The following is a 40,601-nucleotide window of genomic DNA, read 5'->3' as shown; positions in this document are numbered from 1 at the left end:
GGGCGGCCGCAACGACCAGCATCAGGGATTTGATGCCAATGCGCATGGATTACTGCGCGGTGTAGACGATTTCGACGCGACGGTTCTGCGACCAGCAACCTTCGTTCGACTCGGTGCAGACCGGACGCTCTTCACCGTAGGACACGACGGTCAGCTGCGAAGCCGAGCCACCGTTGGCCTGCAGAGCCGAGGACACGCCATTGCCACGACGCTCGCCCAGGGCCTGGTTGTAAGCGCGCGAACCGCGCTCATCGGCGTGGCCCTGCAGGGTGATGCGGGCCGACGGGCGGTCACGCAGGTACTTGGCGTGGCAAGCCATCACTTCCTGGAATTCCGGACGCAGGGTGTCCTGGTCCAGGTCGAACAGAACCACGCGCTGACGCAGGCAGGCGTTGGTGTCCAGGTCGCCCGGGCCGAACAGGCCGGAGGTCGACGGGCCGGTCGGCTGGGTGGTGCCGGTGCCGGAATCAACCGGAGCAGCCGGAACTTCCTTCACCTTCTTGGAGCAACCGGCCAGGACGGCCACGGACAACAGGGAGACAAGCAAAACGCGGGAGGTCTTGTTCATGGGGTACCTTGAGGCTCCTAAAGCCGGATGTGGGATGAATACGGCGGAAATCTTAACACTCTGTTAGCGCTTTGTACGGTATGGCGACCAAGAAGGTTCGCGAACATCACCGTCGGCCAGCACCAGCCGCTGGCGCACGCGCCCATCAGCCGATACGGCATACAGCACGCCACGCCCACCCTCGCGGGCGGCGTACAACAACATGCCGGCGTTGGGTGCAAAACTGGGCGACTCATCCAGCGAACCCGGCGACAGCGTGCTCCAGCGCGGAGAACCCAGGCTGCTGTCCATCAACGCGATCTTGTAGGTGTTGCCGCTGCCCTGGGCGACGGCCAGCTTCTTGCCGTCGTAGGACAGGCTCGGCGTGGCGTTGTAGTTGCCCTGGAAGGTCACGCGCGAGGCGCTGCCGCCGCTGGCCGGGACCTGGTAGATCTGCGGGCGGCCGCCACGGTCGGAGGTGAAGTAGACGCTGGAACCGTCTGCGCTCCAGGTCGGCTCGGTGTCGATGGCGAAGTGGTTGGTCAGCTGGGTCAACTGCTTGCTGCCCAGGTCCATCACGTAGATTTCCGGGTTGCCGCTGCGCGACAGCGACAGGGCCAGGCGGCGGCCGTCCGGGGAGAACGACGGGGCGCTGTTGATGCCGCGGAAGCTGGTCACCAGCTCACGGGCGCCGGTGGAGATGTTCTGGATGTAGATCGCCGAATTGCCACGCTCGAAGCTGACATAGGCCAGGCGGGTGCCATCCGGGCTCCACGACGGCGACAGCAGCGGCTCGGCCGAACGCACGATGACCTGCGGGTTGAAGCCATCCGAGTCGGCCACCATCAGCGCATAGCGCATGGCGTCGCCCTTGCCGCTGGCGGTCACGTAGGCGATGCGGGTCCAGAAGGCGCCGCGGACACCGGTGATCTTCTCGTAGATGGCGTCGGCCATCTGGTGGGCCACGTCGCGCATGGCGGTGCCACGGGCGGTCATGGCCAGGCCGAGCAGACGCTCGCCCTTGGGCACGTCGTACAGCTCGTACTCGACGCGGTAGGCGCCGGCACCGGCGTCCATGACCCGGCCCACCACGATGTAGTTCTGCTTCAGCGCACGCCAGGTGGGGAACTGGATCTCGCTGCCACGGGTGGGCTTTTCGATGATCTGCGCTTCGGGGAGCGTGCTGAACTGGCCGGAACGGTCCAGATCAGCCCGGATCACCGCGGCGACATCGGTCGTCGGGGCGGCGGCCGAGCCCTGGTAGGGCATGGGCACCACAACGACCGGCGTTGCGGACACGCGGCCGCCAACGATGTCGATTTCGAGGCCCTTCTGCTGCGACATGGCAACAAACGGGAGCAACAGGGCCGCGCACGCGACCAGTAAACGAGACATCATCTTCATGGAGTGCTCAGTCGGGAACCACAACGAGGGATAACAGAACGGAGTTGAACCGTTTCGCAATCATGAACCAAGCGCACGTGAAATCCGAGTGTCGAACCGGGACACTCTCACGCCGCGTTAACCCTGTGACCGCCCCTTGCCGACTATTCCGGGCGGAAATTGAGGGTCAGTTCACGCGCAAATACGCTTTCAAACCCGCGGTACGGCAGCGGCTGGGCGTTCAGCACCGCGGCCTCCAACGAGCGCTTGGCGGCATCGTCGTAAGGGCACGAGGCGGAGACGCTGGCAGACAGTACCCGCCCACCCGGCAGCTGCACGATGGCGATGCGGCAGTTCTGACCAGACGGAACGTTCGGCGGGCGGATCCAGGTATCGGTCACCTTGGCCTGGATGGCCGCAGCGTACTTGGCGCGCAGGTCATCGCTGGTACCGCCGCCACCGGCAGCCGGCTGCGCCGCCCCGGCAGAGCCAGCGGTGGACTGGCCTGCGGCCGCCCGCGCGGCGGTCACCTCGCGGAGCTTCGCCTCGGCGCGCTTGATTTCACTTTCCTGCTGGGCCCGCTTGGCGCGGATCTCGGCCAGCTTTTTCGCGGTCTCCGCCGCCTTGGCGTCGTTGGCCTTCTGTTCCTGCTCGGCCAGCTTCTTCTGGTCGGCCTCTTCCTGCTGTTTGGCCAGGCGCAGCTTCTGCTCGGCCTCTTCCACGCGCTTGCGCTCGGTCAGGTCGATCTGCTCCTGGCGGCGCTTGGCTTCCTGTTCCTGCTTGGCCTTCTCGGCCGAGATCGACATCGCGTTGACCGCGGCCTGGTCGACCGTGTCGGGCTGGGCGATGCGTTCCTGGGCGTTCTGCTGCTGCGGGGTCGGCGCATCCTGCGGGCGCGGCTCGGGCAGCGGCTGCGGCGGGGGCACGGTGTCTTCTTCGACCGGGGTCGGCTCGGCCACCGGCTCGGGCAGGTCGGGCAGTTTTTCCGAGGCGCGCAGGGCCTGACGTGCGGCGGCGGCCTCGGAGGCCGACAGCTGCAGGCTGGCTTCAATGGCCGGATCGCCGGCGGCGGCCTCGGTGCTGCGCTGCGGGGACCACAGCCAGGCGGCGATGAACACCAGCGCGAGCAGGATGTGGACCAGGATCGCCAGGGCGACCGGCAGTCCCCACCCGCCTTCCGGCTGGCGCTGCGGTGGCAGGGCTTCAGCGTGCATCGGTCGCCAGACCCACCTTTTCAACGTTGGCGCGCTTGATCACATCCATGGCGGCGACCACTTTTTCGTAGGCCACGGCCTTGTCGGCGGCCACGATCACGCGCAGGTTCTTGTCCTGCGCGGCGAGCGCGCCGAGCTGCGCCTGCAGCTGGGCGGCGTCCATGGGCGCCGGCTCCTTGGCTTCGGGCAGCTTCAGGCTGAGCTGGCCGTCCAGGCGCACCGAGACGATCACCGGGTCCTGCTTGCTCTCCAGGGCCTTGGCCTGCGAACTGGGCAGGTCCACCTCGAAGCTCAGCGTCAGCAGCGGCGCGGTGACCATGAAGATGATCAGCAACACCAGCATGACGTCGATGTACGGCACGACGTTGATTTCAGATTTGAGCTTGCGGCGCTTGCGGCGGCCGATGGCAGCGGTCATGGCAGGATCCTTGTGCTCGGCGCTTATTCGTCGCCTGCGGACTGGCGCTGCAGGATCGAGCTGAACTCTTCGGCGAAGGTCTCGAAGCGGACCGACAGGCGCTCGACGCGGGTGGTGAAGCGGTTGTAGGCCCACACCGCCGGGATGGCCACGAACAGGCCGATGGCGGTGGCGAACAGCGCTTCGGAGATGCCCGGCGCAACCGAGGCGATACCGGCCTGCTCACCGCTGTTGATCATGTCGTGCATGGTCACCATGATGCCGAACACGGTGCCGACCAGGCCCACGTAGGGTGCGGTCGAGCCGATGTTGGCCAGCAGCTCCAGGCTGCGCTCCATCTGGTCCACTTCACGGGTGTAGGTCGTGCGCATGGCGCGCTGGGCGCCTTCGAGCTGCGCACGACTGTCCAGGCGGCGCTTGTCGCGCAGGCGGGTGAACTCGCGGAAGCCGGCCTCGAAGATCGCCTCCAGCCCGCCCACCTTGCGGTTGCGGTCGGTGGCGGCGCTGTACAGCTTGCCCAGGTCCGCGCCGGACCAGAAACGGCTTTCGAACTCGTCGGCCTCGCGGTTGGCCACGTTGAACACGCGCGCCTTGCGGAAGATGATCACCCAGCTGATGAACGAACCGGCCAGCAGCAGCAGCACGATGAGCTTCACCGGCAGGCTGGCCTTGATCATCAGGTCCAGGTAGTTGATGCCACCGCCATGCGCGGCTTGGGCGACCGTCTGCGCCGCGGCGCTGGTGACTTCCTGCGGCAGCGCCTCGGTCACCGTGGCCTGCAGGGCCAGGAGCATTGCGATCATCCGTTGTTCCTCAGTGTGCGGATACTAGAAATTCGTGGGTTTTCAACACGGCATGGAGATCATCGTCCATGCCGCGCGGTTTGAATGTGGAAGCGTCCAATGCCGCGATCTTCACCTGCGCGGTCAGCAGCGTTTCATCGCCGCGACACACCGCCTGTTCGAACACCATGCTGGCACGCTTGCACTGCACCAGCCGGGCGCTCACCTCCAGCGCATCGTCCAGCCGCGCCGGCTTGAGGAACTCCATGGTCATCGAGCGCACTGCAAACACCAGCCCATGCTCGATGCGCGTGCGTTCCTGGCCGAAGCCCAACGCCCGCATCCATTCGGTGCGCGCCCGTTCCATGAAGGCCACGTAGCGGGCGTGGTAGACCACCCCGCCAGCGTCGGTATCTTCCCAATATATGCGTGTCGGCCAACTGAACCGGGGATCAATCACCATTGATCGACTCCGCGAACAGGTCGGCCGGCGGGTTCTTCGGCTTCAGTCCCAGGTGGCGGTACGCCTTCTGCGTGGCCATGCGGCCGCGCGCGGTACGCACCAGGAAGCCCTGCTGGATCAGGTAGGGCTCGACCACGTCCTCGAGCGTGCCCCGCTCCTCGGACAGGGCCGCCGCCATCGATTCCACACCTACCGGGCCGCCGTCGAAGAAATCGATCAGGGTCCGGAGCATGCGCCGGTCGAGGTCGTCGAAGCCTTCCGGGTCGACCTTCAGCATCTGCATGGCGGCCTGCGCCACGTCCTGGTCGATATGGCCGGCGGCCTTGACCTGGGCGAAGTCGCGGACCCGGCGCAGCAGCCGGTTGGCGATACGCGGGGTGCCGCGCGAGCGCCGCGCGATTTCCGCCGCGCCTTCGGCGGTGCAGTCGATGCCGAGGATCGCCGCCGAGCGCCGGACGATCTTCGTCAGCTCCTCGGGGGTGTAGAACTCCAGCCGGTGCACGATGCCGAAGCGGTCGCGCAACGGCGCGGTCAGCAGGCCGGCCCGGGTGGTGGCGCCAATCAGGGTGAACGGCGGCAGGTCGATCTTGATCGAGCGGGCCGCAGGGCCCTCGCCGATCATGATGTCGATCTGGAAGTCTTCCATCGCCGGGTACAGCACTTCCTCGACCACGGGCGAGAGGCGGTGGATTTCGTCGATGAACAGCACATCATGCGGCTGCAGGTTGGTGAGCAGCGCGGCCAGGTCGCCGGCCTTCTCGATCACCGGCCCGGAGGTCACCCGCAGCGCCACGCCCAGCTCGTTGGCAATCACATGGCTCAGCGTGGTCTTGCCCAGGCCGGGCGGCCCGAAGATCAGCACATGGTCCAGCGCATCGCCACGGGCCTTGGCCGCTTCGATGTAGATCGACAGCTGCTCGCGCACCGGCGCCTGACCGAGGTAATCGGCCATGCGCTTGGGGCGGATGCTGGCGTCGGTGGTGTCATCCTCGCGGGTGGCACCAGCGCCGATGATGCGGTCGTCAGTCATCCCGCGATTATGCGGCAATCCGGGACGATTCGGGGCGTACGGAGGGCCGGCCAACGGCCGGCGCTACCGGATCGCATCAGATCTCTACCTGGGCACCGAGCTCAACGAGGCGATTGCCCGGAATCCGGAAGAACCCCGTCGCCGGCGCCGCGTTCCGATGCATCAGCGCGAACAGCTTGTCGCGCCAGATCGGCATGCCGCGGTTGGCGGTGGCCACGATGGTCTCGCGGCTGGCGAAGAACGTGGTGTCCATCGGGTCGAAGTAGATGCCGCCGTGGTCGCACGAGCGCATCAGCGCCAGCGGCACGTCCGGGGTCTCCATGAACCCGAAGCGGACGAACACGCGGTAGAACTCGTCGCCCACCGACTCGATCTTCAGGCGCTGGCCCTCCATCGCGTACGGAATGGGCAGCGTTTCCACGTGCAGGAACACGTTGCGCTCGTGCAGCACCTTGTTGTGCTTGAGGTTGTGCATCAGCGCATGCGGGGCCACCGATGGGTCGGCGGTGAGGAACACCGCGGTGCCCGGCACGCGCACCGGCGGCGCCAGCATCAGCCCGGGCAGGAAGGTATCCAGGCGGATGCCGTCCTTGCGGATCTCATCGCGCAGCAGCTCGCGGCCACGCCGCCAGGTGCGCATCATGGTGAACAGCACGATGCCCAGCACCACCGGGAACCACGCACCCTGCAGCAGCTTGGCGCCGTTGGCGATGACGAAGCCCAGGTCGATGACGAAGAACACCACGCACAGCGGAATGATCCAGTAGCGCGAGGTCGGCCACAGCGCGCGGGCCACCAGCGCCAGCAGCAGGGTGTCGATCAGCATGGTGGCCGACACCGAGATGCCGTACGCCACGGCCAGGTTGGAGGAACTGCGGAACGCCAGCACCAGCCCGATCACCATCACCGCGATGCCCCAGTTGATGCCGGGGATGTAGATCTGCCCGATGGTGTCGTGCGAGGTATGGGTGATGCGCATGCGCGGGATGTAGCCCAGCTGCATGGCCTGGCGCGAGACCGAGAACGCGCCGGTGATGACCGACTGCGAGGCGATCACCGCCGCCATGGTGGCCAGGATGATCATCGGGTACAGCGCCCACTCCGGCACGGCTTCGAAGAAGGGGTTCTTCACCGCCTCGGGGTTGTTGAGCACCAGCGCGCCCTGCCCCAGGTAGTTCAGCACCAGGCACGGCAGCACGAAGAAGTACCAGGCATGGCGGATCGGCTTGGCCCCGAAGTGGCCCATGTCGGCGTACAGCGCCTCGCCACCGGTCACCGCCAGCACCACCGCGCCGAGGATGAAGATGCCGTGCCAGCCGTGCTCCATGAAGAAGCGCAGCGCCCACATCGGGTTGAAGGCCTTGAGCACTTCAGGCGAATCGACGATGTTCCAGATGCCGATCGCGGCCAGCGAAATGAACCAGATCGAGGTGATCGGCCCGAACAGCTTGCCGATCTTCTCGGTGCCGAAGCGCTGCACCGCGAACACGGCCAGCAGCACCACCACGGTGATCGGCACGATGAAGGCATGCAGCCCGGGCGCGGCCACCTCGAGGCCTTCGACCGCGCCCAGCACGGAGATGGCCGGGGTGATGACGCCGTCGCCGAAGAACAGCGAGGCGCCGAAGATGCCGAGGATGCCCACCACGTAGGCCGAGCGTGAGCCGTGCCGCAGCGTGCGCTGGGTCAACGCCATCAGCGCCATGATGCCGCCCTCGCCGTCGTTGTCGGCGCGCATGATGATGGTGACGTACTTCAGCGTCACCACGATGTTCAGCGCCCAGAACGCCAGCGACAACACGCCCAGCACCGTGTCGTGGTCGCTGTTGAGGCCGTAATGCGGCGAAAATGCTTCCTTCAGCGTGTACAGCGGGCTGGTGCCGATGTCGCCGAACACCACGCCGATGGCGCCGACGATCAGCGCCAGGCCGCTGGCTGCCGGCGCATGGCCGTGCCCGTGGTGGCCGCTGTCGTGCTGGGTGGATGAGGTGGACATGGAACTCCGGAAAGGCGTCGGTCGGAAAGGGAAAGGGCCGGCGCGCGGGTCAGCGCAGCGCGGCCTGCAGGGCCTTGCGGATCACGGTGGCAACATCGTCGCCCTCGGCGTTGGCATCGCGCGCCATGCGCGCCGCCTCGACCGGCTTGTAACCCAGCTGCTGCAGGGCCACGGTCGCCTCGGAGACCGGGTCGGTGGCTGGTGCAGCGCCGGCGATAGGCGCGCCGCCGCCACCGAAGTTGGCCGCGCGGTCGCGCAGTTCCAGCACCATGCGCTCGGCGGTCTTCTTGCCGATGCCCGGGATGCGGGTCAACGCGGTGATGTCACCGGCCTGCAGCATCCGCGCGAACTCGTCCACGCTCACGCCCGACAGCACCGCCAGCGCGATCTTGGCGCCGATACCGCTCACCTTCTGCACGTCGCGGAACAGCCGGCGCTCGCCCTCGCGCAGGAAGCCGTACAGCGAAACGCTGTCTTCCTTCTGCGCGTAGTGGGTGAACAGGGTGACCTCGCGGCCCAGCTCGGGCAGGTCGTAGAAGGTGCTCATCGGCGCCTCCAGTTCGTAACCGACGCCATTGACGTCGATCAGCAGCCACGGCGGCGCCTTGTACGCCAGGATCCCGCGCAGACGACCAATCATGCAGATGTCCTCATTTCCGGCCCCACGCCTGGCGGGTGTTGACACCCAGGCGCTGCGCCGTCGCCCGTACATGGGCGTGGGTGATGGCCACGGCCAACGCATCGGCGGCGTCGGCCTGCAGCTTGGTTTTCAGGTTGAGCATAAGCCCGACCATGTGTTGGACCTGTTGCTTTTCCGCGCCGCCACGGCCGACCACGGCCAGCTTGATTTCACTGGCCGCGTACTCGTGCACCGGCAGGTCGCGCATGACCACCGCCGAGATGGCCGCGCCGCGCGCCTGGCCCAGCTTCAAGGCCGAATCGGGGTTGCGCGCCATGAACACCTTCTCGATGGCCACTTCATGCGGGCGGTATTCCTCCACTAGCGCGTTGAGGCCCAGCACCAGCACCTTCATGCGCTGCGGGAAGTCTTCGGCGCCCAGCAGCACCAGCGGCAGGTGGTGCACGTGCAGCACCTTGCCGGTGGGGTCGACGTCAATGATGCCCACCCCGGTGCGCTGGGAACCGGGGTCGATGCCGAGAATGCGGATCATGCGGCAGGCCGGCGGCGGAAACGATGGCAGGGAACGTCAGGAGTCATCATGGTCCGCATTGTCCGCCCCCGCGTCGCACTTGGCGAGACGGGGGCGAAACGGTCAGGCGTAGGCGTCCGCGCCGAGGTCGGCGTTGGAGAACACGTCCTGCACGTCGTCCAGGTCTTCCAGCATGTCCAGCAGCTTCTTGACCTGCAGGGCGGTGTCGCCCTCGACCTTGATGTCGTTGTCCGCGCGGAAGGTGAGCTCGGCGTGGTCGGGCTTCAGCCCGGCTGCTTCCAGCCCGTCCTTGACCGCGTGGTAGCTGTCGGCGGCGGTGAGCACGTCGATGGCGCCGTCTTCGGGATAGACCACGATATCGTCCGCGCCGGCCTCGATGGCAGCCTCGGTGATGGTCTCCTCATTGGCGCCGGCGCCGAAGTGCAGCACGCCCACGCGCTTGAACATGAAGGACACCGAGCCTTCGGTGCCCATGTTGCCGCCGCACTTGCTGAACGCATGGCGGACATCGGCCACGGTGCGCACGCGGTTGTCGGTCAGGCAGTCCACGATCACGGCCACGCCACCGGGGGCATAGCCCTCGTAGCGGATCTCTTCGTATTCAACGCCTTCCAGCTCGCCGGTGGCCTTCTTGATGGCGCGCTCGATCACGTCCTTGGACATGTTCGAGGCCAGGCCCTTGTCCATGGCAACCCGCAGGCGCGGGTTGTTGTTGGGGTCGCCTCCACCGCCGCGCGCGGCAACGCCGATCTCACGGATGATCTTGGTGAAAATCTTGCCGCGCTTCGCGTCAGACGCGTTTTTGCGGTTTTCGATGGAAGGGCCTCTACCCATGGGTGTTTCCGTGCTTGCGTCAGGAACAGGGCGCGGATTCTACCTGATCGGCCGGTGCGTACGTGTTAGATCCTGCCGCCGCAGGGTGTCGCACCCTCAGGCGGCGTGGGCGGCGCGGTCGTGGCGGAAGCAGCCATCGCGCAGGAAAGCGGCGGTCTGGCGCGCCGCATCCGGGGAAAACACCAGCCCGCTGTGGCTGGCCGGGACCACGCAATGGTCGGCCAGGCCCGGCAGGCGGGTCTCGTCCAGCCCCACAGTGCCGTCGGAAGACTCGCCCAAGGCGCCCAGCAGGCTGCCCAGCCCATGCGGCACCGAGCCGGCCACCAGGCCGACCCGCGCCCTGCCCTCCCAGGCCGGCAGGCCGTCCAGCAGCATGCCGCTGCTGCGGCCCAGGGCCAGCGCCCAGCCATGGTCGGCCAGCGAACGCGCGGTGCTGCTGCCGCGCAGCGGCGAGCCCAGGCAGACCACCCGCGAGACCGGCAGGTCCGGCTGGCGGCGCAGGGCCTCCAGCGCCACCAGCCCGCCCAGGCTGTGCCCGACCAGCGACACCGGGCCGCTGCCCTGCAGGCGCTCGAGCAGCTGCGGGACGGCGACATCGGGACCGCCGAAGACGCTGGAGTAGCCGAAGGTGTCCACGCTGAAGCCGCGCGCGCGCAGGCGCCAGGCCAACGGGCCGACCCAGGCGCGGGCATTCCAGATGCCGTGCAGCAGTAAAACGGGGGGATTCATGTGCGCAGCCTAACGGTTGTTTCAGGAGCCAACGGCTGCATTAGACAAATGGACGCGGGAACGACGGGTGAAGCCGCCCAACGCGTTCAGGCAGCGGTCGGCGGGCGACGCAGGATGAATTCGAAGTCGTTGATCTGGCCGACCGGGAACAGGTACTCGCCGGCCCGCTGGAAGCCATAGCGGGCATAGAAGCGCTGCGCGCCGAAGTTCTCCGACCACACGCCCAGCCACAGCGTGCGCGGGCCCTCGCGTTCCAGCCAGGTCAGGGCGGTTTCCAGCAGGCGACTGCCCCAGCCGCAGCTCTGCTGGTCCTTGATCAGGTACAGCCGCTTGAGCTCGCCGTCACCGGGCTGCACGTCCGGGTGCGGCAGGCCGCAGGGGCCGGCGGCGGCGTGGCCCACGGCCACCCCGTCCAGCTCCAGCAGCCACACCGCATAGTCCGGGTGGGACAGGATCACGCGCTGGCGTTCCACCGCATAGGACTCGTCGAGGAAGTCCTGCAGGTCCTGCGGCGGGTACAGATGGCCGAAGGTTTCCACGAAGGTACGGGCGGCCAGCACCGACAGGGTCGGTGCGTCCTCGGGGCCGGCGCGGCGGATGGTGTACATGGACGGGTCCGGAGCAGGCCTCAGGCCTGCGTCCCCTTGGCGGCGTCTTCCTCTTCGCCGTCCTCGTCTTCCTCGTCCTCGTACTCCTCCTCGTCTTCTTCCTCTTCCTCGCCCTCTTCGCCTTCTTCGTACTCTTCGTCTTCCTCGTCGCCTTCCTCTTCGTCGTCCTCGTAATCCTCGACGCCGAAGTCCTCACCGTCCCAGCGGCCCTCGCCATCGGCGACGAAGGTCAGTGCCATCGCGGCCGGGTTGGTACCCACGCGGACCAGCCAGCCACCGAACACGCGGGCGCGCTCGGTCACCAGGTTGGCATCGGCACCTACGTTGCCCAGCTTTTCCCATTCCACTGCGAATGCAAACTCGGTCACTGCTGGATCTCCTGGACGATGTGGGGGGTTAAAAGATTATTGTTTTTTCGGGCGGACCTGGATGTGCACTTCGGCCAGCTGCTCGTCCGGGATCGGCGACGGGGCGCCGGTCATCAGGCACTGCGCGCCGGTGGTCTTCGGGAACGGGATGACGTCGCGGATCGACTCGGTACCGGCCATCAGCGCGGCGATACGGTCGATGCCGAAGGCGATGCCACCGTGCGGCGGCGCGCCGAAGCGCAGCGCGTCGAGCAGGAAGCCGAACTTGGCTTCGGCCTCTTCGGCGCCGATACCGAGCAGTTCGAACACCGTGCTCTGCATGTCCGACCGGTGGATACGGATGGAGCCGCCGCCGATCTCGTTGCCGTTGAGCACCATGTCGTAGCCGCGCGACACGGCGGTCTTGGCATTGGCGCGCAGGTCGGCGATGTCATCCACCGCCGGTGCGGTGAAGGGGTGATGCAGGGCGACGTAGCGCTGCGCTTCGTCGTCGTACTCGAACATCGGGAAGTCGGTGACCCACAGCGGCGCCCAACCGGCGGCGACCAGGTTGAAGTCCTTGCCGGCCTTCAGGCGCAGGGCGCCCATGAAGTCGGAGACCTTGTTGTAAGCACCGGCGCCGAAGAACACGATGTCGCCGTTGCCGGCACCGACCTGCGCGACCAGCGCGGCGAACGCGTCTTCGCTGAAGAACTTGGCGATCGGCGAGCTGACCTCGCCGTTGTCGGCGATCTTGATGTAGGCCAGGCCCTTGGCGCCGTACTTGGCGGCATGCGCGGCGTATTCGTCGATCTGCTTGCGCGACAGGCTGGCACCGCCGGGAATGCGCAGTGCGGCCACGCGGCCGTCTGCATCGCTGGCGGCGGCGGTGAACACGGGGAACTCACTGGTCTTGACCAGCTCGGCCACGTCCACCAGCTCCAGCGCGATGCGCAGGTCCGGCTTGTCCGAGCCATAGCGACGCATCGCCTCGGCCCAGGTCATGCGCGGGAAGCTGGCGGCCAGTTCCACGTCGACCACTTCCTTGAAGATGGCGCGGATCATGCCTTCCACGTAGTCCTGCACGTCGCGCTCGCGCACGAAGGCGAACTCCATGTCCAGCTGGGTGAACTCCAGCTGGCGGTCGGCACGCAGGGCCTCGTCGCGGAAGCAGCGCGCGATCTGGTAGTAGCGGTCAAAGCCGGCCACCATCAGGATCTGCTTGAACAGCTGCGGCGACTGCGGCAGCGCGTAGAACTCACCCGGGTGCATGCGCGCCGGCACCAGGAAGTCGCGGGCGCCTTCCGGGGTGGCCTTGGTCAGGATCGGGGTTTCGATGTCCTGGAAGCCGTCGCCATCGAGGTGGCGGCGCAGCGCCTGCACCAGCTTGATGCGGGTGCGCTGCATGCGCTGCATTTCCGGGCGGCGCAGGTCCAGGTAGCGGTACTTGAGGCGGGTTTCCTCGCCCGGGTTCTCGTGGGCGTGGAACGGCAGGGGCTCGGCCTTGTTGAGGATGGTGATGCGGGTGGCCACGATCTCGACCTGGCCGGTACGGATCTTGTCGTTCACCGCATGACGCTTGCGCACCACGCCTTCGACCTGCAGCACGTCCTCGTAGCCCAGGCTGGCGGCGACCTTGAACACCTCGGCGTTCTCCGGCTCCACGGTCACCTGCACGATGCCTTCATGATCGCGCAGATCGATGAAGCACACGCCGCCCAGATTGCGGGCTACGTCGGTCCAGCCGGCGAGGGTGACAGTCTGGCCAATCAGGGTCTCGTCGACCAGGCCACAGAAGTGGGTACGCATGGGGGAAACGCTCCGCAGAAGATTGCCGGCGCCAGGCAGCACCGGTCAGCCCGTTATTCTGCGGCCGGCGACCCGTTCGGGCAAATCCGGATGGTCACACGGGCTTGATGCGGCCCGGACCTATAGTCCGCGCACCAACGTGCGCAAGGGGAAGTTGCCATGAACCGCCGCCTGACCATTGCCTGTCTCACCGCCGTACTGGCCTGTACCGCCCCGGCCCTGCATGCCCAGATGGGCACCCGCGCCTACGCCCCGGAGAACCTGTCGCAGCTGTCCGCCAACGACAGGGCCCGGGTGATTTCCGAGGAATACGCCGACCAGTCCAACGGGCGCCGCATCCCGGACGACCAGCTGCGCTTCTACCTGGCCCAGGTCAACTCCGGCTGGGGCTTCTCGCGCATCAAGCAGGACATTGCCACCTCCCTGGGGGGTTCCGGTGGGGGCTGGAACGGGGGTGGCGGCAATAATGGCACCGTGCGCTGCGAGAGCCAGGACAACCGCCAGCGGGTCTGCACCACCGGCTGGCGCAGCGCCCAGCTGTCCCGGCAGATCTCCGGCACCCGCTGCGTGGAGGGTAGCAACTGGGGCTCGCGCAATGGCCAGGTCTGGGTCAGTGGCGGCTGCCGGGCCGAATTCGTCGAAGGACGGGGCGGTGGCAGCGGCCCGGGCGGCAGCGGCAGAACGATCCGCTGCGAGAGCCAGGACAACCGCGAGCGCACCTGCTCCACCGGCTGGCGCAATGCGACCCTTGTCCGGCAGATCTCCGGCACCGCCTGCGTGGAGGGCCAGACCTGGGGCGTGCGCAATGGCGCGATCTGGGTCAACCGCGGCTGCCGCGGTGAATTCGCCGAGTCCCGGGGCAACTGGGGCGGCGGTCCTGGCGGCGGCAACAGCAATTACAGCGTGACCTGCAGCAGCAATGACAACCGCCAGCAGACCTGCGCCTGGGATTCACGCCAGGGCCGGCCGGTGCTGGTCCAGCAGCTGTCGGGCACCGCCTGCGTGGAAGGCCGCAGCTGGGGCTACCGCAACGGCACCCTGTGGGTCAGCGGCGGCTGCCGGGCACGATTCGGCGCGCGTTGAGGCGACAGCCACCCACGGGGTGGCTCTACGGCGCCGGCGGGGCCTCCGCGCCCCACGGCGCGGGCGGCAACGCCACCGGCTTGCTCAGGTCGAACACCACCTGGAACCTGCGGCCGTCCGGGCGGGTGAGTTCGTAGACGAAGCGCTCGTCGGGATCGACCTCCATCGCCCAGGTGTTGCGCACCGAGACATCCATTCCGGCTTTGCGGAACATCGCCACCGAGTCGGCATCGGCCGGGAACGACTGCCGCTGGGCGGTCCCCGGCGGCGTGCTGTCGCCGCCGTACATCGTCACCGCATCGGGGCTGCCATCTGCATGGCGGTGGTCGTGCTTCAGGCGCAGCCCGGTGTCGGTGCGGCTCAACACCCAGGTGCGCGAATGATCGTCGCCCACGTGGAACGGAATGCGCACCGTATGCGAAGCGTCATCGCATCCACGCACATGCATCACCAACCGCTTGCCATCGAACGGATCGGCCGCATCGGTGCGCGGCTCATTGACCGCGATGCGGCCCTCGAACGCCTTGCCGCAATGCGCGGCCACCGCCGCGAGGAATGCATCGGCCGGGGCCGTCGCGACATCATGCGCGACGGTGTCGCGCTGGCCGCTGCACGCAGCAAGGAATACAGCAGCCGTGAGCGGCAGGATCTTGAATACAGTCATGCGGCCACCCTAGCCCGCATGCACGTGCAGCGCAAATTCGCGTCTGCTGTGCGACGAAGCGTATGACGCAGACAGCCGGGCAAAGCCAAGCGTTACCACACGGGGTTTATTGCGACTGTGTTAGGGTCGTTGTCGTGACCGGTTCGCCTTCCCCACGAAGGTCGCACGCGTGTTGCGGCTGACCGCCCTGCTCACAGGCGTAGCGCTGCTGTTAACAGGCAGCGGGCTTCTGGGCACCCTGCTGGCGGTGAGCGGCGGTGAAGCCGGCTTTGGTGCCGGCACGTTGGGCCTGGTGATGTCCGGCTATTTTGCCGGGTTCTTCATGGGCACCTTCTTCGCTCCGTCGCTGATCGGCCGCATCGGGCATATCCGTGCGTTCGCCTTCTTTGCCGCCCTCGCCGCCATTGCGGTGCTGCTGCATCCGCTGTGGCTCAACGCCTGGCTGTGGGGGCTGCTGCGCATCGTCACCGGCATCGCGCTGGTCGGCCTGTACACGGTGATCGAAAGCTGGCTCAACGCCGAGCCGGATCCGCGTCAGCGCAGCCGCGCATTCTCGCTGTACATGGTGGTGAACCTGTCGGCGCTGGCACTGGGCCAGATCCTGCTGATGGTGAGCAATGCGCCGGCCATGTCGATGTTCATGCTCATCGCCATGCTGGTCTGCGCGGCGGTGCTGCCGATTACCGCCACCCGGCTGACGCCGCCGGAAGTGCCCTCGGTGCCGCGCCTGAAACTCGCGCGTCTGTATGCCATGGCGCCGGTGGCCACGGTTGCCGCTGGCCTGTCCGGGCTGGCGATGGGCGCGTTCTGGGGCCTGCTGCCGGTGTATGCCGGCGAAGTCGGGCTGAACGACGACGGCGTGGCCCGCTTCATGCTCACCGCCATTGCCGGCGGCGCGCTGCTGCAGTGGCCGCTGGGGCATATCAGCGATGGCCATGACCGCCGCATCGGGCTGGTGGCGCTGTGCCTGGCCGCTGCCGGCATCGCAGTGGTCGCCGCGTTGCCGATGATCCAGCTGCAGACCCACCTGCTGTTCGGGCTGTTCTTCTTCTACGGCGGCCTGGCTTTCGCGCTGTACCCGTTCGCGGTGGCGCACATGCTCGATTACCTGCCGCGCCAGGATCTGCTCTCCGGCTGCTCCAGCCTGCTGCTGGTGCATGGCGTGGGCGCGGCGATTGGCCCGGCGCTGGCCGGCGCGGCCATGCAGCAGTTCGGCCCGGCCGCCCTGCCCTTGTACTTCGCCGCCGTGCTGGGCGTGCTTGCGCTGTTCACCACCGCGCGCCTGCTCAGCTTCGCGCGCCTGCGCACGCACCCGGCGGTGTTCCGGCTGATGCTGCGCACGACGCCGGCGGCGCTGGAGTTGATGCCGGAAACCGATTCTGTCGCGCCACCCGACACCCCCCATCCCTCACCCAACGACTCCGATAAGGAAGTGCATTGACTGTTTCGACACCCACCACGCCCACCTCACCCCGCACGCCGGCGGCTCCCCCGGCCCAGCAACTGATTCTCGCCACCGACCTGGATGGCACCTTTCTCGCCGGCGACGCCGCCGCGCGCCACCGCCTGTACCGGCTGGTCGACCAGCACCCCGGTATCCGCCTGATCTTCATCACCGGCCGCGGCCTGGAAGCAGTGATGCCGCTGCTCTCCGATCCGGCCATTCCGCGCCCCGACTACGTGGTCTGCGACGTCGGCGCGACCGTGGTCGATGGGCACACCCTGCAGCCGCTGCAGCCCCTGCAATCGATGATCGACGCGCACTGGCCCGGCGAGCAGGTGGTCGCCGCCGCGATGCGGCCGTTCACCGCGCTGCAGCGCCAGGACGTGCCGCAGGAACGTCGCTGCTCGTATTTCTGCGACCCCGCCACGCTGGCGCCGCTGCGTTCGCAGATCCAGGCCGCCGCCCAAGCGCTGGGCTGCGACGTGCTGTACTCGGCCGACCGCTACCTGGACATCCTGCCCCCGGACACCGACAAGGGCCGCACGCTGGCCGCGCTCGCGCGCCTGCTGGACCTGCCGCGCGAGCGCATCCTGGTGGCGGGCGATACATTGAACGATCTGTCGATGTACACCGCCGGCTTCCGCGGCGTGTGCGTGGGCGATTCCGAGCCAGCACTCACCGCCGCGACCGCCGCGCTGGGGAACACCTTCCACGCGCAGGCGCCGGGCTGCGGCGGCATTCTCGAAGCGATCGAACACTTCGGCCTGCTGGCCGCCGATGACGCCTGGCTGCAGCCGCCGGCGCAGGCGCGCGCGGAAGGCGCCGACCTGGTGATGGTGTACCACCGGCTGCCGTTCGACGAGGTCATGGAAGATGGCGTGCTGGTGCAGCGCCCGCCGCGCTCCCCCAACGGCATCATTCCCTCGCTGCTGAGCTTCTTCGACGGCGGCCAGAAGGGTTCCTGGGTGGCCTGGGGCATCGACGATCCCAAGCGCGGGCCGTTCCAGACCCACCTGGCGGTGGACGCCGAGCGCTACCCCACCCTGACCGCCGCGCGCGTGCCGCTCACCCGGCAGGACGTGGACATCTTCTACAAGCGCTTCTCCAAGGAAGCCTTCTGGCCGATGCTGCATGCGTTCTGGGAACGCGCGCGCTTCCGCGAAGACGACTGGCAGGTGTTCCTCAAGGTCAACCGGCGTTTCGCCGAGGCCACCGCGGCGGAAGCCGCGCATGGGGCCACGGTATGGATCCACGACTACAACCTGTGGATGGTGCCGGGCACGCTGCGCGAGCTGCGCCCGGACCTGAAGATCGCCTTCTTCCACCACACCTACTTCCCCTCGGCTGACGTGTTCAATGTGGTGCCATGGCGCCGCGAGATCATCGGCAGCCTGCTCAGCTGCGACTACATCGGCTTCCACATCCCGCGCCAGGTGGAGAACTTTGTCGACGTGGTGCGCGGGGCGATGCCGGCCGAACGCCTGGCCTGGGAAAGCTGCGCACCGCGCTTCCTCACCTACGGGTGTGCGGTGGGCCTGGACACGATGACCACGCGGTTGCGCGTGGGCGATCGCGAAGTGGCGCTCGGCGCGCATCCGGTGGGCACCGACCTGCGCCGCATCCACGACGTGCTGGCCCGCCCGAGCGTGCGCAATGACATCTTCAAACTGCGCCGCGAGATCGGCGCGCGCAAGCTGGTGCTGTCGGTGGAGCGGCTGGACTACACCAAGGGCACGCTGGCCAAGCTGGAGGCCTTCGAGCGCCTGCTGGAGCAGCATCCTGACCGCCAGGGCAAGGTCACGCTGCTGATGGTGTGCGTGCCGGCCGCGCGCGAGATGACCGTGTACCGCACGCTGCAGAACCAGATCGAACAGGCGGTGGGCCGCATCAACGGGCGCTTCTCACGCCTGGATTGGACGCCGGTGCGCTTCTTCGCCCAGGCGCTGCCGTTCGAGGAGGTCGTGGCGCATTACGCGGCCGCGCAGGTGATGTGGATTACGCCCCTGCGCGATGGCCTGAACCTGGTGGCCAAGGAGTTTGTTGCTACCCACGGCATCGAGGGCAGCAGCGGCGTGCTGGTGCTGAGCGAATTCGCCGGCGCGGCCGCCGAGCTCAAGGGCGCGGTGTTGACCAATCCGCACGATCCCGCCGACCTCACCGCCGGCCTGCTGCAGGCGTTGTCGATGCCCGACGACGAAGCCAGCGGGCGCATGCGCCAGCTGTTCGGCACGGTCGAGTACCACGACGTCAACCGCTGGGGGCAGGAGTTCCTGGCCGCGGTCAAGGAAACCGGAAACCCGATGTAACGACACGCCGCGCGCAATTGCGCAGGGGCCGTAGAGCCACCCCATGGGTGGCTTCGCGGACCACAAGGTAGAGCCACGCCATGCGTGGCTTCGCGGTCCCCGACGAAGAGCAGCCACCCATGGGGTGGCTCTACGACCGACCGATTGGCCGGTCGCATCATCACCGATCAGCGCGCGTGCGCGCTGATCATCTTCTCCGCAATCACCGCCACCTGCCGCAGCACATCGTTTCGCCCGGCATCCTCCAGCGGCGCGCCCTGCAGGTAACTGGTCAGCACCCACGGCGTGCCGCCGGCCAAGGGCCACAGCACCGCGATGTCGTTGGTGGTGTCCTTGCCGTTGCTGCCGGTTTTGTCGCCCACCCGCCACGCCGCCGACAGCCCTGCGCGCAGGCGCTCGTCGCCGGTTTCGTTGTCGATCAGCCAGTCGGCCAACTGCAGCCGCGACGCCGGCGCCAGCACGTCGCCCAGCAGGAACCGCTGCAGGCTGGCCGCCATCGCGGCGGGGCTGGTGGTGTCGCGCGGGTCGCCCGGCGCGAACCGGTTCATCTCCGGCTCCAGACGGTCATTGCGGGTCACCGCATCGCCGCTCCGGCGCAGGAACGCGGTCACGCCCGCCGGCCCCCCGACCACCCCCAGCAGCAGGTTCGCAGCCGAATTGTCGCTGGTGACCAGCGTTGCCCGGCACAGGTCGCGCACCGTCATATCCCGGCCCACGTGGCGCCGGGTCACCGGCGCGTGCGACAGCATGTCCTCCTCGCTCACCGGCAGGCGCCGGTCCAGCGAGAGCGTGCCGCGGTCGGCCAGCTGCAACACCGTCGCCGACAGCGCCACCTTGAAGGTGCTGCACATGGGGAACAACTCGTCCTGCCGGTGGCCGACGCGCTGGCCGGTGGCGGTGTTGAGCAGGGTCACGCCGAGGCGACCGCCGCTGGCCTTTTCCAGCGCCGCGAAGTCGGCCGCCTGGGGCGTGGCGTCGGCCAAGGTGGTGGGCGGCGCCTTGGCCAGCACGGTGGCGGCCAGTGCGGAGGCGGCGGCGGCACCGGACCACTGCAGGAATTGACGGCGGGCAATCATGGGCAGTTCCTTGTTGGGCAGGGCTGAAGTATCGGCACGCCGCCGGCGCCGGCACCAGCGCGTATTTTCGGGGAGAGGCATGAGTAGTGCTCATGCCTGCTCCGGTAGCGCCGGACGTTGGCCGGCAAACACGCCCGCGTATACGCTGCAGTCTTGCTGCGCCGACCAACCCGGGTTGGCGTTAGGATTGCCATGGCCTGCCCACGGCTGGCGCCACCGGACCCATCAGGAATCCTCACCCCTCACCATGCTTCGCCCCCAACTCCCCCTCAACGCGCTGCGCGCATTCGAGGCCGCCGCCCGCCACCAGAACTTCACCCGCGCCGCGCTCGAGCTGTGCGTGAGCCAGGCCGCGCTGAGCCACCAGATCCGCGGCCTGGAGGAGCGGCTGGGGGCGGTGCTGTTCCACCGGCTGCCGCGCGGGGTCGCCCTCACCGACGAGGGTGCGCGGCTCTACCCGGTGCTCAACGAAGCCTTCGACCGCATCGCGGTGAGCCTGGACCGCTTCGTCGGCGGGCATTTCCGCGAGGTGCTCGGGGTGGGCGTGGTCGGCACGTTCGCCACCGGCTGGCTGCTGCCGCGCCTGGCCGACTTCAACGCGCGGCACCCGGATATCGAGCTGCGCCTGCAGACCCACAACAACCGCATCGACCTGGCCGGCGAAGGGCTGGACCTGGCCATCCGCTTCGGCGATGGCGACTGGCAGGGGCAGGTGAGCACGCCGGTGCTGGCCGCGCCGTTCGCGCCGGTGTGTGCGCCGGCCTTGGCGCGGTCGTTGCGGCAGCCGCGCGATCTGGCCAGCGTGGCGCTGCTGCGCTCCTACCGCAGCGATGAGTGGCCGCAGTGGCTGCAGGCCGCCGGCGTGGGCGAGCTGGAGGCGCGTGGGCCGGTATTCGATTCGTCGTTGACCCTGGCCAGTGCGGCGGCGGCGGGCGCCGGCGTGGCGTTGCTGCCGTTGAAGATGTTCGAGCAGGACCTGGCGCAGGGGCGATTGGTGCAGCCGTTTGCGCAGACGCTGGCGTTGGGCAGTTATTGGCTGACGCGGTTGCGGTCACGCGCCGAAAGCGATGCAGCGAAGCGCTTCCGCGAATGGCTGCAGCGGCAAGACGCGTAACGCGTCCGCGCCGGAACGGGTAGAGCCACCCCATGGGTGGCTTCGCGGTGCCGGAATCGAGAGCAGCCACCCATGGGGTGGCTCTACCTCGCATGGATTCCTGCATAGCCACCCATGGGGTGGCTCTACGTGCCGTGGCGTTACGCCATCAGCTCCATCCAGCTCGCTTCCGCCTTTTCCAGCAGCTGCGCGGTGGCTTCGCGGTCGCGCCCGAGCACCGCCATGCGGGTGGCGTCGGCGTAGTTGGCCGGATCGGCCAGCTGGCGATCCAGCTCGGCCAGCTGGCCTTCCAGCGTGTTGACCTTGGCCTCGGCGGCGGCCAGCTTGACCGGATTGACCGTCTTCTTTGGCGGCAGCGGCGGGGTCGGCGGCGCCGGCACCGGGGCGGCGGCCGCCATCTTCTGCTTGGTGCCCTGCGCGGCCGGGCGCGAACGCAGCCACGCCGCGTACTCGTCCAGGTCGCCGTCGAACGGCTCGACCACACCGTCGGCAACACGCCAGAAGGTGTCGCAGACCAGGCCGATCAAATGACGGTCATGCGAGACCATCACGATCGCCCCCTCGAACGTGGCCAGCGCTTCGGCCAGCGCTTCGCGCATTTCCAGGTCAAGGTGGTTGGTCGGTTCGTCGAGCAGCAGCACGTTCGGTTGCTGCCAGGCGATCATCGCCAGCGCCAGGCGCGCGCGCTCGCCGCCGGAGAAGCCATCCACCGGCTCGAACGCACGGTCGCCCGCGAAGTTCCACTTGCCGAGGAAATCGCGGAACGCCTGGTTGTTGCCATCCGGGGAAATGTCCCGGAAGTGATCCATCGGCGACTGCCCTTCGTGCAGGGACTCCACCGTGTGCTGGGCGAAGTAGCCGATGCGCAGGTCCGGGTGCGCCGAGCGCTCGCCGGCCACCGGGTCCAGCTCACCCACCAGCGTCCGCACCAGCGTCGTCTTACCCGCGCCGTTCGGACCGAGCAGGCCGATGCGCTGGCCGGCTTCCAGGCCGAAGCCCACGTTGTGCAGGATCACCGCGTCCGGGCTGTAGCCGGCCTCCACATCGTTGAGGCGGATCAGCGAGAACGGCAGCTTCGACGGCGGCGCGAACTCGATGCGGAACTCGCGCTCCGCACGCACCGCCTCGGTGCCGGTCAGCTTGGCCAGGCGCTTCATGCGGCTCTGCGCCTGGGTGGCCTTGCTGGCCAGCGCCTTGAACCGATCGATGAAGCTCTGCAGGTGGGCGCGCTCGGCCTGTTCCTTGTCGTGCGCGATCTGCTGCTGGCGCAGCTGCTCGGCGCGCTGGCGCTCGAAATCGGTGTAGCCGCCCGGGTACAGCTTGGCGCCGCCGCCATGCAGGTGCAGCGTGTGGGTGGCCACGTTGTCCAGGAACTCGCGGTCATGCGAGATCAGCAGCAGCGTGCCCGGGTACTTCAGCAGCCACTGTTCCAGCCAGAACACCGCGTCCAGGTCGAGATGGTTGGTCGGTTCGTCGAGCAGCAGCAGGTCGCTGGGCATCATCAGCGCGCGCGCCAGGTTCAGTCGCGCGCGCCAACCGCCGGAGAACGTCGCCACCGGCCGCGAATGGGTGTCGGACGGGAAGCCCAGGCCGTGCAGCAGCTTGCCCGCGCGGGACTCGGCATCGTATGCGCCGATCTCGGCCATTTTCTGGTGGGCGTTGGCCACCGCTTCCCAGTCTTCGCGCGCGGTCGCCTCGGCCTCCTCGCGCACCACGGCGGCCACTTCGGTGTCGCCTTCCAGCACGAACTGCAATGCCGGGTCCTGAAGCGCCGGAGTTTCCTGGGCCACGCTGGCGATGCGGATCTTGCCGGGCAGGTCGACATCGCCCTTGTCGGCTTCCAGCTCGCCCTGCACGGCCGCGAACAGGCTGGACTTGCCGGCCCCGTTGCGGCCGACCACGCCCACGCGGTAGCCCGCATGCAGGGTCAGGTCGACGTTGGACAACAGCAGCCGCTCGCCGCGGCGCAAGGCGAAGTTACGAAGGGAGATCATTGGGGGAGTCCATATAACGGAATGGAATGTGCTGGTAAGCACCTTTCCTGCGACGCAATTCTAGCGTTAACGAATACTTGACGCGCCCCGGGATGCGCGGCACGGCTCGTTCTCTCTCCCACGACCCCTGCCTGCGCCCTCCCCGGGACCCAACCGCCGGATCGGCCGGAATCTCGTAAATAGTTGCTTTTGCAACACTTTTTACCGGGACCGCCGATTTGACAACACGTAAAACTTCCGTTAATCCGTTCATTGCGCACCGCAACACCCGCCTTCGCAGACCCGCCTTACCGCAGTCGTGATGTCGCCTCGGTGCCACCTCGTCCCAACCGGAGCCGCATCCTGATGAACCGCAAGACCACTACGCTCGCCGCCGCCGTCGCCGTCGTCCTTGGGGCCACCGCGTTCGCGGCCGCAGCCCAGGACGCCCCGGCGCGGGCCACCGCCAGTACCCTGGACACCGTGATCGTCACCGGCACCCGCGTCGCCGACCGCACCGTGGCCGAGTCGCAGTCCCCGATCGACATCATCACCCCCGAGGCCCTGCAGTCCACCGGCACCACCGAGCTGGCCACCGCACTGTCGCGCGCCCTGCCCTCGCTGAACTTCCCGCGCCCGGCGCTGACCGACGGCACCAGCGGCATCCGCCCGGCCCAGCTGCGCGGCCTCTCCCCGGACCAGGTGCTGGTGCTGGTGAACGGCAAGCGCCGCCACACCTCGGCCCAGATCAACGTCAACGGCAGCATCGGCCGCGGCTCCTCGGCGGTGGACATCAATGCCATTCCGATCGCGTCCATCGAGCGGGTCGAAGTGCTGCGCGACGGCGCCTCGGCGCAGTACGGCTCGGACGCCATCGCCGGCGTGATCAACATCGTGCTCAAGGGCTCCTCGGCCGGCGGCAGCCTGGCGCTGGACGCTGGCCAGTACTCGGCCGGTGACGGCAACAAGTACCAGCTCTCCGGCGACACCGGCATCGGCTTCGCCGACGGCCGCGGCAGCGTGCATGTGGCCGGCCAGATCCTGCAGCAGGACGAAAGCAACCGCGCCGGCCCGTACCAGGGCACCACGCCGAACACCGGCAATTTCCCCAACGTGGGCCAGACCACCTTCGTGGTGGGTGACCCGCAGGTGGACGCCACCGCTGCCTCGGCCAACGCCAGCTTCCAGTTCAGCGACCACGTCTCGGCCTATGCCACCGCGCTGGCCAGCAACCGCGACATCACCTCGTTCGCGTTCTACCGTTCGCGCACCAACAGCGGCCAGGGTGCGCTGCTGGCCCAGACCTACCCCGACGGCTTCGTGCCGCAGATCAACCAGTACTCCAAGGACCGCTCGCTGGTGGCCGGGGTCAAGGGCGATACCGAAAGCGGCTGGACCTGGGACGTGAGCTACAACCACGGCTCCAACAAGATCGACTTCCACACCCGCAACAGCATCAACTATTCGCTGGGTGTGGACAGCCCGCGCTCGTTCTACGCCGGTGCGCTGGAATACACCCAGGACATCGGCAATGTGGACATCACCAAGCAGCTGGACTGGGGCCTGGCCTACCCGGTCACGCTGTCCTTCGGCGGTGAGTACCGCCGCGAGAAGTGGGAGCAGAGCGCAGGCGAACCGAATTCCTACTTCGGCAGCGGCTCGCAGGGCTTCGGCGGCTTCACCCCGCTCAACGCCGTCGACGCCGACCGCGACAACTACGCCGTCTATGCCGGTCTGGAAGCGGACCTGACCGACAAGTTCTCCGCCGGCGTCACCGGCCGCTACGAGGACTACTCGGACTTCGGCGACAAGTTCTCCGGCAAGCTGTCGGCGCGCTACGCGTTCACCGACAAGGTCGCCCTGCGTGCCACCGCCTCGTCCGGCTTCCGCGCGCCGTCGCTGGCCCAGCAGAGCTACCAGGCCGTCACCAGCACGATTGTGAATGGCGTGTTCGTCGAACGAGGCACCTTCCCCACCACCAGCGCCGCCGCGCAGGCACTGGGCGCCAGCCCGCTGAAGGCCGAGAGCTCCACCTCCTACAGCGTGGGCCTGGTGCTGCAGCCGATCGACCGCCTGTACCTGACCGTGGATGCGTACCAGATCGACATCGACGACCGCATCATCCTGTCCACCAACATCACCACCAACGCGGCAACCAACTCGCTGCTGTCCGGGCTGGGTCTGCCGGGGGTCACCGCGTTCTCGTACTTCACCAACGGCGTGGACACCCGCACCCGCGGCGTGGACGCGGTGTCCAGCTACACCATTCCCTTCAGCGCCAGCTCGCTGGAGCTGACGGCGGCCTACAGCTACAACGACACCGAAGTGAAGAAGTTCATCGCCTCGCCGGCGGTGTTCGGCTCGCTGGGCCTGACCCAGTCGCTGATCGGTCGCGATGAAGTGGGCCGCATCGAAGACAGCTACCCGCGCAACAAGACCATCCTCAGCGGCACCTGGCGCTCGGACCGCTGGGACCTGAGCCTGGCCGCCACCCGCTATGGCAGCTTCACGGTGCGCAATTCGGCCACCGCGCTGCGCGACCAGACCTACGACGCCTCGTGGGTGCTCGACGCCTCGGTGGCCTACAAGCCCAGCGAGAACTGGACCCTCACCCTGGGTGCGGACAACCTGCTGGACGAGTACCCGGACCGCACCGTGGACCTGCAGAACTCCACCTGGGGCATGCTGCCGTACAGCAACTACTCGCCATACGGCTTCAACGGCGCCTACGTCTATGGTCGCGTCACGTACAAGTGGTGATCTGCCGGGGCCGGCCGTTGGCCGGCCCCGGGTGAAACCTGCACGGCAGGCATGGCTGCCTGCCGTGTTTGCCCCAATCGCGTGCGTATCTCCGCCCAGTGTGCCGGAAGGCAACCCATTGGCTTTCGGCCCGTGCCATGATCGAGACATGAATCATGGAGCCGTCCAATGAAAATCTCCCACGGCGCGCGCCGACGATTGTTTTCAGCACTCGCGTGGGCAACGTTGGCAGCCGTCCCGCTTTCCGGATGTGCAGGAGATCACGTGAAGCCGAGCTATTCCAAGTCAAGCCTTGAACCCGTCATCGTCACCAGAGTGTCCGACACCACGCTTCAAGTGCAGTTTCATGAGCCGCTTGAGAGCATGTACTACGCCGCTGGGATCAGCTACGTCGTAGCGTCGGACGTCATGAGAATCGTCATCGACCGGTGCCCGATTACAGGCGAATGCACCACGATGCTGCGCCGTCAGGTTGTGCCTGGGCCGCCAAAACCTGCAGTGCAGGACATTCCCCTGCTGGCACCACGCGTTGTAATGGTGTTCGCCGACGGCGAAGAACAGATTTTCCCCTAAGGGTGCCCTATGACCGACAAGGTAGTCCTCGGCATCCACAGCCACGTAGATCCCCAAACGCAGGGCTCGTTCAATCAGTTCGTTGACGGCCATGCCTGGATTTCAGTCACCCGCAACGGCAACACCCAGTATTACGGCTTGTGGCCCGACGAGCATCCGCTGGTCGAAAACAACGGACCGGGAACCGACATCCGCGTAGGAATGGAAGCCGGATCAACAGCATCGGCCTCACGCTATTACGAACTGACTCCAGAACAGGTTCAGAAGCTCGACAAGGCGCTTGGCGAGAACGTTGAATGGGGCTACACCAATACGTGCGCATCCTGGTCGACGGCCACATTGACGAAGGTGACCGGGCAAAAACTGGATGCCGGCGAGTTGATGTTCACTGACACGCCCCGGGAGCTGATCGACGCGATCCGCAAAGCAGAACGCATTCAGCCGACAACGCCTTCACACCCCCAGCCGCCACCGGATCCGAAACAACAGGGGTCAAACGGGCAGTCGCTGAGCGATGCCTCGACGACGCTTCACCGGCAGGCCATTGAAGGCGTCACCCGGCTGGACGCCAGTCTCGGGCGCGAACCTGATGAATCGAGTCACCGCATGGCGGCCAGTCTGGCGCACCTGGCAAGGGATCAGGGAATGGAACGGATCGACCACGTCGTGTTGGGCACCCCCACGGGGCAGTCCGCGAACGCGCAGAACGTGTTCGTCGTCCAAGGGGCGCTGGACGATCCCGCGCACCGCCGGGCGCACATGGACGTCAGTGCTGCGTTGCGCCCATCGGTGGATGAATCGATCCAGAAGCTCCAGCAGGCCGACCAAAGGCTGGCAGCAGCGCCGGCCGTCGAACCCTCACAGGCGCTGGACGAGGTTCAGCACCGGAGGAACGTTTGATCCCCGCCCACTTCCGCCGGTAGACCCAAGGGCGCCCGACAACACTCGGTTTGCCGGAATGGGCCGCATCGGTGAAAATCGGGGCATCCCCCAATCTGCGAGCCCCGATGCACCATGACACCGACCTGATCAACATCGTTGCCGTTGGCCTGGGGCTCGCCTTCATCTTCGGCGCGCTGGCCAACAAGCTGCGTTTGTCTCCGCTGGTCGGTTACCTGGTTGCGGGCATCTGCGTAGGACCTTACACACCCGGCTTCGTCGCCGATGGCGCGCTGGCCAACCAGCTGGCCGAACTGGGCGTGATGCTGCTGATGTTCGGCGTGGGCCTGCACTTCTCGTTGAAAGACCTGATGGCGGTAAAGGCCATCGCCATCCCCGGTGCGGTCGGCCAGATCCTGGTCGCCACGCTGCTGGGCTGGGGCCTGGCCGCGCTGATGGGCTGGCCGGTGATCCATGGCGTGGTGTTCGGCTTCGCGCTCGCCACCGCCAGTACCGTGGTCCTGCTGCGTGCGATGGAAGAACGCCGCCTGCTCGATACCCAGCGCGGCAAGATCGCGGTCGGCTGGTTGATCGTCGAAGACCTGGCCTGCGTGCTGGCCCTGGTGATGATGCCGGTGCTGGCCGGCGTGTTCGGTCCGGACGCGGCCAATGAAACCCACACCCTCGGCAGCGTGCTGGCCAGCATCGGCTGGACGTTCGTGCAGCTGGGCCTGTTCGTGGCGGTGATGCTGGTGGTCGGGCGGCGGGTGATTCCGTGGATCCTGGAGCGCATTGCCGGCACCGGATCGCGCGAGCTGTTCACGCTGGCGGTGCTGGCCATCGCGCTGGGCGTGGCGTTCGGCTCGGCGATGCTGTTCGGCGTCTCGTTCGCGCTGGGCGCGTTCTTCGCCGGCATGCTGCTCAACGAATCCGAGCTCAGCCACAAGGCGGCCAGCGACTCGCTGCCACTGCGCGACGCGTTCGCGGTGTTGTTCTTCGTTTCCGTCGGCATGCTGTTCAACCCCACCATCCTGATCGAGCACCCGTGGCAGGTGCTGGCCACCGCCGCGATCATCATGTTCGGCAAATCCGCGGCGGCCTTCGTCATCGTGCGCGCGTTCGGCCACCCCAACGGCACCGCATTGACCATCTCGGCCAGCCTGGCGCAGATCGGCGAGTTCGCCTTCATCATTGCCGGCCTGGGCGTGTCGCTGAAGATCCTGCCGCCCACCGGGCAGGCGCTGGTGCTGGCCGGTGCGCTGATTTCGATCATGCTCAACCCGGTGGTGTTCGGCCTGCTCGACCGCTGGCTGCTCAAGCACCAGCAGACCACCCCGGCCGCCGTGGAGACCGAACTGCCGCCCGGGCCGTCGCTGGACCTGCATGACCACGCCATCGTGATCGGCTTCGGCCGGGTCGGCAGTGCGCTGGCGCAGGTGCTGCGCGACCGCGGCGTGCCGGTGCTGATCATCGATGACAACAAGGAACACGTGGCCGAGGCGCATGCTGCCGGCCTGCCCGGCATCCGTGGCAGCGCCGCCTCCGACCGCGTGCTGGCCGAGGCCCATCCCGAACGCGCCAAGATCGCGGTGCTGGCCATTCCGCAGCCGCTGGAGGCCGGCGAGACGCTGGCCAAGCTGCGCGCGATCAACCCCGGGTTGACCCTGCTGGCCCGCGCGCACAGCGATGCCGAAGTGAAGCACCTGCTGGCGCATGGCGCCGATGGCACGGTGATGGCCGAGCGCGAACTGGCGTACTCGCTGGCCGAGATGGTGATGGCCACCCCGCCGTACCGGACACTGGGCAAGCACACCATCCCGGTGGTGTGAACCGAAATTACAACGGCTCCTATGGGAGCCGTTGTCGTATCACGGCACCCTGCAGGTACCCCCCCTGCAGCGCGGTGCACGATGCCCATCGACAACATCAGCCATGCCCGCCGGGCGCAGGGTCGGTTCGCCAACCGCTTGAGCGCGCGCCTGCCGGCTGCCGCCGAAGCCCACCGGCCGCAGCTGCGTCCCCTGGCCCAGGCCATCCGCATCGGCAATGCCCACCCGCTCGTCTGCGCCGCCCTGCTGTTGTCCGTGGCCGGGCCCGGCCGCAGCCCGCTGCCCTTGCCTGGCCGTGCGCGGGCCGGCGAGCCGCCCGGCACTGCAGTAGCCCTGCTGCCCGGCGCACAAGCAACCCCGCCCCCCGCCACGGCGTATGCCGTCGATCCCGGCGGCGACATGTTCGAGCGCCTGATCCCGGTGCGGCCGTCCCTGCCCGACCACGCGGCTGGCATCGAACCGACCGCAGCCCGGCTGTCGTCTATCGGCAACGCGCTGCTCACCGCCTGCGTCGCTCGCCCGCGTCACTGCCCGCAGGCCATGCTGGCCAGCGCGATGGCGGCCACCGCGACCGTGGCCGGCGCAGCGGTAGACACGGCGGTCGAGCTGCTCCTTCGGCGTGACGGTGCCGCGCCGGCACCGGACCCCTCGATGTCAGACCGTGCCGACCGGATACTGCAGCAATTGCCGCCGCACGACCGGCACGCGATGCTGCAGGTCCTGCGCGAGTGCGGTGCCGGCCCCACCTGTACCGCACAGATCCGGGCACGACTGCTGTCGCTGCCACGTGCGGTGCAGGCCGCCATCGAACACGCGCTGGAGCATCCTGCCCCCTCCACCCTGCCGCCTGACGCTGCGGGCTGGCCGCCAACGGCGCAGGCGCTGATCCCGCCTGCACCACAGTCTTGGCTGGACGCGGCCATCAACCTGCTGGAAAGCGTCTACGACGCCCCAGAGGCCGCCTACCTGCTGGATCTGCAGGAAATTGCCGACGCCACCCAGAACGCTCAGGCCGATCAGCCGCGGGGCATCCGCGAGCTGCTCGCCAACCAGCGCCGCAGCGCCGCCATCGAGGCGCTGTTCAACGCCACCGGGCACCCGGTCGAGCGGCTGGATTTCAACATCACGGCACATGACCTGCGCGGCGTGCCGCGTACGGCCTGGGGACGCAACCTGCTGCTGAGCTTCGCCGGCCCCGGCGCGCCGGCGCATACCCTGATGGTGGTCGCACACGGCGACATGACCGGTACCGACACCCATTCCAGCGGGGCAGTGGACAACGGCACGGGGGTGGCCACGCTGCTGGCGCTGACACGCGAACTGCAGGACCTCGAACTGCCGCGAGGCACGCGGGTGCAGTTGCTGGTCACCGACCAGGGCGAGCGCGGCATGATGGGCGCCAAGGCGCACGTGCAGCGCTGCCTCGCCCGGCGCCAGTGTCCGGACGCGGTGCTCAACCTGGACATGCTCGGACGGGGTGACGGGCTGGCGATCAGCGGTTCCGACCAGCGCCATCTCTTCAGCATGGACACGCAGCGGACTGACCAACGCCAACCCGGCAGGGTCGAACCGCACGAAGCGCACCTCCGCCGGCTGCTCGAGCAGGCCGCCGCGGATCTGGGCGTACCGCAGCACCCACGCGGCGCCTGGACGCAGATCTCCGACCACCTGCCCTTCCAGCGCGAGGGCATCCCCGCCCTGGGCCTGACCCGGATGACCGCCTCCGAGCTGGCGGCCGAGACGGACCTGCAGGCCACCTATGCCGAACTGCTGCGCCGCCATGCGGCCGTGGATTGGGGCCGCATGGACGACTACCTCAACGGCCGCCTCACCCACACCGAGCATGCGGCGATGCGTGATCGTCTTGCCGAGCACGAGGCGATCAGCCGGCGCTATCGTCGCCTCGGCGACTCCACCTATCGCGCGTCGGTCCACAACGGGTTCGACCAGCTGGACCAGATCCAGACCCGCGCCGCGCTCGACACGCTCAACGTGGTGCGCCGCACCGTCCACGCCTGGCTGTACGACCCGGACCCGGCATTGCCGCGGTCATAGGGGCGCGGCGTGCACCGGCACGCAGATATCGGCGCGCAGGATGGCCTCGGGCACTTCTTCCGGATCGTCCAGGTAGTGGTAGTACAACGGCGCATCGCGCAGCCTGTAGCCACTTTCACCCAGCCACTGGCGCAGCAGCGCGTCGGTGGCGGCCTCCAGCCCCGCGAAACTGCCTACATGGCGCAGCACCGCATAGTCGCCGCCGCCGAGGCGCAGCGGGCGCAGTGGCGCCGGCACCGCGTCCAGCGCGCGGCCGAAGCCCATGCCGCAGTCGAACTCGCACGCGTCGGCGGCTACGTCGCGATGATCATTGAGCGCGATGCCGATCAGTGCCTGCAGCTGCTCGGCCATGCCCTCCGCAGCCGCCCATGCGTAGACCTCACCGAACGCCTGGTCGAGATCGTCGAAGGCGCCGCGGGTACGCAGCACCACCACGTCGAACGGTTCCAGCGCGGTCACCTTCACCTGCAGCGGCACGCGGTCATCACGGTCGTCCCCTGCGGGCAACGACAGCTGCTGCTGCCAGTGCATGCGCAGCGTCGCATCGTCACGCAGTTCGGTCGGCGTGGCCGCCATTGCCTGACGGCATGCCCGCGCCAGCGCCTGCGGGCTCTCGAAGCCCACCTCCAACGCAACCTCAGTGACCCGGCTATCCGCCTGCGCCAGCAGCTGCAGCGCGCGCAACAGACGCAGCCGTGCCACGGTCCGGCCCGGCGTTTCGCCTGTCAACGCACGGTACAGCCGGTGAAAGTGGAAGGGCGACTGGTGGGCAACCGCCGCCAGCGCATCCAGGTCGGGCAGCGGCGCGCCCGTGCGCAGGCAGTCCTGCAGGTGGGCGATCACACGGTCGATGCCGTGGCGTTGGCGTAGCTGGGCAATGCGGCTCATGGCGGGCTCCAGGTCGGGGTGGCGCTCAGCATGCTTCGGCGCCTGCCATGGCGCGTGGCCGATCTTGCGCAGTCCTGGTCCGAACATACAACCCCACCCCCGGCCGGCCCGCACCGGCCAGGGGTGGGCCCCACCTCTACGCGGTTGCCAACGCCTGCTGCAGGTCTGCCAGCAGGTCGTCGATGTGTTCGATGCCGATCGACAGGCGCACGGTGTCTTCGCTGACGCCGGCCTTCTCAAGCTCAGCCGGGTCCAGCTGGCGGTGCGTGGTCGACGCCGGATGCGTGGCCAGGGACTTGGCGTCGCCCAGGTTCACCAGCCGGGTAAACAGCTGCAGCGCATCCAGGAACCGCGCACCCGCCGCGCGCCCACCCGGCAGGCCGAAGGTCAGCACGCCGGAGCCATGCCCACGCAGGTACTTCTGCACCAGCGCGTACTCGGGATGATCAGGCAGCGCGGCGTAGTTCACCCAGTCCACCTTGGCGTGGTCGCGCAGGAACGTCGCCACGGCCAGCGCGTTCGCGTTGATGCGATCCATGCGCAGCGCGAGGGTCTCGATGCCCTGCAGGATCAGGAAGGCGTTGAACGGCGAGATCGCCGCGCCGGTGTTGCGCAGCGGCACCACCCGCGCGCGGCCGATGTAGGCCGCCGGCCCCAGCGCCTCGGTGTAGACCACGCCGTGGTAGCTCACGTCCGGCTCGTTCAGGCGGCGGAAGCGCTGCGCGTGCTCGGCCCACGGGAAGCGCCCCGAGTCGACGATCACCCCGCCCAGGCTGGTGCCGTGGCCGCCCAGGTACTTGGTCAGCGAGTGCACCACGATGTCCGCACCGAAGTCGAACGAGCGCTGCAGGTAGGGCGTGGCCACCGTGTTGTCCACGATCACCGGCACACCATGCGCGTGCGCGATCTTCGCCACCGCCTCGATGTCGGTGACATTGCCGCGCGGGTTGCCGATCGATTCGACGAACACCGCCTTGGTGCGCTCGTCGATCAACGCACCGAAGGCCTCGGGGTCGTTGTAGTCGGCAAAGCGGGTCTGGATGCCGAACTGCGGCAGCGTATGCGCGAACAGGTTGTAGGTGCCGCCGTACAGCGCGTTGGAAGAGACGATGTTGTCGCCGGCCTCGGCGATGGTCTGGATCGCGTAGGTGATCGCGGCCTGGCCCGACGCCAGCGCCAACGCGCCGATGCCGCCCTCGAGCGCGGCGATGCGCTGCTCCAGCACGTCGGTGGTGGGGTTCATGATGCGGGTGTAGATGTTGCCCGGCACCTTCAGGTCGAACAGGTCCGCGCCGTGCTGGGTGTCGTCGAAGGCGTAGGCCACGGTCTGGTAGATCGGCACCGCCACCGCGCGCGTGGTGGGGTCGGGCCGGTAGCCGCCATGCACGGCAATGGTTTCCGCGCGCCAGTGGGATGAGGGATCGCCGTGCTCTGACATCGTGCCTTCTCCGGTTGAACGCGGACGATACCCGACAAAAAACCCCCGCCGGAGCGGGGGTTGATGGTCATGCAGCATGGTCTGAGCACGAACGGTTATCAGCCGTTGCCGCGCCCGGGTCAGCCCTTGGCGAACAGCAGCCGGCCCTCGCCCGCGTCGACCCGGATCACATCGCCCGACACGAACTCGGCGGACAGTATCTTCTGCGCCAGCGGGTTCTCCAGCTGCGACTGGATGGCACGCTTGAGCGGGCGGGCGCCGTAGATCGGATCGAAGCCCACGTTGCCCAGCAGCTGGAACGCGGCGTCGCTGACCTCGATGCGCAGGCCACGCTCGGCCAGGCGCTTCTCCAGCCCCTGCATCTGGATGCGCGCGATCTGCTTGATCTGCGCCTTGTCCAGCGGATGGAACACCACGATGTCGTCCAGCCGGTTGATGAATTCCGGGCGGAAGTGCGCCTGCACCACGCCCATCACCGCGGCCTTCATCTGCGTGTAGGCCTCCGGGCTGTCGTCGCTGGACATGTCCTGGATCTGGTGCGAGCCCAGGTTGGACGTCATCACGATGACGGTGTTGCGGAAGTCCACCGTGCGGCCCTGGCCGTCGGTCAGGCGACCATCGTCGAGCACCTGCAGCAGGATGTTGAACACATCGGTATGCGCCTTCTCCACCTCGTCGAGCAGGATCAGCGAATACGGGCGCCGGCGCACGGCCTCGGTCAGGTAGCCGCCCTCTTCATAGCCGACATACCCCGGCGGTGCACCGATCAGCCGCGCCACGCTGTGCTTCTCCATGAACTCGCTCATGTCGATGCGGATCATCGCGTCGCTGCTGTCGAACAGGAATTCGGCCAGCGCCTTGCACAGCTCAGTCTTGCCCACGCCGGTCGGGCCCAGGAACAGGAACGAGCCGCTGGGGCGGTCGGGATCGGACAGCCCGGCGCGTGAACGGCGCACGGCATCGGAAACGACCTTGATCGCCTCTTCCTGGCCCACCACCCGGTGGTGCAGCTCGTCTTCCATGCGCAGCAGCTTGTCGCGCTCGCCTTCCAGCATGCGGTTGACCGGAATACCGGTCCAGCGCGACACCACCTCGGCGATCTCTTCGGCGGTGACCCGGTCCTGCACCAGCTTGAACTCGGTGTTTTCCGCTTCCTGCGCGGCGTGCAGCTGCTTTTCCAGCTGCGGCAGCTGCCCGTACTGCAGCTCGCTCATGCGGCCGAAGTCCTGGCGCCGCTGCGCCGCCTCCAGCTCGAGCTTGGCCTGTTCGATCTGCTCCTTGATCTTGGTCGTGCCCTGCAGCGCGGCCTTCTCCGACTTCCAGATTTCGTCCAGATCGGAGAACTCGCGCTCCAGCGTATCGATGTCCGCTTCCAGGTCGGCCAGGCGCTGGCGCGAGGCCTCGTCCTTCTCCTTTTTCAGCATCTCGCGCTGGATCTTGAGCTGGATCAGGCGACGCTCCAGGCGGTCCAGTTCCTCCGGCTTGGAATCGATCTCCATGCGGATGCGCGAGGCGGCCTCGTCCATCAGGTCGATGGCCTTGTCGGGAAGCTGGCGGTCGGCGATGTAGCGGTGCGACAGCGTGGCCGCGGCCACGATGGCCGGGTCGGTGATCTCCACGCCATGGTGCACCGCGTATTTTTCCTTCAGGCCGCGCAGGATCGCGATGGTGTCTTCCACGCTGGGCTCGCCGACGAACACCTTCTGGAAGCGGCGCTCCAGCGCGGCATCCTTCTCGATGTACTTGCGGTACTCGTCCAGCGTGGTCGCGCCCACGCAGTGCAGCTCGCCGCGCGCCAGCGCGGGCTTGAGCATGTTGCCGGCATCCATCGCGCCATCGGCCTTGCCCGCACCCACCATGGTGTGCAGTTCGTCGATGAACAGGATGATCTGCCCTTCGCTCTTGGACAGGTCGTTGAGCACGGCCTTGAGCCGCTCCTCGAATTCACCGCGGAACTTGGCGCCGGCGATCAACGCGCCCATGTCCAGCGACAGCACGCGCTTGCCGCGCAGGCCTTCGGGCACCTCGTCGTTGATGATGCGCTGGGCCAGGCCTTCCACGATCGCGGTCTTGCCCACGCCCGGCTCGCCGATCAGCACCGGGTTGTTCTTGGTACGGCGCTGCAGCACCTGGATGGTGCGGCGGATTTCCTCGTCGCGACCGATCACCGGGTCCAGCTTGCCGGTCTCGGCACGCGCGGTGAGGTCGATGGTGTATTTCTCCAGCGCCTGGCGCTGTTCTTCCGCATTTTCCGACTGCACGCTTTCCCCGCCGCGGATCTTTTCGATGGCCGCCGTGATGCGGGTCTTGTCGGCACCGGCGGCGCGCAGCGCCATGCCCAGCGTGCCGCCATCGTCGACCGCGGCCAGCACGAACCACTCGCTGGCGATGAAGGCATCGCCATGCTGCTGGGCCAGCTTGTCGGTGTTGTTGAGCAGGCGGTTGAGGTCATTGCCAATCGACAGATTGCCCTCCTGCCCGGATACCTTGGGCAGCGCTTCCATCGCCTCGTTGAGGCGCTCGCGCAGCACCGGCACGTTCACGCCGGCCTGGGCCAGCAGCGGCCGCGTGCTGCCGCCCTGCTGTTCCAGCAGCGCGGTGAAGACGTGCACCGGTTCGATGATGTTGTGGTCGCGACCCACGGCCAGCGACTGTGCGTCTGCCAGCGCCTGCTGGAAACGCGAGGTGAGCTTGTCCATTCGCATGGGAGATTCCTCATTGGGTTCATGGCCAGCGTGGCTGGCAGATGTACTTGATATGCGGTTGTCGCGCAGTGATTCAAGACAAACCGGGCTGGCAATACAGCCCCTGTACCGGCATACTTGCGAATACTTCTCATTTCCATTGATGGGTCGATGCACGCACATCGCGACACCGTGGACGCCCTGTACCGGGACCACCGGAGCTGGCTGCAGGGCTGGCTGGGCGGCCGCGTGGGCTGCCGCGAGACGGCCGCCGACCTGACCCAGGACACCTTCACGCGGCTGCTGCAGGGCCGCAAGCTGGATGCGTTGCGCGAACCGCGCGCGTTCCTCACCACCGTGGCGCGGGGGCTGGCGGCGAACTGGTTCCGCCGGCAATCGCTGGAGCGCGCCTATCTGGCGCAGCTGGCCAGCCTGCCCGAGGCCGTGGTGCCCTCCCTGGAAGACCAGGCACTGGTCTGCGAAACATTGCAGCAGATCGACGCAATGCTTGACGGGTTGCCCACTGCCGCGCGCCAGGTGTTCCTGCTGGCCCAGTTCGATGGGCTGCGCTACGAGGCCATCGCCGAACGCCTCGGGCTCTCGCTGAGCACCGTGAAGCGGCACATGAAGCGGGCGCTGGTCGGCTGCCTGGCCCATGCGGGCTGAGCCGGCGCCGATTCCGCGCGCCGTGTTGGCAGCGGCGGCAGACTGGCTGTTGCGCCTGGACGAGGCATCGGATGATCCCGCTGCGCAGCAGGCCTGCGCGCAGTGGTGCGCGCAGCACCCCGACCACGCGCGGGCCTGGCAGCGCGCGCAGCACCTGCAGGCGCTGCTGCAGCAGGTGCCGGCGCCGCTCGCACTGCCCGTGCTGGGGCGCGGGGCGGACCCGGCGCGGCGCGCGGCGCTCAAGCGCCTTGGACTGTGGCTGGCGGTGATGCCCGCCGGTTGGCTCGGCTGGCAGGTGCTGTCGCCGGCACCGACCGGCCCGATCGAACGCACTGCCGTGGGTGAACGCCGCCGCGCCGGGCTGCCCGATGGCAGCCAGCTGCTGCTCGATACCGATACCCGCGTGGTGGTGCGCTTCGATGACCAGCAGCGCGGGCTGTGGCTGGAGCGCGGCCGCATCCGGGTAGAGAGCGCGCCCGATCCGCAGTCGCCGGCGCGGCCCCTGCAGGTATTCACCCCACATGGGCGCATCCGCGCGCTCGGCACGCGCTTCGATGTGCGGCTCGATGCCGAGCTGACCCACGTCAGCCTGATCGAGGGGCGCCTGCAGATCTCACCCGACCGCGGTGACCCCTGGCTGCTGGAGGCAGGCTGGAAAGCCACGTTCGATACCGGTGGCGCGCAGCGCAGCGAACGGCTCGACGACACCCGCACCGCCTGGGCCACCGGCATGCTCGTCGCCGACGCCCTGCCGCTGGGTGAGCTGGTGGCCGAACTCGCGCGCTACCGGCGCGGGGCACTGCGCTGCGATCCACAGGTCGCCGCCCTGCCCGTCTCCGGCGCCTTCCCGCTGGACGACACCGCCCAGAGCCTGGCGATGCTCGAAGCCACCTACCCGGTCCGCGTGCAGCGTGCCGCCGGGGGGCTGTGGACGACCGTGGCGGCGCGGTGACACTTTTTTCGATCTCGCGGGGCAGACGAGGGAACCCTGCATTCCACATCGACCTGCCATGACCCGTTTGCCCCACCTGTTCACTGCCAGTGCGCTGTCGCTGGCCCTGCTTGCCACCCCCTTGTTCGCCCATGCCCAGGCCGCCGACGCGGTGGCGCCGGCCAGCGTGCCGCTTGGCCGTGCGCTGGCCAGCTTCGCCAGCCAACAAGGCGTGGCGCTGGCCTTCGACCCGGGCCTCACTGCCGGCCGCACCGCACCTGTGCTCGCACCGGACCAGCCCCTTGAAGCGGGCTTCGCGCAGTTGCTGGCCGGCACCGGCCTGCGTGTCACGCGCCGCGCCGATGGCAGCTACACGCTCGAACGCGCCGCGGCCGGCCGCATGCCGGCGCTGCGCGTGGGCGCCGACGCCGGCAGCACGTTCCTGCCCGCCCAGCTGCCGTTCGGCCAGGGCCAGCGCCTGGACCAGGAGGCACTGCAGGCCCAGGTGAAAGGCAACGGCGACATTGCCACCGCCCTGCGCGGCAACCCGGCCGTGCAGTTCAGCGACAGCGCGCGCAGCTCGCGCACCATGGGTGAGATCCGCCCGGCCGATTTCTCGATCAACGGCGCGCCGTTCTACCAGAACCTGTTCCTGCTCGATGGCGCCAGCATCAACAACGACATCGACCCCACCTACACCGCGCAGACCATTGCCAACGTCAACAGCGCCGTCGATGTACCCAGTGCCGCGCAGGGCATTGCGGTGGACGTGGACCTGCTGGAGTCGCTGACCGTGTACGACGCCAACGTGCCGGCGGCCTATGGCGGCTTCACCGGCGGCGTGATCGACGCGCAGAGCCGCAAGGCCGGCGACGCCCTGCATGGCAAGGTGTGGATGCGCATGGCGCGCTCGGCGTGGGACCAAGTCATCACCAACCCCACGCAGGCCGAGTCGTACGAGGAGTCCGCGACGTTCGCCTATCAACCCGCCTACGACAAGCTGCGCCTCGGCGCCCGGCTGGAAGGCCGCACCCGTGGCGGCATCGGCGTGATCGGGACGCTCAGCCACACCCGTTCGGACATTCCGCTGCGCGCCTATGCCAATGGCCAGTCCACCAGCGGCAACGACGTCAACCGCCGCACCCAGCTGCGCGAGAACACCGCCGCCACCGTCGCACTGGACTGGAGCAGCGGCGAAGGTCTCGACCTCACCGCCAGCCTGTCCTACGCACCCAACGATGACCGCTACTTCATCATGAACACCAAGGACTCCTGGTTCGACATCCGTTCCGGCGGGCCCACCGCGAAGCTCGGCGCAACCTGGCAGCAGGGCGCCTGGACCTTCCGCAACAGCCTCAATTACAGCGACCTGGAATCGTCCCGCCGCAGCGAGGGCGACACCATGAAGAACTGGCGTCCCTCCAAGGAATTCAACTGGGGCATCGGCTCCACCAGCAGCATCGGCAACTGGGGCAGCGTGGACCAGAATGACCGCCGAATTGGTTACCGGCTGGGCATCGACCGCGACGCCTTCACACTCGGCAACAGCACGCATACCGTGCAGTTCGGCGCCGGCGTGCAGCGTCGCGATGCCAGTTACGAACGCCCCAACGACCAGTACATCTACCAGGGCGGCGTAGCCACGCGCAGCTGCACCCTGGCCGATGGCAGCATCGATACGGTCAGCTGCTCACTCTCGCCGCTGCTCACCGGCACCGGCACCGGCCAGTACCTGAGCCAGCTCTTCATCTATCACGCCGGTGCCTTCGAGGTCAGCGGCACCGAATACGAGGCCTGGGTGCAGGACAGCATCGCGCTCGGCCGCTGGACGCTGCGCCCGGGCCTGCGCCTGGACCGCAACGACCTGTTCGGCCAGACCGATCTTTCGCCACGCCTGGCATTGAGCTGGGACGTGCTCGGCGACGAACGCACCCTGCTCAACGCGGGCGTCAACCGCTACTACGGCCGCAGCTTCTTCAGCTACCTGCTGCGCGAAGGGCGCGAGCGCCTTCGCGAGTCCAAGACCCGGTCGCGGGCCAGCACCGCCTGGGAAGACGTGACGGGCACCTGGAACGTGGCGACCAACCGCCTGCGCGACCTGGATTCGCCCTACACCGACGAGTGGACGCTGGGCATCGACCAGCAGTTCGAGCATCTGCAGGTCCATGCCAAGTACGTGGACCGCAGCACCCGCCGCGACGTCCTGCGGCGCAAGGTCGGCGATCCGCTCGACACCACCCTGTACAACCGCAACACCTACGAATACACCAACGACGGCCGCAGCGATGCACAGACCTGGACGCTGTCGCTGGGTTCGGTGCGCCCGCTGGAGGCGTGGGGCATGCAGAACAGCTGGCAGCTCTCGGCGGACTACACCGACGTGGCACGCAACTACAACGATTACGAGGACACGGTGGACCTTACGCAGCTGGTCCGCTACGAGGGCGAACTGATGTACCGCTACCAGCTGCCCGCCACCGATTACCTGCGCCCGTGGAGCGTGCGCCTGAGCACCCGCACCGCCGTGCCGGTGGCCGGGCTGACCTGGAACAACTTCTTCCGCGTCCAGGCCGGTTTCGAAGGCACGGTGACCGGCGCGTCGGAAATCATCGACGGCCTGTCCGTGCCCACCCTCACCCGCCGCACCTACCCGCGCACCTGGACCTGGGACAGCAACGTGGAGTACCGGCTGCCACTGCCGCGCGCGCAGGAGGCCTATGCGCGCGTGGAAGTGATGAACGTGCTCAACCGCAGCAACCAGACCAGCGGCACCACAGCCGGCAACACCTACTACGAACCGGGCCGCAGCTTCTGGCTGGAACTGGGCTACGTGTTCTGAGGTCGCGGTGATGAACTGCCCGCGCGCGCCCGGCGTGCTGTTCGCCCTGGCCTGCGCGGTGGGGCTG

33 protein-coding genes are annotated in these 40,601 nt (G+C 67.9%); 12 read left to right on the top strand and 21 right to left on the bottom strand.

What is annotated here, in order from left to right; genetic code table 11:
* Nucleotides 1–49 precede the first annotated feature (49 nt).
* From pal to aspS, 15 genes are all read right to left on the bottom strand, one after another.
* Complete coding sequence (pal, locus tag ACREPD_RS07845) at nucleotides 50–568, bottom strand: peptidoglycan-associated lipoprotein Pal (protein WP_431598784.1); 519 nt, start codon at nucleotides 566–568, stop codon at nucleotides 50–52.
* A gap of 63 nt (nucleotides 569–631) precedes the next feature.
* Complete coding sequence (gene tolB / locus ACREPD_RS07840) at nucleotides 632–1,951, bottom strand: Tol-Pal system beta propeller repeat protein TolB (RefSeq protein ID WP_431598783.1); 1,320 nt, start codon at nucleotides 1,949–1,951, stop codon at nucleotides 632–634.
* A 143-nt stretch (nucleotides 1,952–2,094) separates the two neighbouring features.
* A complete protein-coding gene (gene tolA, locus ACREPD_RS07835) occupies nucleotides 2,095–3,144 on the bottom strand; it encodes a cell envelope integrity protein TolA (RefSeq protein ID WP_431598782.1) in 1,050 nt (349 codons plus the stop codon).
* Nucleotides 3,134–3,562, bottom strand: coding sequence for a protein TolR (tolR, locus tag ACREPD_RS07830; protein WP_421567590.1), 429 nt, complete (start codon nucleotides 3,560–3,562; stop codon nucleotides 3,134–3,136). The genes tolA and tolR overlap by 11 nt, the downstream gene beginning before the upstream one ends.
* 23 nt (nucleotides 3,563–3,585) lie before the next feature.
* Entirely contained in the window at nucleotides 3,586–4,365 is a 780-nt protein-coding gene (tolQ, locus tag ACREPD_RS07825; RefSeq protein WP_421567589.1) for a protein TolQ, read from the bottom strand.
* A gap of 10 nt (nucleotides 4,366–4,375) precedes the next feature.
* Nucleotides 4,376–4,807 carry a tol-pal system-associated acyl-CoA thioesterase gene (gene ybgC, locus ACREPD_RS07820; RefSeq protein ID WP_431598781.1) on the bottom strand — a complete coding sequence of 144 codons (432 nt, stop codon included), beginning with the start codon at nucleotides 4,805–4,807 and terminating at the stop codon, nucleotides 4,376–4,378.
* Nucleotides 4,797–5,837 (bottom strand): Holliday junction branch migration DNA helicase RuvB, encoded by a 1,041-nt coding sequence (gene ruvB / locus ACREPD_RS07815; RefSeq protein ID WP_421567587.1) that lies wholly within the window; start codon nucleotides 5,835–5,837, stop codon nucleotides 4,797–4,799. The genes ybgC and ruvB overlap by 11 nt, the downstream gene beginning before the upstream one ends.
* 76 nt (nucleotides 5,838–5,913) lie before the next feature.
* Nucleotides 5,914–7,833: a potassium transporter Kup gene (locus ACREPD_RS07810; protein WP_431598780.1), complete on the bottom strand. Its 1,920-nt coding sequence runs from the start codon at nucleotides 7,831–7,833 to the stop codon at nucleotides 5,914–5,916.
* Between the two features lie 49 nt (nucleotides 7,834–7,882).
* Nucleotides 7,883–8,473 (bottom strand): Holliday junction branch migration protein RuvA, encoded by a 591-nt coding sequence (ruvA, locus tag ACREPD_RS07805; protein ID WP_421567585.1) that lies wholly within the window; start codon nucleotides 8,471–8,473, stop codon nucleotides 7,883–7,885.
* 10 nt (nucleotides 8,474–8,483) lie between these two features.
* Nucleotides 8,484–9,005, bottom strand: a complete 522-nt coding sequence (gene ruvC / locus ACREPD_RS07800; protein WP_421567584.1) for a crossover junction endodeoxyribonuclease RuvC — start codon at nucleotides 9,003–9,005, stop codon at nucleotides 8,484–8,486.
* A 102-nt stretch (nucleotides 9,006–9,107) separates the two neighbouring features.
* Nucleotides 9,108–9,839, bottom strand: a complete 732-nt coding sequence (locus ACREPD_RS07795; protein ID WP_431598779.1) for a YebC/PmpR family DNA-binding transcriptional regulator — start codon at nucleotides 9,837–9,839, stop codon at nucleotides 9,108–9,110.
* Nucleotides 9,840–9,935: 96 nt separating this feature from the next.
* On the bottom strand, nucleotides 9,936–10,568 hold the full coding sequence (locus tag ACREPD_RS07790; RefSeq protein WP_431598778.1) for an esterase/lipase family protein: 633 nt from the start codon (nucleotides 10,566–10,568) through the stop codon (nucleotides 9,936–9,938).
* Between the two features lie 86 nt (nucleotides 10,569–10,654).
* A complete protein-coding gene (locus ACREPD_RS07785) occupies nucleotides 10,655–11,176 on the bottom strand; it encodes an N-acetyltransferase family protein (protein WP_431598777.1) in 522 nt (173 codons plus the stop codon).
* A 20-nt stretch (nucleotides 11,177–11,196) separates the two neighbouring features.
* Nucleotides 11,197–11,544 (bottom strand): DNA primase, encoded by a 348-nt coding sequence (locus tag ACREPD_RS07780; protein ID WP_431598776.1) that lies wholly within the window; start codon nucleotides 11,542–11,544, stop codon nucleotides 11,197–11,199.
* A gap of 36 nt (nucleotides 11,545–11,580) precedes the next feature.
* Entirely contained in the window at nucleotides 11,581–13,332 is a 1,752-nt protein-coding gene (gene aspS / locus ACREPD_RS07775; RefSeq protein ID WP_431598775.1) for an aspartate--tRNA ligase, read from the bottom strand.
* Between the two features lie 411 nt (nucleotides 13,333–13,743).
* Here aspS and ACREPD_RS07770 point away from each other — a divergent pair, with 411 nt between their 5' ends.
* Nucleotides 13,744–14,415 (top strand): DUF3011 domain-containing protein, encoded by a 672-nt coding sequence (locus tag ACREPD_RS07770; RefSeq protein ID WP_431598802.1) that lies wholly within the window; start codon nucleotides 13,744–13,746, stop codon nucleotides 14,413–14,415.
* Between the two features lie 25 nt (nucleotides 14,416–14,440).
* Here ACREPD_RS07770 and ACREPD_RS07765 read toward each other — a convergent pair whose 3' ends face one another.
* Nucleotides 14,441–15,079: a hypothetical protein gene (locus ACREPD_RS07765; RefSeq protein WP_431598774.1), complete on the bottom strand. Its 639-nt coding sequence runs from the start codon at nucleotides 15,077–15,079 to the stop codon at nucleotides 14,441–14,443.
* 169 nt (nucleotides 15,080–15,248) lie between these two features.
* On the opposite strand from ACREPD_RS07765, the gene ACREPD_RS07760 reads away from it, so the two are divergent.
* Entirely contained in the window at nucleotides 15,249–16,520 is a 1,272-nt protein-coding gene (locus tag ACREPD_RS07760) for an MFS transporter (RefSeq protein ID WP_431598773.1), read from the top strand.
* A 62-nt stretch (nucleotides 16,521–16,582) separates the two neighbouring features.
* Nucleotides 16,583–18,829, top strand: a complete 2,247-nt coding sequence (gene ggpS / locus ACREPD_RS07755) for a glucosylglycerol-phosphate synthase (RefSeq protein ID WP_431598801.1) — start codon at nucleotides 16,583–16,585, stop codon at nucleotides 18,827–18,829.
* Between the two features lie 167 nt (nucleotides 18,830–18,996).
* Here the strand turns inward: ggpS and bla are convergent, their stop codons facing one another.
* Entirely contained in the window at nucleotides 18,997–19,905 is a 909-nt protein-coding gene (bla, locus tag ACREPD_RS07750; protein ID WP_431598772.1) for a class A beta-lactamase, read from the bottom strand.
* A 247-nt stretch (nucleotides 19,906–20,152) separates the two neighbouring features.
* Between bla and ACREPD_RS07745 the strand changes: the two genes are divergently transcribed.
* Nucleotides 20,153–21,019, top strand: coding sequence for a LysR family transcriptional regulator (locus tag ACREPD_RS07745; RefSeq protein ID WP_431598771.1), 867 nt, complete (start codon nucleotides 20,153–20,155; stop codon nucleotides 21,017–21,019).
* Nucleotides 21,020–21,159: 140 nt separating this feature from the next.
* On the opposite strand, the gene ACREPD_RS07740 is transcribed toward ACREPD_RS07745, so the two are convergent.
* Nucleotides 21,160–23,013 (bottom strand): ABC-F family ATP-binding cassette domain-containing protein, encoded by a 1,854-nt coding sequence (locus tag ACREPD_RS07740; protein ID WP_431598770.1) that lies wholly within the window; start codon nucleotides 23,011–23,013, stop codon nucleotides 21,160–21,162.
* 345 nt (nucleotides 23,014–23,358) lie between these two features.
* Between ACREPD_RS07740 and ACREPD_RS07735 the strand changes: the two genes are divergently transcribed.
* The 5 genes from ACREPD_RS07735 (at nucleotide 23,359) to ACREPD_RS07715 (ending at nucleotide 31,088) form a co-directional block, all read left to right on the top strand.
* Complete coding sequence (locus tag ACREPD_RS07735) at nucleotides 23,359–25,752, top strand: TonB-dependent receptor plug domain-containing protein (RefSeq protein WP_431598769.1); 2,394 nt, start codon at nucleotides 23,359–23,361, stop codon at nucleotides 25,750–25,752.
* A gap of 168 nt (nucleotides 25,753–25,920) precedes the next feature.
* Nucleotides 25,921–26,325, top strand: a complete 405-nt coding sequence (locus ACREPD_RS07730; RefSeq protein WP_431598768.1) for a hypothetical protein — start codon at nucleotides 25,921–25,923, stop codon at nucleotides 26,323–26,325.
* A gap of 9 nt (nucleotides 26,326–26,334) precedes the next feature.
* A complete protein-coding gene (locus tag ACREPD_RS07725; protein ID WP_431598767.1) occupies nucleotides 26,335–27,225 on the top strand; it encodes an XVIPCD domain-containing protein in 891 nt (296 codons plus the stop codon).
* A gap of 107 nt (nucleotides 27,226–27,332) precedes the next feature.
* Nucleotides 27,333–29,033 (top strand): YbaL family putative K(+) efflux transporter, encoded by a 1,701-nt coding sequence (ybaL, locus tag ACREPD_RS07720; protein ID WP_431598766.1) that lies wholly within the window; start codon nucleotides 27,333–27,335, stop codon nucleotides 29,031–29,033.
* An 81-nt stretch (nucleotides 29,034–29,114) separates the two neighbouring features.
* A complete protein-coding gene (locus tag ACREPD_RS07715; protein ID WP_431598765.1) occupies nucleotides 29,115–31,088 on the top strand; it encodes a M28 family peptidase in 1,974 nt (657 codons plus the stop codon).
* On the opposite strand, the gene ACREPD_RS07710 is transcribed toward ACREPD_RS07715, so the two are convergent.
* The 3 genes from ACREPD_RS07710 to clpB all read right to left on the bottom strand — a co-directional run bounded on the left by ACREPD_RS07710 (nucleotide 31,083) and on the right by clpB (nucleotide 36,119).
* A complete protein-coding gene (locus tag ACREPD_RS07710; protein WP_431598764.1) occupies nucleotides 31,083–31,976 on the bottom strand; it encodes an AraC family transcriptional regulator in 894 nt (297 codons plus the stop codon). The genes ACREPD_RS07715 and ACREPD_RS07710 overlap by 6 nt on opposite strands.
* 136 nt (nucleotides 31,977–32,112) lie before the next feature.
* On the bottom strand, nucleotides 32,113–33,414 hold the full coding sequence (locus tag ACREPD_RS07705; protein WP_431598763.1) for an O-acetylhomoserine aminocarboxypropyltransferase/cysteine synthase family protein: 1,302 nt from the start codon (nucleotides 33,412–33,414) through the stop codon (nucleotides 32,113–32,115).
* A 119-nt stretch (nucleotides 33,415–33,533) separates the two neighbouring features.
* A complete protein-coding gene (clpB, locus tag ACREPD_RS07700) occupies nucleotides 33,534–36,119 on the bottom strand; it encodes an ATP-dependent chaperone ClpB (protein WP_431598762.1) in 2,586 nt (861 codons plus the stop codon).
* 150 nt (nucleotides 36,120–36,269) lie between these two features.
* Here clpB and ACREPD_RS07695 point away from each other — a divergent pair, with 150 nt between their 5' ends.
* From ACREPD_RS07695 to ACREPD_RS07685, 3 genes are read left to right on the top strand one after another with little or no spacing between them, the layout of a single operon-like run.
* Nucleotides 36,270–36,764 carry a sigma-70 family RNA polymerase sigma factor gene (locus tag ACREPD_RS07695; protein WP_431598761.1) on the top strand — a complete coding sequence of 165 codons (495 nt, stop codon included), beginning with the start codon at nucleotides 36,270–36,272 and terminating at the stop codon, nucleotides 36,762–36,764.
* Entirely contained in the window at nucleotides 36,754–37,716 is a 963-nt protein-coding gene (locus ACREPD_RS07690) for a FecR domain-containing protein (protein WP_431598760.1), read from the top strand. Before ACREPD_RS07695 ends, ACREPD_RS07690 begins: the two co-directional genes overlap by 11 nt.
* A gap of 58 nt (nucleotides 37,717–37,774) precedes the next feature.
* Nucleotides 37,775–40,534, top strand: coding sequence for a secretin and TonB N-terminal domain-containing protein (locus ACREPD_RS07685; protein WP_431598759.1), 2,760 nt, complete (start codon nucleotides 37,775–37,777; stop codon nucleotides 40,532–40,534).
* Nucleotides 40,535–40,601 lie beyond the last annotated feature (67 nt).

The organism is Stenotrophomonas sp., from assembly GCF_050737075.1.
GTDB lineage: Bacteria > Pseudomonadota > Gammaproteobacteria > Xanthomonadales > Xanthomonadaceae > Stenotrophomonas.
The sequence above is the reverse complement of the archived record's forward strand: the minus strand, read 5'-3'. Positions and strand labels throughout refer to the sequence as shown.

Coding starts and splice junctions, on each gene's coding strand:
- ACREPD_RS07710 (WP_431598764.1), bottom strand. CDS start 31,976: ATGAGCCGCATTGCCCAGCTACGCCAACGCCACGGCATCGACCGTGTG.
- ybgC (WP_431598781.1), bottom strand. CDS start 4,807: ATGGTGATTGATCCCCGGTTCAGTTGGCCGACACGCATATATTGGGAA.
- ACREPD_RS07810 (WP_431598780.1), bottom strand. CDS start 7,833: ATGTCCACCTCATCCACCCAGCACGACAGCGGCCACCACGGGCACGGC.
- tolB (WP_431598783.1), bottom strand. CDS start 1,951: ATGAAGATGATGTCTCGTTTACTGGTCGCGTGCGCGGCCCTGTTGCTC.
- clpB (WP_431598762.1), bottom strand. CDS start 36,119: ATGCGAATGGACAAGCTCACCTCGCGTTTCCAGCAGGCGCTGGCAGAC.
- ACREPD_RS07765 (WP_431598774.1), bottom strand. CDS start 15,079: ATGACTGTATTCAAGATCCTGCCGCTCACGGCTGCTGTATTCCTTGCT.
- ruvB (WP_421567587.1), bottom strand. CDS start 5,837: ATGACTGACGACCGCATCATCGGCGCTGGTGCCACCCGCGAGGATGAC.
- ACREPD_RS07795 (WP_431598779.1), bottom strand. CDS start 9,839: ATGGGTAGAGGCCCTTCCATCGAAAACCGCAAAAACGCGTCTGACGCG.
- pal (WP_431598784.1), bottom strand. CDS start 568: ATGAACAAGACCTCCCGCGTTTTGCTTGTCTCCCTGTTGTCCGTGGCC.
- bla (WP_431598772.1), bottom strand. CDS start 19,905: ATGATTGCCCGCCGTCAATTCCTGCAGTGGTCCGGTGCCGCCGCCGCC.
- aspS (WP_431598775.1), bottom strand. CDS start 13,332: ATGCGTACCCACTTCTGTGGCCTGGTCGACGAGACCCTGATTGGCCAG.
- ACREPD_RS07725 (WP_431598767.1), top strand. CDS start 26,335: ATGACCGACAAGGTAGTCCTCGGCATCCACAGCCACGTAGATCCCCAA.
- ruvA (WP_421567585.1), bottom strand. CDS start 8,473: ATGATTGGTCGTCTGCGCGGGATCCTGGCGTACAAGGCGCCGCCGTGG.
- tolA (WP_431598782.1), bottom strand. CDS start 3,144: ATGCACGCTGAAGCCCTGCCACCGCAGCGCCAGCCGGAAGGCGGGTGG.
- ybaL (WP_431598766.1), top strand. CDS start 27,333: ATGCACCATGACACCGACCTGATCAACATCGTTGCCGTTGGCCTGGGG.
- ACREPD_RS07730 (WP_431598768.1), top strand. CDS start 25,921: ATGAAAATCTCCCACGGCGCGCGCCGACGATTGTTTTCAGCACTCGCG.
- ACREPD_RS07695 (WP_431598761.1), top strand. CDS start 36,270: ATGCACGCACATCGCGACACCGTGGACGCCCTGTACCGGGACCACCGG.
- ACREPD_RS07690 (WP_431598760.1), top strand. CDS start 36,754: ATGCGGGCTGAGCCGGCGCCGATTCCGCGCGCCGTGTTGGCAGCGGCG.
- ACREPD_RS07745 (WP_431598771.1), top strand. CDS start 20,153: ATGCTTCGCCCCCAACTCCCCCTCAACGCGCTGCGCGCATTCGAGGCC.
- tolQ (WP_421567589.1), bottom strand. CDS start 4,365: ATGATCGCAATGCTCCTGGCCCTGCAGGCCACGGTGACCGAGGCGCTG.
- tolR (WP_421567590.1), bottom strand. CDS start 3,562: ATGACCGCTGCCATCGGCCGCCGCAAGCGCCGCAAGCTCAAATCTGAA.
- ACREPD_RS07705 (WP_431598763.1), bottom strand. CDS start 33,414: ATGTCAGAGCACGGCGATCCCTCATCCCACTGGCGCGCGGAAACCATT.
- ACREPD_RS07735 (WP_431598769.1), top strand. CDS start 23,359: ATGAACCGCAAGACCACTACGCTCGCCGCCGCCGTCGCCGTCGTCCTT.
- ACREPD_RS07685 (WP_431598759.1), top strand. CDS start 37,775: ATGACCCGTTTGCCCCACCTGTTCACTGCCAGTGCGCTGTCGCTGGCC.
- ACREPD_RS07740 (WP_431598770.1), bottom strand. CDS start 23,013: ATGATCTCCCTTCGTAACTTCGCCTTGCGCCGCGGCGAGCGGCTGCTG.
- ACREPD_RS07715 (WP_431598765.1), top strand. CDS start 29,115: ATGCCCATCGACAACATCAGCCATGCCCGCCGGGCGCAGGGTCGGTTC.
- ruvC (WP_421567584.1), bottom strand. CDS start 9,005: ATGATCCGCATTCTCGGCATCGACCCCGGTTCCCAGCGCACCGGGGTG.
- ACREPD_RS07785 (WP_431598777.1), bottom strand. CDS start 11,176: ATGTACACCATCCGCCGCGCCGGCCCCGAGGACGCACCGACCCTGTCG.
- ACREPD_RS07790 (WP_431598778.1), bottom strand. CDS start 10,568: ATGAATCCCCCCGTTTTACTGCTGCACGGCATCTGGAATGCCCGCGCC.